Genomic DNA, 56,568 nt, shown 5'->3' on the forward strand with positions numbered 1-56,568 from the left:
AGGTGATGAAGCGCATGGCCTATGGCTACCGGGACAGCGAGTACTTCTTCCTGAAGATCAGGGCCGCTTTCCCCGGGAATCCGTGAAGAACCAAATAAAAGGCTCTGTTCGCGTTGAGCGTTGGTGAATTCTGAATGCCTTATTCTGCTTGGCTTTGCAGAGTGCTGCCCCATATGCCGCAAACCCAAGCTGGGCGTGGCTTTGAAGCGTGAAGGCCAAAAGTACCAACGGCAAACGCGAACAGAGCCAAATAAAAACGGGCCGCGCTGGGCGGCCCGTTTTGGCGTGCGATCAGGTCGCGATCAGCGCTTCTCGACCTGGCTGACGTCGCGGATCGCGCCGGTGTCGGCGCTGGTGGTCATCGCGGCGTAGGCGCGCAGCGCCGGGCTGACGACGCGCTCGCGGGCGAGCGGTTTCCACGCGTCCTTGCCGCGCGCCTCCATCTGGGCGCGACGATGCGCCAGCTCTTCCATCGACACCAAGAGGTTGATGGTGCGGTTCGGGATGTCGATTTCGAGCATGTCGCCCTCTTGCGCCAGGCCGATCGCGCCGCCCTCGGCCGCCTCCGGCGAGACGTGGCCGATCGACAGGCCCGAGGTGCCGCCCGAGAAGCGGCCGTCGGTCAGCAGCGCGCATTCCTTGCCCAGGCCCTTGGACTTCAGGTACGAGGTCGGGTACAGCATTTCCTGCATGCCCGGGCCGCCCTTCGGGCCTTCGTAGCGGATCAGCACCACGTCGCCGGCGACGATCCGGTCGTCGAGGATGGCGGCAACGGCGTCGTCCTGGCTTTCGAAGATGCGCACGCGGCCGGTGAACTTGAGGATGGAGTCGTCGACGCCGGCGGTCTTCACGATGCAGCCGCGCTCGGCGATGTTGCCGTACAGCACGGCGAGGCCGCCGTCCTGGCTGTAAGCGTGTTCTTTCGAGCGGATGCAACCGTTCTGGCGGTCGTCGTCGAGTTCCGGGTAGCGCATGCTCTGGCTGAACGCGATGGTGGTCGCGACGCCGCCCGGCGCCGCGCGGTACAGCGTCACGGCCGGGTCGTCGGCCGGCTTGCCGATCACGTCCCACTGCGCCAGCGCGTCGCCCAGCGTCTTGCTGTGCACGGTCGGCACGTCGGTGTGGAGCAGGCCGGCGCGGTTCAGTTCGGCGAGAATGCCGATCACGCCGCCGGCGCGGTGCACGTCTTCCATGTGGTACTTCTGCGTCGCCGGCGCGACCTTGCACAGGCACGGCACGCCACGGCTGATGCGGTCGATGTCGGCCATCTTGAAGTCGACGCCGGCCTCGAAGGCGGCGGCCAACAGGTGCAGCACGGTGTTGGTCGAGCCGCCCATCGCGACGTCGAGGCTCATCGCGTTCTCGAACGCTTCGCGGGTCGCGATCGAACGCGGCAGCACCGAGGCGTCGTCCTGCTCGTAGTAACGCTTGGCCAGTTCGACGATGGTGCGGCCGGCCTGCAGGAACAGTTGCTTGCGGTCGGCGTGGGTGGCGAGCAGCGAGCCGTTGCCCGGCAAGCTAAGGCCGAGCGCCTCGGTCAGGCAGTTCATCGAGTTGGCGGTGAACATGCCCGAGCAGGAACCGCAGGTCGGACAGGCCGAGCGCTCGACCGCCGCGACTTCCTCGTCGGATACGTTCGGGTTGGCCGCCTCGACCATCGCGTCGACCAGGTCGAGGCCGCGCGTCGCGCCGCGCCAGTTGACCTTGCCGGCCTCCATCGGGCCGCCCGAGACGAACACCACCGGGATGTTCAGCCGCAGCGCGGCCATCAGCATGCCCGGGGTGATCTTGTCGCAGTTGGAGATGCACACCAGCGCGTCGGCGCAGTGCGCGTTGACCATGTACTCCACGCTGTCGGCGATCAGGTCGCGGGACGGCAGGCTGTACAGCATGCCGCCGTGGCCCATCGCGATGCCGTCGTCGACGGCGATGGTGTTGAATTCCTTGGCGACGCCGCCGGCCTTCTCGATCTCGCGCGCGACCAGTTGGCCGAGGTTCTGCAGGTGCACGTGGCCCGGCACGAACTGCGTGAACGAGTTGGCGATCGCGATGATCGGCTTGCTGAAGTCTTCGTCCTTCATGCCGGTGGCGCGCCACAGCGCGCGGGCCCCGGCCATGTTGCGGCCGTGGGTGGTGGTGCGGGAACGATACTGGGGCATGGTGAGTCCTTGTCCGATGTAATAGGTATAATCTGGGGCCGGTTGCGGGCTTGAGGCGCGACAGACGCAAGCGGCCGTAACCTTTTCTTTTACCGCAAACGCCCCACGCTGACAAATGCTCGTACATCCCCAATTCGACCCGATCGCCGTCCAGCTCGGCCCGCTGGCCATCCACTGGTACGGCCTGATGTATCTGGTGGGCTTCATGGCCTTCCTGTGGCTGGGCAACCGTCGCGCGCGCGCCGGCCACCCGTTCATGACGCCCAAGCTCGTCGACGACTTCCTGCTCTACGGCGTGGTCGGCGTCGTGCTCGGCGGCCGCCTCGGCTACGTGCTGTTCTACAAACCGGCCGAATACCTCGCCGACCCGCTGGCCATCCTGCGCGTCTGGGAGGGCGGCATGGCCTTCCACGGCGGCTTCATCGGCGTGCTGGTCGCGATGTGGCTGTTCGCGCGCAAGCTGGGCCGGGGTTTCTTCGAGGTCGCCGACTTCATCGCGCCGCTGGTGCCGATCGGCCTGGCCGCCGGCCGCATCGGCAACTTCGTCAACGGCGAGCTGTGGGGCCGGGTGACGAGCCCCGACGCGCCGTGGGCGATGCTGTTCCCGAACGCACAGCGCGACGACATCGCGTACGCCAGCCTGCACCCGGAATGGATGAGCACCCTCGCCCAGTACGGCGGCCTGCCGCGCCATCCGTCGCAGCTTTACCAGTTCGCGCTCGAGGGCGTGTTGCTGTTCGCCCTTTTGTGGTGGTACAGCGCCAGGCCGCGCAAGAGCGGCCAGGTCGCGGCGCTGTTCCTGACCGGCTACGGCCTGTTCCGCTTCGTCGCCGAATTTGCGCGCGAGCCGGACGACTTCCTCGGCCTCTTGGCGCTCAACCTCAGCATGGGCCAGTGGCTGAGCCTGCCGATGATCGTGCTCGGCCTCGTGCTGTGGGCGGTCGCCAGCCGCGCGCCGCAGCCGGCCAAGGCCTGATCCCGCGCCGCGCCTTTGCCATCGCAAGGCGCGGCGTGGACAATACGCAGCATCCCGTGGCGGCCTTTCGTCCGCCGTTTCACCGGCCGCGCCGCAGCGGCCGGTTTTTCGTTGACCGCGGCCTTTCGCCCGCATGGAGACCCCCCGATGAAAAAGCTCGCCCCCGCCCTGGCCGCGCTGTCGCTCGCCGCGACCGCCGGCACCGCCCTCGCCCAAGACGTGCTGCGCGTGTCGGCGATTCCCGACGAGGCGCCGACCGAACTGCAGCGCAAGTTCGCGCCCTTGGGCGCCTACCTCGGCAAGGAGCTCGGCATGAAGGTCGAGTTCGTGCCGGTGAGCGACTACGCCAGCGTGGTGACCGCGCTGACCTCGGACAAGATCGACATGGCCTGGCTCGGCGGCTTCACCTACGTGCAGGCCAAGGAGCGCGGCCGCGTCGTGCCGCTGGTGCAGCGCGAGGAGGATGCGCGCTTCACCAGCAAGTTCATCGCCAGCGCCGCCAGCGGTGCCAGGTCGCTGAAGGACCTCAAGGGCAAGACCTTCGCCTTCGGTTCGGCGTCGAGCACCTCGGGTCACCTGATGCCGCGCTACTTCATGCAAAAGCAGGGCATCAAGCCCGAGAGCCACTTCAAGACCGTCGCCTACTCGGGCGCGCACGACGCGACCGTCGCCTGGGTCGCCTCCGGCAAGGTCGACGGCGGCGTGCTCAACGCTTCGGTATGGGACAAGCTGGTCGAGGGCGGCAAGGTCGACACGGACAAGGTCAAGCTGATCGGCACCACGCCGGCCTATTACGACTACAACTGGACGGTGCGCGCCAATCTCGACGCCAAGCTGCAAAAGAAGATCGCCGCCGCCTTCCTCAAGCTCGACGCCCAAAAGCCGCAGGACAAGGAAATCCTCGAGCTGCAACGCGCGACGCGCTTCATCCCGACCCGGCCCGCCAACTACCAGGGCATCGAGACCGCCGCGCGCGAAGCGGGCCTGTTGAAGTGAGGCTGGCGCTCGACGCGGTCGACCTGACGCTGTCGGGCCGACCGGTGCTGTCCGGCGTGAGCTTCGCGCTCGAGGCCGGCGAGCAGGCGGCGCTGATCGGGCCGTCCGGCGCCGGCAAGACCAGCCTGTTGATGCTCGCCAACACCGTGCTGCGCCCCGGCGCCGGCCGCGTGACGCTGGGCTCGGCCAACCCGTGGACGCTGCCGCGCGCCCGGCTGAAGGCGCTGCGCGCCGACATCGGCACCGTCTACCAGCACCCGCCGCTGCCGGCACGGCAGCGCGTGGCGCAGGCGGTGGCGGCCGGACGGCTCGGCCGCGCGTCGCCGCTGGCGTCGCTCGCCGCGCTGTTCGGCCCGCGCGACGTCGACGGCGTCGCCGCGACGCTCGCGCGCGTGCAACTGGCCGACAAGCTGTGGTCGCCGTGCGCCGAGCTGTCCGGCGGCCAGCTGCAGCGGGTCGGCGTCGCGCGCGCGCTCTACCAGGCGCCGTCGCTGCTGCTGGCCGACGAACCGGTGTCGGCGCTCGACCCGAGGTTGGCCGAGGCTACCGTCGCCCTGCTCGCCGACGACGCGCGCGCGCGCGGCGCGACGCTGCTGATGAGCCTGCACTCGGTCGAGCTGGCGCGCGCGCACTTTCCGCGCCTGATCGGCGTGCGCGCCGGCCGCATCGCCTTCGACCTGCCGCGCGAGGCGGTCGACGACGCGCTGCTTGCCCAGCTCTACGCCGGCGACGCCGCGCCGGCCGAGCCTGGTCCCGATCCGGCGCCGCCACTGCCGCGGGACCTGCGATGCTGAACCGCGACCCGGCGCGCTGGCCGCGCCTGCTCACCGCCCTCGTCGTGCTCGCGCTGCTGGTGCCGAGCGCCGCCTACACGCGCTTCGACCCGTTCGCGCTGTTCCAGCCCGAAACGCTGTCGACGCTGGCCGGCTTCGTCGCCGGCTTCTTCCCGCCCGCCACCGGCGCGGCCTTCCTCGCCGAGGTCGCGAAGGAGACGCTGACCACCGTCGCGGTCGCCAGCGTCGGCCTCGCGCTGGCGATGGCGATCGGCGCGCCGGTGGCCTTCGCCGTCAGCCGCGGCCTCGACGCGCACCGGCTGAGCGGCGAACGCGCCCGGCCGCTCGCCGAGGGCGGCAAGAGCGCGCTGCGCGCGGCGATGGTCCTGCTGCGCGGCGTGCCCGAGATCGTGTGGGCGCTCTTGTTCGTGCGCGCGGCCGGCCTCGGCTCGCTGCCGGCGGTGCTCGCGATCGGCCTCGCCTACGGCGGCATGCTCGGCAAGGTCTACGCCGAGATCGTCGAGTCGCAGCCCGCCCAGCCGGCGCGCGCGCTCGCCGCGCAGGGCGCCGGCCGCTTCGTCCGCTTCGCCTGGGGCGTGTGGCCGCAGGCGCTGCCCGAATTGATCAGCTACACGGTCTACCGCTGGGAATGCGCGATCCGCGCGTCGGCGGTGATGGGCTTCGTCGGCGCCGGCGGCATCGGCCAGCTGCTCGACACCAGCATCAAGATGATGAACGGCGGCGAGGTCAGCACGCTGCTGATCGTCTTCCTGCTGCTGGTGCTGATGACCGAGACGGTCAGCCGGTTCGCGCGCCGCGCCAGCGAAAGCCGCGCCGGCCTCGCCGTCGTCGTATCGGCCATGCTCGCGCTGTTCGTCGCCAGCGTCGCGTGGCTGGCGCCGGGCTGGCAGGGCTTCGAGTTCGCCGCGCTGCCGCGCTTCGCCGCCGAGTTCTTCCCGCCCGACACCGACGCGGCCACCTTGGCCGAGCTGGCGCGCGGCACGCTCGAGACGCTGGCGATCTCGCTGTTGGGCAGCGCGATCGCCTTCTTCGGCGGCGCCTTGCTGGCGGTGCCGGCGGCCGGCCGCTTCGGCGCGCCGGCGAGGGCCGCGGCGCGCCTGCTGCTGAACCTGTTGCGCGGCGTGCCCGACCTGATGTGGGCGGCGCTCGCGGTGCTCGCGGTCGGGCTCGGCCCGGCCGCCGGCGTGCTCGCGCTCGCGCTGCACACCAGCGGCGTGCTGGGCCGGCTGTTCGCCGAGACGCTCGAGAACGCGCCGCGCGAACCCGAGACGGCGCTCGTCGCGCTCGGCGCCGGCCGCGTCGCCGCCTTCGTCCACGGCCTGCTGCCGCAGGTGATCGCGCAGTGGCTCGCGTACACGCTGTACCGCTGGGAGAACAATATCCGCATCGCCGCGGTGCTCGGCATCGTCGGCGCCGGCGGCCTCGGCCAACAGCTGTATCTGGCGCTGTCGCTGTTCCAGCAGCAGGCCGCGGCGAGCGTCATCGTCGCGATGCTGCTCCTGTCGTGGGGCGTCGAGCAGATCAGCCGCGCGGTGCGGCGAAGGCTAGAGGCCTGAGCGGCGCCGCGCCGCGGCGGCTACAATCGGGCAAGTTCCCCCCAAGGAGAAGCGCATGCTCGTCACCGCGCTGGGCACCTCGGCCGGCATCGGCCGCGGCGTCGCCACCACCAGCTTCCTCGTCGGTGCGACGACGCTGATCGACTGCGGCAGCGGCGTCGGCACCCTGCCCGTCGAACGGCTCGAGAAGATCGAGCGCGTGCTGCTCACGCACAGTCACCTCGACCACTGCGGCTTCCTGCCCTTCCTCGCCGACTGCCACGCCAACCGCGGCGGCCCCGGCGTGACCGTACACAGCCAGCCCGAGACGCTCGCCGCGCTGCGCGCCCACCTGTTCTCGGGCGCGCTGTGGCCCGACTACACGCGGCTGCCGGCGCCGGAGAACCCGTGGGTGCGCCTCGCGCCGCTCGCGGTCGGCGAGCGCGTCGCGCTCGACGGCGGCGTCGCCACCGCGCTGCCGGCGGCGCACAGCGTGCCGGCGATAGGCTGGCTGGTCGAGGGGCCGCGCCGCGCCTTCGCCTTCACCGGCGACACCGGCCCCTGCCCGGCGTTCTGGGACGCTGTCTCGCGCGTGCCGGCGCTGTCGGACGTGGTCAGCGAGGTCTCCTACCTGAACCGCGACAGCGCCCACGCCGAACGCTTCGGCCACCTGAGCGCCGAGAAGCTCGCGCCGCTGCTAGTGTCGCTGCCCGACGGCGTGCGGCTGTGGGTCAGCCACCTCGAGCCGGGCCGCGAGGACGCGATGATGGCCGAGATCCGCGCGACGCTGCCCGCTCGCGTCGAGGTCGCGGCCATCCGCAGCGGCGACACGATCGCGCTGTAGCGAACGGACAAACAGCTCGGCCAACCTGTCGGCAAGGTTGGCCGAGCTGTTTCCACTTCGTGAGCGAACCGGCGCACGATACCCCGCCCCGCCTTCATCCGGAAGCGCCGGCGGGGCGCGGCCTCACGGCCGCCAGCGTCTGAGCAGCAGCGCGTTGCTCACCACCGACACCGAACTCATCGCCATCGCCGCGCCGGCGATCACCGGGCTCAACAGCCCCACCGCCGCGAGCGGAATGCCGAGCACGTTGTAGACGAAGGCGAAAAACAGGTTCTGGCGGATCTTGGCGAGGCTCGCGCGCGACAAGCGGATCGCCGCGACCAGGTGCAGCAGGTCGCCGTGCATCAGCGTCACGTCGGCGGTCTTGATCGCCACGTCGGCGCCGCCGCCCATCGCGAAGCCGACGTCGGCCGCCGCCAGCGCCGGCGCGTCGTTGATGCCGTCGCCGGCCATGCCGACCACGCCGCCGGCCGCGCGCAGGCGTTCGACCTCGGCCGCCTTGCCGGCCGGCTTCACGCCGGCGACGAAGCGCGCGATGCCGCAGCGTTCGGCGACCGCCGCCGCCACCGTCTCGTTGTCGCCGGTCAGCATCACCACCTCGACCCCCATCCGCTTCAGCTCGGCCACCGCCGCCGGCGAGGTTTCGCGCACCGTGTCGGCCACCGCGAACAGCGCGACCGGCGCGTCGTTCACCGCCATCGCCAGCACCGTGCGCCCGCCCTCGGCCAAGGTTTCGACCCTGGCCATGTCGACGCCACCGACCCAGCCGGGCGCGCCGACCCTCACCGCGCCGATTCCCGCCAGCTTCGCCGTCACGCCGGCGCCGACCGCGGCGTCGAACGATTCGACCGCCGGCAGCGCCAGAGCGCGCTCGCGCGCGGCGGCGAGCAGCGCGCGGCCGAGCGGATGCTCGGAGCCGGCCTCGGCCGCGGCGGCCCACGCCAGCAGCGTCGCCTCGTCATGGCCGGCCAGCGCCTGGATTGCGACCAGCGCCGGCTCGCCGCGCGTCAGCGTGCCGGTCTTGTCGACGACCAGCGTCGTCAGCCGGCCGGCGGTCTCGAGCGCGGTCGCGTTGCGGAACAGCACGCCGTGGCGCGCGCCGTTGCCGATGCCGACCATCACCGCCGTCGGCGTCGCCAGCCCCAGCGCGCACGGGCAGGCAATCACCAGCACCGCGACCGCGTGGATCAGCGCGGCGCTCCAGTCGGCCATCGAGAGACCGGTCGCGACGAAGGTCACCAGCGCGACGACGAGCACCGCCGGCACGAAGACGCCGGAGATGCGGTCGGCCAGCCGCTGGATCGGCGCCTTGCTGCCCTGCGCGTCGGCGACCAGCCGCACGATCTCGGCCAACTGCGTCGCGCCGCCGACGCCGGTCGCGCGCACGCGCAAGGCGCCGCTCGTCGCGGTGGTGCCGGCGAACACCGCGTCGCCGGCGCGCTTGTCGACAGGCAGGCTCTCGCCGGTCAGCAAGGATTCGTCGACGCTCGCCGCGCCCGACAGCACCACGCCGTCGACCGGCAGCCGCTCGCCGTGGCGCGCCTGGACCACGTCGCCGACCGCGAGCGTCGCGACCGGCACCTCGAGCCACTGGCCGTCGCGCTCGACGCGCGCGACGGTCGGCGCCTGCTTCATCAAGGCTTCGATCGCCTCGCCGGTACGGCCCTTGGCGCGCGCCTCCAAGAGCTTGCCGAGGCAGACCAGCGTGACCACGCCGGCCGAGGCCTCGAAGTAGACGAAGAGATCGTGCCGCCCCGTCAGCCACACGACGGTCGAATACAGCCACGCGATGCTGGTCCCGAGTGCGACCAGCACGTCCATATTGGCCGAGCCGCCGCGCAGCGCGTGCCAGGCGCCGCGGTAGAAGCGCGCGCCGGCCCAGAACTGCACCGGCGTCGCCAGCAGGAACTGCAGCCAGCGCGGGATCAGCTCGTGCACACCGGCCGCCATGCCGGCCATCTCGACCAGAAACGGCGCGGACAAGAGCGCGGCGACGACGAACACGCGGCGCTTGGCCAACCATTGCGCGCGCCTGTCGGCGTCGCGCCCGGCCGCGCCGTCGGCGGCGATCACGCGCGCGGCGTAGCCGGCCTTCTTCACCGCGTCCAGCAGTTGCTGCGGCGCGACGATGCCGGCCGGGAAGGCAAAGCGGCCGGTCTCGGTCGCGAAGCTGACCGCCGCCGTCACGCCCGGCAGGCGCGACGCCACCTTCTCGATGCGCGCCGCGCAGGCGACGCAGCTCATGCCGTCGATCGCCAGCTCGACCGTCTCGGTCGGCACCGAAAAACCGGCCTTCTCGATGACGCCTTCGAGCGTCGCCAGGTCCGGCGCGTCGTCGGAGAGCTCCAGCCGCGCCGATTCGCCGGCGAAGCTGACGGCGGCCTTCACGCCCGTCTGGCGGTTGAGGACTTTTTCCAGCCTTGCCGCGCAGGCGGCGCAGCTCATGCCGGCGATAGGCAGGGTCAGGGCGGTGGTCATGGCGCATCCTTTGCGAAAACCGTCTGACCCGATTATATACCCCACCAGGGTATTATCAAGTTCGGCTCCGCGCCGCGCGGCCATGAAAAAACCGGGCCCTGAGGCCCGGTTGTCGAAGCATGCCGCGCTCACAGCCAGCGCCGCCGCCAGAAGTAGACGCCGAGCACGACGCTGATCAGCGCCATCAGGCCGAGCACGCCGTAGTAGCCGTAGCGCCAGTGCAGCTCGGGCATGTTGTCGAAATTCATCCCGTAGATGCCGGCGATCAGCGTCAGCGGCATGAAGATGATGGTGATGACGGTCAGCACGCGCATCTGCACGTTGAGCCGGTGCGACTGCTGCGACAGGTAGATGTCCATCATGCCGGCGACCAGGTCGCGCGCCGATTCGAGCGACTCGATCAGGTGCAGGCTGTGGTCGTAGGCGTCGCGCAGGTAGACGCGCGTCTCCTCGCCGATGAAGGGCATGTCGTTGGCCGAGAGCTTGAGCAGCGCCTCGCGCAGCGGCAACAGCGCGCGCCGCAGCTTCAGCGCGTCGTGCTTGAGGCGGTGGATGCGCTTGAGCACCGGCTGGTCGCGACCGCCCGACAGCAGGCTCGCGTCGGTCGCGTCGACGCGCGCGGTGTAGCCGTCGAGCACGCCGAAGTAGTCGTCGACCACCGCGTCGACCAGCGAGTAGGCCAGAAAACTCGCGCCGCGCTCGCGCAGCAGGCCGCGGCGCTGCTTGATGCGCTCGCGCACGCCGCCGAACACGCCGAGCGGCCGCGTCTGGAAGCTGATGACGAAGCGTTCGCCGACGATCAGGTAGACCTGGTTGGCGAACAGCCGCTCGCTGCCTTCCTCGTAGTGGAGCACGCGCGCGGCGAAGAACAGGTAGTGCTCGTATTCCTCGAGCTTGGGACGCTGGCGCGCGTTGAGGATGTCCTCGAGCACCAGCGGGTGCAGGTCGAAACGGCGGCCGATCGCCGCCATCCACGCCGGGTCGGTCAGGCCGTAGACGTTGAGCCACAGCACCGGCAGCGTCGGCTGGTAGGCCAGCCCCTCCTCCAGCGTGGCGAAGGTGGTCTCCCTGACCGCGTCGGGGCCGTACTCGATCAGCGTGATGAAGGGGTCGACCTTGCCGGACGCGACCGCCGGCGAGGCGACCGGCAACAAGGTGCCCGGCGCCTCGCCCAGCGTCGGCACGCGTTCCTTCAGGCCGGCGTGACGCATGCGCCGCTCAAACGCCCGCGATCGCCAGCGCGAAGCCGACCCGCTTCCACTGCGCGACCTCCTGCCTGAACGCGCTGGCGGTCAGCGGGTTGGCCGAGAGCCAGTCCGGGTCGAGCGTCAGCGTGAAGTGCTTGGGCTGCGAGGCGAGCGCCAGGCGTTCGGGCAGCGCCGGCTCCTGGCGGCGGCGGCAGAACAGCACCGCCAGACGCAGCGCCATCACCGCCTGCCATTGCGCCGCCTCGTCGATGAGCGCCTGCATCTTGCCCATGTCGCCGCGGTGGCCGAGCACCAGCGTCGCCAGCTGCGCCTGCTCGCGCTTGGAGAAGCCCGGCATGTCGGCGTTCTGCAGGATGTAGGCGCTGTGCTTGTGGTAGGCGGTGTGCGCGATGCTCAGCCCGATCTCGTGCAGCTGCGCCGCCCACTGCAGGCGCTTGAGCCGCGCCTCGTCGAGCGCGTCGCCGACCAGCATGCGGTAGAAGCGCTCGGCCAGACGGCCGACGCGCGCCGCCTGCTCGGTGTCGACGTGGTAGCGGCGACGGAACAGCGACACGGTCGAATCGCGCATGTCCTTGTCGCGCTGGCGGCCCAAAAGGTCGTAGAGCACGCCGTCGCGCAGCGCGCCGTCGGCGACCGTCATCTTGTCGACGCCCAGCTCCTCGAACACCGCGATCATCACCGCCAGACCGCCGGCGATCACCGGCACGCGGTCGGCCTTCAGACCGTTCAGGTCGACCTCGCGGATCGAGCCGAAGCGGATCAGCGCGTCACGCAGCCGCTCCATGCCGGCCAGCGTGATGTCGGCGCTCGAGAAGTCGTTGATCTCGAGCACGTCGCGCAACGCGCGCGCGGTGCCCGAGGTGCCGACCGCGAGCTGCCACGAATCCGGCGTGTACTCGTGCGCGATGCGCTGGATCTCGTTGCGCGCGGCCAGCGTCGCGTCGCGGAAATTGGACTTGCTCAGCTTGCCGTCGGGAAAGTAGCGCCGGCTGTAGGTCACGCAGCCCAAGGGCAGGCTCTCGGTGACGTGCGCCTTGTACTGGCTGCCGATGATGAACTCGGTCGAGCCGCCGCCGATGTCGACCACCAGGCGCTTCTCGCGCGTGGCCGGCAGGCTGTGTGCGGCGCCCAGGTAGATCAGGCGCGCCTCCTCGCGGCCGGCGATGATCTCGATCGGAAAACCGAGCAGCGCCTCGGCGCGCGCGATGAAATCGGCGGCATTTTTGGCGACGCGCAGCGTGTTGGTGCCGACCACGCGCACCTGGCCGGGCTCGAAGCCGCGCAAGCGCTCGCCAAAGCGCGCCAGCGCGGCCAGCGCCGACTCCTGCGTCGCGTCGTCGAGGTATTTGTCGTCGGTGAGGCCGCCGCCGAGGCGGACGGTTTCCTTCAGCGTGTCGAGGGTGTAGAGCTGGTCGTCGACCACGCGCGAGACCTGCAGGCGGAAGCTGTTCGAGCCGAGGTCGACGGTGGCGAGGACGGGATACGGGGGCGTTGGCATGAATGCGCCCTTCTGTTCGGGTCGGGTGATAATGAAAAAAGGCGGCAACCATGTTACCGCCTTTCGTCGTCCAGCGTCACCGCCGGACCATGCCGATGCGGGCCGGCTTAGTCGTCCAGCCCCAGCGTTTCGCGCTTCTTCTCGTCGAGCGTCGTATGGCGGATGTCCTTGCCCTTGACGAGGTAGACGACGTACTCGGAGATGTTCTTCGCGTGGTCGCCGATGCGCTCGATCGCCTTGGCGATGAACAGCGTGTCGATCGACATGCTGATCGTGCGCGGGTCTTCCATCATGAAGGTGATCAGCTGGCGGATCTCGGCGGCGAAGTCCTGGTCGAGCTGCTGGTCTTCCTCGGCCAACTCCAGCGCGGCCTTCGGGTCGAGGCGCGCGAACGCGTCGAGCGCGCGGCGCAGCATCGACACCGCGACCTCGGCCATCTTGCCGACCTCGCGAAAGCGCGGCAGCTGGAAGCGGTCGGCCTCGTAGATGGTCTTGCCCATGCGCGCGATCTTCTGCGCCTCGTCGCCGATGCGCTCCAGGTCGGTGATGGTCTTGATGACGGTGATCACCATGCGCAAATCGCTGGCGGCCGGCTGGCGGCGCGCGATGATGTGCTGGCAGTCGTCGTCGATCGCCACCTCGAGCGCGTTGACCAGCGCGTCCTCGGCGATCACCTTGTCGAAGCGCGCCATGTCGCCCGCCATCAAGGCGTCGACGGCCGACAGGATCTGCTGCTCCACCAGCCCGCCCATCTGCAGCACGCGCGTGCGGATGGTTTCGAGCTCCATGTCGAATTGCTTGGAGATGTGTTCGGCCATAACTATCGCCCCCTCATTGCAAATGGCAAACCAGCCTTGCATGGTAAAACGCCGGCGTGACAGCCTGATGACAGCCGGCGCCGCTTCTTCGTTGTTCTTATGCCTTCACCTCGACGCCGTCCTGGCGGCCGATCAGCAGCACGTCGGCGCGACGCTTGGCGAACAGGCCGCAGGTGACGACGCCGACGATCTGGTTGATGTGCGCCTCCATGTCGACCGGCTGGCCGATCTTCATGCCGTGCACGTCGAGGATGATGTTGCCGTTGTCGGTGGTGAAGCCCTGACGCAGCTCCGGGTGACCGCCGAGCTTGACCAGCTCGCGCGCGACGTAGCTGCGGGCCATCGGCACGACCTCGACCGGCAGCGGGAAGGTGCCGAGGGTGTCGACGTACTTGCTCTCGTCGACGATGCAGACGAACTGCCCGGCGACCGCCGCGACGATCTTCTCGCGCGTCAGCGCGCCGCCGCCGCCCTTGATCATGTGCAGGTAGTGGTTCACCTCGTCGGCGCCGTCGACGTAGACCGGCACCTCGTCGACGGTGTTCAGGTCGTAGACCGGGATGCCGAGCGCCTTCATGCGCGCGGTCGACGCCTCCGAGCTCGACACCGCGCCCTGGATGCGGCCCTTGATCTTGGCCAGCTCGTCGATGAAGAAGTTGACGGTGCTGCCGGTGCCGACGCCGACGATGCTGTCCTCGGGCACGTACTCGATGGCCTTCTTCGCCACGGCGAGTTTCATTTGATCTTGCGTCAGCATGGGCTTACCTCCGTTGGGATGGAATTCGTTGGCAATATGGATTCATTCTATATCGGGCGTGGCCGCTCAGGCCTTCTCGATCAGGCACACCGCCTGCGCCTCGATCGCCTCCTGGCGGCCGAGGTAGCCGAGCTTCTCGTTGGTCTTGCCCTTGACGTTGACCGCGTCCGGCGCGACGCCGAGGTCGGCGGCGATGTTGGCGCGCATCGCGTCGATATGCGGCGCGAGCCGGGGCGCCTGCGCGATCAGCGTCGCGTCGACGTTGACGACGCGCCAGCCGGCCGCATTCACGCGGCGCACCGCCTCGCGCAAGAGCACGCGGCTGTCGGCGCCCTCGAAGGCCGGGTCGGTGTCGGGGAACAGCCGGCCGATGTCGCCCAGCGCCGCCGCGCCGAGCACGGCGTCGGTGATCGCGTGCAGGAGCGCGTCGGCGTCGGAGTGGCCCAACAGGCCCTTGTCGAACGGCAGCGTCACGCCGCCGAGGATCAGCGGCCGGCCCTCGACCAGCCGGTGCACGTCGTAGCCTTGTCCGATGCGGAACATGGAAATCCTTATGCTTGAGCGGGAGCCGACCTGGCCGCGAGCAGCGCCTCGGCCAAGGTCAGGTCCTGCGGGTAGGTCACCTTGAAATTGCCGGCCTCGCCCTCGACGAGGCGCGGCGCGAGGCCGAGCCGCTCGATCGCCGACGCCTCGTCGGTGATCTCGGCCAACGGCGCGGCGGCCAGCGCGCGCTGCAAAAGGCCGGCGCGGAACATCTGCGGCGTCTGCGCCAGCCACAGGCCGGCGCGCGGCAGCGTGGCGCCGACGCGGCCGTCGGCGTCGCCGCGCTTGACGGTGTCGGGCACCGGCAGCGCCAACAGGCCGCCGACCGCGTCGCCGTCGAGCGTGTCGATCAGCCGCGACAGCGCCGTCGCGGAAATGCCGACGCGCGCGGCGTCGTGCACCAGTACCCAGTCGTCGGCGGCGAGGTCGAGTTGGCCGAGCCCGTTGGCGACGCTGTCGGCGCGCGTGGCGCCGCCGCAGCGCAGCACGGTCAGCGCGGCCGGCCAGTCGTAGCCGTCGAACCATTGGTCGTCGGGCGAAATCACCACCGCGACCGCGTCGACGCCCGGATGGGCGATGAGCGCGTCGAGCGTGTGCGCCAGCAGCGGCCGGCCGGCCAACGGCAGGTATTGCTTGGGGATCGCGGCGCCGACGCGGCTGCCCGAGCCGGCCGCCGGCACCAGCGCGACGCGACGGCTCATGCGCCGCCCTCCGCGGCCGGCGCCTCGTAGCCGCGCCACAGGCAGGACCCCTTGACCGCCTTGTCGAGCGCGTCGAGGTAGTCGGCGTGCAAGGCCAGCTCGGCCTCGCTCGCCTTGAGCACGACCAGCGGCTTCTTCTCGAACGCGAGGCCGACGAGGCCGCCGGACGCGCCGTCGTCGTCGAGGTCCATCATCAGGCTTTCCTGGCCGCGCGTGAGCGCGAGGTAGACCTCGGACAACAGTTCGCAGTCGATCAGCGCGCCGTGCAGCGTGCGGTTCGAGCGGTCGATCTCGAAGCGGTCGCACAGCGCGTCGAGGCTGTTGCGCTTGCCGGGGAAGGTGTCGCGCGCCATCGCCAGCGTGTCGACCACGCCGGCGCACAGGACCTTGACCGGCGCGATGCCGAGACGCTCGAACTCGGCGTTCAGGAAGCCGACGTCGAACGGCGCGTTGTGGATGATCAATTCGGCGTCGCCGATGAAGTCGACGATCTGCTCGGCGACCTGGCGGAACTTCGGCTTGTCGGCGAGAAAATCGAGCGAGATGCCGTGCACGCGCTCGGCGTCCGGGTCGATCTCGCGCTCGGGATGCATGTATAGATGCAGCGAGCGGCCGGTGAGCTTGCGGTTCAGCATCTCGAGGCCGGCGAATTCGATGATGCGGTGGCCCTCGGCGGGCGAGAGGCCGGTGGTTTCGGTATCGAGGATGATCTGGCGCATAAAACGGGCAAGGTTGGCCGAGCGCAAGCGGCGCCCGGCGTGTTCGTTCGGTAGGGACTAGCGGCCCGCCTGCACGGCGGCGACGCCGCGGTTGGCAAGTTCGTCGGCGCGCTCGTTCTCGGGGTGGCCGGCGTGGCCCCTGACCCAGCGCCAGTCGATCTGGTGGCGCGCGGCGATCTCGTCGAGCTTCTGCCACAGGTCGGCGTTCTTGACCGGCTCCTTGGCGGCGGTTTTCCAGCCGCGCTTCTTCCAGCCGTGGATCCACTCCGAGATGCCCTTCTGCACATACTGCGAGTCGGTGTAGACCACGACGCGGCACGGCCGCTTGAGCACCGCCAGCCCTTCGATGACCGCGGTCATTTCCATGCGGTTGTTGGTGGTGTTGTCCTCGCCGCCGGACATTTCCTTCTCCTGCCCCTTGTAGCGCAGGATCGCGCCCCAGCCGCCCGGGCCGGGGTTGCCCTTGCAGGCGCCGTCGGTGAACAGTTCGACAATTTCTTCGCTCATGCTGATCCTGGTTCTTGCGGGCCGCCGCCCCCGGCCTGCCGCGCCGCCCGGTGGCGGTCGTTGCCGGCGGCCACGGCCAGCCCGCGCGCCGCCTTCTTGGCGACGCCCCACTGCGGGGTAATGAGTCTGAGGCCGCGCGTGCGCTTGACGGCCGAGATGCCGTACACGCCAGCGGCCAGCGGCCACCAGCGGTCGCCGGCCCCCTCCATGAAGGCGAAGCGACGCAGCCAGTCCTCGCGCGCGAACGGCGGCGCGTAGGCCATGAAGGCCCCGCCGTCGGGCTCGATTTCCATCAGCTCCAGCCAGTCCCGGATGCGCGGCAGCGACAGGAACTGGCCATTCCACGGCGCCTCGTAGCGACCGGCCGCGACCCGCTTGACGCCCCACAGCGACCACGGGTTGAAGCCGGTCAGCACCAGACGCCCCTCGGGCATCAGCACCCGCTCGACCTCGCGCAGCACCTGGTGGGGATGGGTGGTAAAATCGAGCGTGTGCGGCAGCACCACGAGGTCGAGGCTGTTGCCGGCGAAAGGCAGCGCCTCGGGCAGGCAAAGCAGCCCGGCGGGCGCCTCGACGTCGGCACGCAGCTGCATCGGGATGCGGTTGGCGCGCAGGAAATCATGCGCCGGCAGGCCGATCTGCACCGCGTGATAGCCGAACGCGTCGGCCACCGCGCGGTCGAAGAACGCCTGCTCGCGCGCCAGCAGATAGCGGCCCAGCTCGCTTTCGGCCAACCACTCGGAAAATCTCTCCATCATGGGCATCGATCCGACATCATGATTACCGTGACTCCCGTCAACGCCTTCACCGACAATTATATCTGGGTTTTGCAGCGCGCCGGGCGCGCCGTCGCGGTCGACCCCGGCGAAGCCGCGCCGCTGGAGCGGCATCTGTCCGCCGCCGGCCTCACGCTCGAGGCGCTGCTGATCACCCACCACCACGGCGACCACGTCGGCGGCGTCGCCGAGCTCGTCGCCCGGCACCCCGGCCTCGCCGTCTACGGCCCGGCCGGCGTGCGCGGCGTCACCCACCCGGTCGCGGACGGCGACACCGTCGAGGTGCTCGGCCAACGTTTCAACGTGCTCGCCGTTCCCGGCCACACGCTCGACCACCTCGCCTACCACGACGACGCCCACCTGTTCTGCGGCGACACGCTGTTCGGCGCCGGCTGCGGCCGCGTGTTCGAGGGCACGCCGGCCATGCTGCACGCCTCGCTGACGAAGCTCGCCGCGCTGCCCGACGCGACGCTCGCCTATCCGGCGCACGAATATACGCTGTCCAACCTCGCCTTCGCCGCCGAGGCCGACCCGCGCAACCCGGCCGTCGCCGAACGCCGTCGCCGCGACCAGGCCCGCCGCGAGCGGGGGGAGGCGACCTTGCCGACCCCGCTGGCCGAGGAGAAACGCAGCAACCCCTTCCTGCGCTGCGACGACCCGAACCTGCGCGCCGGGCTCGAACAACGGTTCGGTCGGCGCCTGCCCGACGCGGTCGCGACCTTTGCCGTGCTGCGCGACTGGAAAAACCGTTTCTGAGCGCTTAAAACATAACGATAAGGATTCGGCGCCGCGCTAGCCTCATCGCATAGCCGCAGACACCATAAAACATTTGAATTTTCATGCTTTTTCGGGTTGACGAGGGGATGATCGGCCGATAGCATCGGCCGGAATTGTCAATTTGCCGCCCCCGCCGACTCCCATGAAAAAGCTCACGCCGCTCGCGCTTTCGCTGTCGCTATTGTTTTCCGTGACGACCGCCCAAGCAGAATCGAACGCCTTTTCCCGTTCGGTCGGCGTCGACGAAGGTCTCGCCGTCGGTCTCGACATGGTGCTCCTCAACAGCAGCCTGCTGCGCAACGGCGACAACGTCTGGGTGCGCGTGCGCGAGGGCTTCCAGATGAGCGAGGTCAACCCCGAACTCGTCGCCCGCCACGAACGCCTCTACGCCGCCCGCCCCGACTACTTCAAACGCACCCTCGACCGCAGCCGGAAATACCTGTTCCATATCATGAACGAGGTCGAGCGCCGCGGCATGCCGACCGAGATCGCGCTCCTGCCGGTGGTCGAGAGCGCCTTCGTCCCGAACGCCCAGTCGCCTGTCGGCGCCTCCGGCCTGTGGCAGTTCATGCCGGCCACCGGCCGCCACTACGGCCTCGAGCAGACCTGGTGGTACGACGGCCGCCGCGACGTGCTCGAATCGACCCGCGCCGCGCTCGACTACCTCGAATACCTGCACGGCCTGTTCGGCGACTGGTCGCTGGCGCTGGCCGCTTACAACTGGGGCGAAGGCAACGTGTCGCGCGCGATCGCGCGCGCGCAGGCGGCCGGCGTCACGCCGAGCTACGAGAACTTGCGCATGCCGGCCGAAACGCGCAACTACGTACCCAAGCTGCTGGCGGTACGCAACCTGCTGGCTGCGCCAGAAAAGTACGGCCTCAAGCTCGACCGCTTCCCGAACAAGCCCCACTTCGTCGCGGTCTCGACCGGCCGCCACATGGACATCGACATCGCAGCCAAGCTGGCCGAGATGCCGGTTTCCGAGTTCAAGCTGCTCAACCCCGGCTTCAACCTGCCGGTCTACGCGCACAAGAACGGCCGCCAGATGCTGATCCCGGCCGACAAGCTGTCCCGCTTCGAGAAGAACCTCGCCCTCTGGAAAAAGCCGCTGCTGACCTGGCAGGTCGTGACCCCGTCGGCCGATGACACCGTCGCCTCCGTCGCCAGCCGCTACGGGATGGACGCGGCGGAACTGGTCGCGGTCAACAATCTGCGCGGCGCGCTCGACAGCGGCCGGCCGCTGCTGGTCGCCAAGCGCGGCGGCGCGGACGAGGCGCCGCTGGCTGACGGCGACGCGCCGACGATGGTCGCCACCGCGACGACCGCAGGCAGCAGCCGCGGCAAGGCACCGGAAACCGCCGACCTGTCGCGCGCGACCGCGGTCGTCGCCAGCGTGGCGCCCCTCGTCGCCCCCGCGCCGGCAGCGCCCAGGCTGGCCGACGCCGCGCCGGCCGCTGCCATCGTGCCGACGGCGAGCGAAACGCCCGCGCCGGCCGTCGCCGCCGCCCCGTCGAATAGCGCGCCCCCGACCCGCGACAACGGCGCGCTCGCCGCCTATCTCGCCGAAGGCGCGACGCAGGCGGTGCAGCCCGACCGCGTCGCGATCGACACCCAACTGGCCCAGGCCGCGCCGGCGGCAAGCATCGCGGCGGCGAAGAGCGAGCCTGCCCGGACCGAGGCGAAAGCCGAGCCGGTGAAGGTCGCGCTCGCCCCCGTCAAGCTGACGGCTGGCCGCCACACCGTCGCCGAGGGCGACACGCTCTACAATATCTCGCGCCGCTACAGCCTGTCGGTCGCCGAGCTGAAGGCGCTGAACGGCCTCGAGCAGGACACGGTCAAGCTCGGCCAGGTGCTCAGGGTCAAGGGCAGCGCCATCGTCGCCGCTGGCCGTCCTGTCAACGCGCAGGACGAAGCGGTCGCACAACTGGCCAGTCTTCGCGGCGAACGCCAGGGCAGCCTGCAAACCGCCTCGGCCGAGTACGTGGTACAGAAGGGCGATACGGTGTTCAGCATCGCGCGCAAGTTCGGCGTGCGCCACTCGGACATCCAGCGCTGGAACGATTCCGAACAGCTCGCCCGCCTCTCGCCGGGCCAACGCGTGAAGATCCAGGGCCTTTAAACCCGGTCGACGCCCCCCGACACCCCGCCCAGGCGGGGTGTCGTCTTTTGCGCCCTCGCCTGCCCGATGCGGACGTCGCCCGCTGCGTCGGCGCGGCGCCACGGACGGCGCGTGCCGCGACACGGTCGGCACGCCGCCCACGCGCCGGCGCGGGACGCCGCGCTATTGCGGGTCGCGGCTGTCGAGCCAGATCGTCACCGGCCCGTCGTTGACGAGCGCGACCTGCATGTCGGCGCCGAACACGCCGGTCGGCACCGCTTGGCCCAGCCCCTCGGCCAACGTGGCGACCAGCGCGTCGAACAGCGGCTTCGAATGCTCCGGCCGGCTGGCGCGGCTGTACGACGGCCGGTTGCCCTTCTTGCAGCTGGCGAACAGCGTGAACTGGCTGACGGCGAGGATCTGGCCGCCGGCGTCGAGCACCGACCGGTTCATCACGCCGGCCTCGTCGGCGAAGATGCGCAAGTTGAGCACCTTCTTCGCCAGCCACGCGACGTCCTCGGGCCCGTCGGCGTCCTCGACGCCGACCAGCAACAGCAGCCCCGGCCCGATCGAGCCGACCGTCTCGCCCGCCACCGCCACGCTCGCCGTGGCCACCCTTTGCACCAGCACCCGCATCGTGATCTCCGTATCGCTTAGAATGAAACGCCGGCCAGCATAACAACAAGGAGCCTTTCATGCTGATGGTGATTTCACCCGCCAAGACGCTCGACTTCGACACCCCGCCGACCACCCGTCATTTTTCGCAGCCGGACTTCCTGCCCGACAGCGCCGAGCTGATCGCCGTGCTGCGCGAAAAGAGCCCGGCCGATATCGCCGGGCTGATGGGTGTCAGCGACGCGATCGCCACGCTCAACGTCGGCCGCTTCCACGACTGGCACACGCCGTTCACGCCCGGCAACGCCAAACAGGCCGTGCTCGCCTTCATGGGCGACGTCTACGAAGGCCTGTCGGCCGGCGACTTCGATCATCAGGAACTCGACTACCTGCAGACGCACCTGAGGATCCTGTCCGGCCTCTACGGCCTGTTGCGCCCGCTCGACCTGATCCAGCCCTACCGGCTCGAGATGGGTACCCGCCTCGCCAACCCGCGCGGCAAAAACCTGTACGACTTCTGGGGTGACAAGCTCACCGGCGCGCTGAACGCCGTGCTGCTCGAGAGCGACGAGCCGGTGCTGGTCAACCTCGCCAGCGACGAGTACTTCAAGTCGGTGAAAATCAGGCAACTGAAGGCGCGGCGGGTGACGCCGGTGTTCCAGGACCTCAAGAACGGCCAGTACAAGATCATCAGCTTCTACGCCAAGCGTGCGCGCGGCCTGATGGTGCGCTGGGCGGTCAAGCACCGCGTCACCGACGTGCGGCAACTGAAGGGCTTCGATGCCGACGGCTACGCCTTCGTCGCCGAGGCCTCCGACGACGACACCTGGGTGTTCCGCCGCGACCCGGCGGCGCGCTGAAGCCGGTTGACCGTCGCGGCAGGCGGCGCCCCCACTCTCCACAAAGCGCGCGCGGGACGCTAAGATACGCCCGCCCCTGAGGCCAAAAGAAAAAACTCCGAGACAACACCCGCGCGCGACGCGCCGCCGTTCTTTGGTAGCACCCGACCATGTTTGATGCCGCATCCTTGTCCCGACGCTGTCCGGAACCGCTCGCCGTGCTGTTCCGCCAAGTCGGCCAGATCCATTTCCAGCGCTCGGCGCTGACCGGTTTCGCCATCGTGCTGGCGCTCGCCAGCGTCAACCTCTGGGCCGCCGTCGGCGCGCTGTTCGCCAGCGCGGTCGCCCTCGCGACCGCCTACCTGGCGCGCCTGCCGCGCGAGGCCCGCGTCGACGGCCTGTACGGCTTCAACGCGGCGCTGACCGGCGCCGGCCTGCTGTCCTTCTTCGCGCCCGGCCCGCTGCTGTTCGCCTACCTCGCGCTGGTCAGCGTCGCCTCCACCTTCGTGTCGGCGCGCTGGACCGCCTGGGGCCGGCTGCCGCCGCTGACGCTGCAGTTCGTGCTCGCGATGTGGCTGGCGCTGGCGATCGAGTCGGCCTTCGGCCAGCGCATCTCGCCGCCCGGCTGCGAGGACAGCTGGACCTCGGTGATCTGCAACGTCGGCCAGGTAACCTTCATCAGCGGCCTCAGGCCCGGCCTCGTCGTGCTGTTCGCCTTCGCCTGGCACGACAAGGAGGAAGCCTTCTGGCTGGCCGCCGGCGCCGCCGTCGCCTGGATGGCCAGCGACGCGCTCGACCTGTTCGCCCCCGGCCTCGCCGCCGGCGAGCAGCTGGTCGGTCTCGCGGTCAACGCCGCGCTGATCGGCCAGGGCCTGACCGTGTTCGGCCGCCGCCCCGGCGTCAGGCTGGCCGGCATCCTGCTGTCGGTGCCGGTCTGCCTCGCGCTGGCCGCCGCGGGGGTCAAATACTTCACGCTACCCTTCATCCTGGTGACCTGGGCGATGCTGCTCTTGAGCGCGCCGCGCGTCGCCGCGCCGCCCGCCGCCCGCGAAGCGGCCTGAGCGGCGGCCGGCCAAACGAACAGGGCGACCCACGGGTCGCCCTGTTGGCGTCTGCGCCACAGCGCGGCGGCTTTTTGCCGCCCTTTCGTTGAATATCCAAAACGCATTCTCAAGCGGGCGCTCCAAGCCCGTTCGCCGCCCCTTGCGCGCTTGACCCAGATCAAGCCCTCTTTGCCGCCGTCCTCCACCATGGCGATTCATTTGGCATCGCCGATGTCGCGTATTTCATCCGTTTATTCCGCCAACCACGAAACCGACCCTCAGCCATGAAGCTCAACCTGCCGGTCACCGGAATCGAACGGCCGTTCACGCACGGCCTCATCGTCACCCGCACCAACCTGAAGGGCGTCATCACGCACGCGAACGACGCCTTCGTCGCGCTGTCCGGCTTCGCGCGCGACGAGCTCGTCGGCCACAGCCACAACGTCGTGCGCCACCCGGACATGCCGCCGGCGCTGTTCGCCGACATGTGGCACACGATCAGGCTCGGCCAACCCTGGCGCGGCCTGGTGAAGAACCGCTGCAAGAACGGCGACCACTACTGGGTCGACGCCTTCGTCGTGCCGGTCAGGCAGCAGGGCGAGACGGTCGGCTATATGTCGGTGCGCTCCCCGGCCGCGCGCGACGCGGTCGAGACGGCCGAACGCGACTACGCCGCGCTGCGCGCCGGGCGGCCGTTCCGCAAGGCGCGGCCCGGCGGCTACGACGAGCACCGCCTGCGGCTGGGCGTGGGCGCAGCGCTGTTGGCGACGAGCGCGCTGATCGGCGGCTTCGGTCACGGCGCCGCCGGCCTCGCCCTGCTCGCCGGCCAGGCGCTCTTGACCGCCGGCTGGCTCGGCGTCGAGCGACGGCGGCACGCGCGCGTCGCCCGGCTGCTCGACGCCTGCGGCGCGATCGCCGAGGGGCGGCTGGCCAACCCGCTGCCGGTCGGCCGGCGCGGCGAGACCGGACGGCTGGAGACCGAGCTCGCGCACATGCAGGTGCACCTGAAGGTGGTCATCGACGACCTGCAGCGCGCCGCCCGATCGCTGGCGGGCGACGCGGCCGCGCTGCGCGCGACCAGCGAGGACATCCACCGCCGCGTCGAGGCCGGCAACGGCGGCGTCGCGCAGATGAGCGCGGCGATCGAGGAATTGTCGTGCTCGGTCGAGCAGGTCGCAGGCACCGCCGCCGACACCGCCGCGCAGAGCCTGGACGCGCGCGGCGCGCTCGAGGCAGGACTGGAGGCGATGGCGCGCGCGAACGAGGGCGCGCGCGAAACCGGCCGCGCGGTGGCCACGGCGCAGGACAGCATCGCGTCGCTGGCCGGCGCGATCGCGGCGATCAACCGCGTCAGCGACACCATCCGCGACATCGCCGGCCAGACCAACCTCTTGGCGCTGAACGCGGCGATCGAGGCGGCGCGCGCCGGCGAATCGGGGCGCGGCTTCGCGGTGGTCGCCGACGAGGTGCGCAAGTTGGCCGAGCGCACCAGCGCGAGCACGCTGGAAATCCACGCGCTGGTCGGCAACGTCGAGCAGGCGGCGCAAGCCACCGTCGCGGCGATGCAGGCGGTGGCCGACGAGACACAGCGCGGCGCCGACGCGCAGGCGCGTACCGCCGAGCGACTCATCGCGGTGCGCGAATGCACCGGCGGCGTCGCCGAGCGGATGCAGGAAATCGCCGCCAGCAACGCGCAGCAATCGTCGGCCGCCGCCGAGCTGTCGATCAAGATGGGCGACGTCGCCGGGCTGTTCGAGGCGACCGACCGCGACCTTGCCTCGGCCAACCGGCTGATCGAGCACTTCGCCGCCGAGGCCGAGGGGCTGGCCGAGCTGGCGGGCCACTTCGAACTGGAGACGGCCGGCGCTTAACGGGAAAGACGCTCTTCGCTATCATGCCGGCATGAGCTCTCCCCTCGACCCCGTCCCGTTGCCGCCGCCCGAACCGGAGGCAAGGCTCGCCGGCCTGGCGCTGCCGCTGGGCGAAACCGTCGTCGCCGTGCAAGGCCACGGCGACCCGGCCTACGGCACGCTGAAAAAGAGCCGCGCGAATACCGCGCAGTCGGACTACTTCCGGGTCGTCTTCCAGGGCTTCGCCCGGGTCGCGGCCGGCCAGTGGCAGCGCTTCGAGGGCGAGGACGCCGCCTCGCCGAACAACCTGAACAGCGCGTGGGCGCGCGTCGACCACCCGAGCCGCAGCGTCGCCTTCGGCCCCAAGAGCGGCGTCGCGCTCAGCGCGGCCTTCGCCGGCGGGCCGCTCGACGCCTACCTGTTCGCCCAGGTCATCGCCTGGGCCAAGACCGTCTACCCCGACTACCGGGTCGCGCCCGGCGTGCTCAGCACGCTGTCGCTGCCGGACGAGGACAAGCTGCGCGTGAACGCCTTCTTCGCCTCTCAGGGCTTCGACTTCGAATGGGGCGACGGCCAGAAAAGCGCCCACTACGGCAAGGACCGGGCCGGCCGCCTGCTCGGCGTGTGGGACGCCGAACGGGTCAGCGAGGTCCCCGGCGCCGCGCTGCTCGACTCGCTGGCGCAACACGACGCCTACCAGCACGAACTCGAGCACAAGTTGGCCGAGGCCGACGCCAGCCAGTCGGCGCTGCGCCGCCAGATCGCCCGGGAACGCCACACCAACCAGATCATGACCGGCGTGACCGCCTTCGTGCTGCTGGTCGGCCTGCTCGTCGCGCTCGACCTGTTCTGAGCCCGCCCTTCCGCCGTCCGCGCGCCGCCGCCCCGCTCACTCCTCGACCGGCAGCAGCAGGGTTTCCTTCACTTCCTCCATCACCACGTAGCTCTTCGACTCGTTCGCGTTCGGCAACTGCAGCAGGATGTCGCCCAACAGCTTGCGGTAGTGGCTCATGTCGGCGATGCGCGCCTTGATCAGATAGTCGAAGTCGCCGGATACCAGGTGGCAGTCGAGCACCTGCGGCAGCTTCATCACCTCGCGCCGGAACGCCTCGAAGATCTCGCCCGACTTGGCCGACAGCTTGATCTCGACGAACACCAGCAAGGACGCGCCGAGCGCCTGCGGATTGAGTTTGGCGTAATAGCCCTCGATCACCCCGTCTCGCTCGAGCCGGCGCACGCGCTCGGTACACGGCGTGATCGACAGGCCGACCTTTTCCGCCAGTTCGGTCATCGACATGCGGCCGTTGGCCTGCAGATGCCGGAGGATCTTGCGGTCGATGCGGTCTAGCGGATAAGCGCCGGAATTCGCCTTTTTCATTTTTCCTGTCAACCTGTCGAATTATCAGTTTTTCACCCAAATAAACAGTAAGTTTTGGAGAAAAAAACTGCTTTCAAATAAATATACTACAAAAAATCACTAAAGACGGGTTCAGGGCAAACCCTGAACCGAAGCAAGGACGGCGACGGGGTCTGCGGCCCCCTCCAGGCAAGTAGAGGACGAACGAAATGCAAGTCATGGTATTGGGTGGTGGCGTTATCGGCATCAGCACGGCGTGGTATCTGGCCCAGGCCGGCTGCGAAGTGACCGTGATCGAGCGCCAGTCGGGTCCGGCGCTGGAAACCAGCTTCGGCAACGCCGGCCAGATCTCGCCGGGCTACGCCGCGCCGTGGGCCGCGCCGGGCATCCCGATGAAGGCCGCCAAGTGGCTGTTCCAGAAACACGCGCCGCTGGCGATCCGCCCGGACGGCTCGCTGTTCCAGCTCGAATGGATCGCCAAGATGTTCGCCAACTGCAACCCGGAGGCCTACAACCTCAACAAGGGCCGCATGATGCGCCTGGCCGAATACAGCCGCGACAAGATCAAGGAATTGCGCGCCGAAACCGGCATCCAGTACGAAGGCCGCCAGGGCGGCACGCTGCAGCTGTTCCGCTCGCAGGCGCAGCTGGACGGCATGGGCAAGGACATCGAGGTGCTCAAGGAGTGCGGCGTCGCCTTCAACGTGCTCGATCCGGACGGCTGCGCGCGCGTCGAGCCGGCGCTGGCCAAGACCAAGCACAAGCTGACCGGCGGCCTGCAGCTGCCGAACGACGAAACCGGCGACTGCAACCTGTTCACCCAGCGCCTGGCCCAGATGTGCAAGGATGCCGGCGTGACCTTCCTGTTCGACCACCGCATCGAGAAGATCCTCGACGACGGCCGCCGCATCACCGGCGTGGTCGCCAACGGCGTCACCCACACCGCCGACCACTACGTGCTGGCGCTGGGCAGCTACTCGCGCCAGCTGCTCAAGACCCTCGACATCGACGTGCCGGTCTACCCGGTCAAGGGCTACTCGTTGACCGTGCCTATCGTCAACGCCGCCGGCGCGCCGACCTCGACCATCCTCGACGAGACCTACAAGATCGCGATCACCCGCTTCGACGACCGCATCCGCGTCGGCGGCATGGCCGAGCTGGCCGGTTTCGACCTGTCGCTGAACCCGAAGCGCCGCGCGACGCTGGAAATGGTCGTGGGCGACCTGTACCCGGACGGCGGCGACCTGAAGGCCGCGTCGTTCTGGACCGGCCTGCGCCCGATGACCCCGGACGGCACACCGATCATCGGCGCGACCCGCCTTGCCAACCTGTCGCTGAACACCGGCCACGGCACGCTGGGCTGGACCATGAGCGCCGGCTCCGGCAAGTTGCTCGCCGACCTGATCACCGGCCGCAAGACCGAGATCAGCGCCGACGGCCTGTCGATCGCGCGCTACGGCGCCAAGACCGTCGCGCCGGCCCCGCTGCGCCCCCGCGCCGCGACCGCGTAAGGAGCCGTCGATGAGCCGCCCGCTTGAAGCCGTCATCCGCCTCGACAATCTGCGCCACAACTACCACGTTGGCCGAGCCCTCGCCGGCGGCCGCGCGCTCGCCGTCGTCAAGGCCAACGCCTACGGCCACGGCGCGGTGCAGTGCGCCAAAGCCCTGCCCGACGCCGACGGCTTCGCCGTCGCCTGCATCGAGGAAGCGCTGCAGCTGCGCGAGGCCGGCATCGCGCAGCCCATCCTGCTGCTCGAGGGCGTATTCGAGGCGTCCGAGCTCGAACTGGTCGAACGCCACGGCCTGTGGCTGGTCGTCCACCACGAGGGCCAGCTGGCGATGATCGAGGCGGCCAAGCCGAAAACGCCGTACACCGTGTGGCTGAAGATGGACTCGGGCATGCACCGCGTCGGCTTCGCGCCGGCCGACTACGCCGCCGCGCACGCCCGTCTTTGCGCCAGCGGCAAGGTCGCGTCGATCACGATGATGAGCCACTTCGCGCGCGCCGACGAACCGGGCGCGCAGGCCACCGCCGACCAGATCGCCGCCTTCCAGGCAGCGACCGAGGGCCTGGCCGGCGAGGTCAGCCTCGCCAACTCGGCCGGCCTGATCGGCTGGCCGGCGGCGCGCGTCGGCTGGGGTCGCCCGGGCATCCTGCTCTACGGCGCGAGCCCGATGCCGGTCGACGGCCCGGCGGTCGAGCTCAAGCCGGTGATGCAGCTCAAATCGAAAGTGTTCGCGGTGCGCGAGCTGGCCGCGGGCGAGCCGATCGGCTACGGCGCGAGCTTCCACACCTCGCGCGCGACGCGCGTCGGCGTGGTCGCCTGCGGCTACGCCGACGGCTACCCGCGCCTGGCGTCGACCGGCAGCCCGGTCGCGATCGACGGCGTACGCACCCGCATCATCGGCCGCGTGTCGATGGACATGCTGACGATAGACCTCACCGACCTGCCCGACGCCGACGCCGGCGTCGGCAGCGAGGTCGAGCTGTGGGGCGATACGGTGTCGGTGAACGAGGTCGCCGCGCACGCCGGCACCATCGCCTACGAGCTGCTGTGCAACGTCAAGCGCGCCGCCTTCCGTTATCGGTAGTCCCTGGTGTTTGACACGTTTCTCTTCGTGTTCTGTCCCTTATGCCCCGGCCGCGAGCCGGGGCTTTTTTTGCCGTCTCAACGCAAGAAGGCTCGGCCAAGCTATGCAAGCTTGGCCGAGCCTTCGTCCAAATGAAGCCGGGTGCCGGGAACTCAGTGCCGCGCGTCGCGCACCGCCCCCACCACGTCGAACTGGAACAGCTCCTTGACGTCGGCGTCGTCGAACACATAGCGCTGGTTGCAGAAATCGCAGGCGATTTCGACGCTGCCCTGCTCGAGCACGATGTCGCCGACCTCCTCGCCGCCGAGCATCTTCAACATCTCGCCGACGCGCTCGCGGCTGCAGTTGCAGGCGAAACGGGTCGCCTCCGGCTCGAACACGCGAACGGTTTCTTCGTGGTAGAGGCGGTGCAGGATCTCGGCCGGCGCCAGCGCCAGCAGCTCGTCGTCGGCCAGCGTTTCGGCCAGCGCGCGCGCGCGCGGCCAGCCGTCCGGGTCGCCGTGACCGTCCGGCAGACGCTGCAGCAAGAGGCCGGCGGCCGAGTCGCCGTCGCAGGCGAGCTTCAGGTAGGTGTCGAGCTGCTCGGAGCGGCCCATGTAGTTCATCAGCATCTGGGCGAGGCTGTCGCCCTCGAGCGCGACGATGCCCTGCCAGGCCTCTCCCTGCGCCGGTTCGAGCGTGATGACGAACTGACCGCCCGTGCCGACCAGCTCGGCCAAGCTCGTGTCCTCGGCGACGTCGCCGTGCACCTTGGCGGTGGCGCGCTCGCCGCGGTCGCTCGAGGCCTCGACCACGGCGAGGCGCAGCGGGCCGGTGCCCTGCAACTGCATCACCAACGTGCCGTCGAACTTGAGGTTGGCCGACAAGAGCTGGCTGGCGGCCATCATCTCGCCGAGCACGCGCGCCACCGGCGCCGGGTAGGCGCGGCGGTCGAGCACCTGGCGCCAGGTGTCGTCGAGGCGAACCAGCGCGCCGCGCACCGGGGCGCCGTCGAACAGGAAGCGTTGCAGCGTGTCTTTGTGGTCCATGGTTCAGGACTCCTTTGCGAGATTCAGGGTATAGACGGTCATCGGCAGGCTGGACGACACGTCGAACTCGGCGCCGGCCTTGACGCCCAGCTCGGCGATCTGGCGCGCCGACAGCTCCGAGTCGTAGGCGGCGAACATCGCGCCCATCGCGAACTGGCGCCCGGAGCCGATCGCCCAGAAGCGCGCGAAGTCGTACACCTCGCGCATCGGGTAGACGCCGAAGATGCCGCGCGGGTTGGCGATCAGCACCATCATCTGGCTCGATTCGTAGGGGTCGTCGTCCTCTTCTTCGGGGCGCATGAAGAAGGCGTCCTTGAACTTCGGGTGCAGCTTGCAGAAGGTGTCGAAGATCGCCTCGCGGCTCGACAGGTCGCGCGACTTGAGCGACTTGAGCGCGCGCTGCAGCACCAGGTCGTGCGCCGCCGAGCCGGAAATCGCCAGCAGGCTGTCGCCGCACTTGAAGATCTTGTCGTGAAAACGGTCATAGCCCGACAGCAACTTGTGGTCGTCGCCGAAGGTGGTCTGGCTGTCGGCCGCGATCGCGACCTCGTCGCCCTTGCGTACCACCACGATGGTCGTCATGCGCGCCTCACCCTGTCGAAATAAAAACGCTAAGATAAGGCACCATCCCAAAAAAACAAGCACGGGAGTCGCTTTACCATGTGTCAGCTGCTGGGGATGAACTGCAACACCCCGACCGACATCCTGTTCTCCTTCGAAGGCTTCCACCGTCGCGGCGGCCTGACCGACCACCACGCCGACGGCTGGGGCATCGCCTTCTTCGAGGGGCGTGGCTGCCGGCTGTTCCTCGACGACAAGCCCTCGGCCGACTCGCCGGTCGCGGCGCTGGTGCGATCCTACCCGATCAAGTCGGAAAACGTGATCGCCCACATCCGCAAGGCCACCGTCGGCCCGGTCGGGTTGGCGAATACCCACCCCTTCCTGCGCGAGATGTGGGGCCAGTACTGGATCTTCGCCCACAACGGCGACCTGAAGGACTATCACCCGGCGCCCGGCCGCTACTACCGCCCGGTCGGCGGCACCGATTCGGAAGCCGCCTTCTGCGCGATCATGGAAAACCTGCGCCGGCGCTGGGACGCGCCGCCGCCGCTCGAAGCGCTGTGGCAGGCGTTGCTGGAGCTGGCCGGAGCGATCCGCGCGCACGGCGTGTTCAACTTCATGCTGAGCAACGGCGAGTGGCTGTTCGCGCACTGCTCGACCCACCTGCACTACATCGTGCGCCAGGCGCCGTTCGCCACCGCCCACCTGCTCGACGAGGACATCACCGTCGACTTCGCCGAGGAAACCACCCCCGACGACCGGGTCGCGGTGATCGCCACCCAGCCCTTGACCGATAACGAGCACTGGACGCGGATCGACCCCGGCCAGGCGCTGCTGTTCAAGGACGGCCGGGCGCTGTTCCACGCCTGAGGCGCGGCGACCCGCCCGAAGCGACGACAAGGAGACGCGATGCGCCACGCCCTCATCCCCCTGCTGCTGTGCGGCCTCTTGGCCGGCGCCGCGCGCGCCGAGACGCCGCCGGCCACCGTCGCCGCCGTCGACCTCGCGCGCTACGTCGGCACCTGGTACGAGATCGCGCGCAAGCCGATGTACTTCGAACGCCACTGCGTGCGCGACGTCACCGCCACCTACACGGCCCGCGCCGACGGCACGCTGCGGATCGAGAACCGCTGCCTCGACCGCGACGGCGAGGAGCGGCGCGCGCGCGGCAAGGCGCAGGTGGTGCCCGGCAGCGGCAACGCCAAGCTCAAGGTCAGCTTCTTCTGGCCGTTCACCGCGCCCTACTGGGTGCTGTGGCTGGACGGCGACTACCGCGCCGCGCTGGTCGGCGAGCCGGGCCGCGACTACCTGTGGCTGTTGTCGCGCACGCCGCAGCTCGACCCGGCGCTGGAGGCCGCCGCGCTCGCGCGCGCGCGCGAACTGGGCTTCGAACTCGACGACCTGATCCGCCCGCAGCAGGGCGGCTGACGCCATCGCCCTAGGAGAACGCATGCCGACCCGATTCGACCGCTCCGCCATCTTGTCCGTCATCGACGGCGAACGCCGGCGCTTCGCCGCCGCCCACCCCGCCTCCGAACGGCTCGCGCGCGACAGCCGCGGCCACTTCCTCGCCGGCGTGCCGATGCACTGGATGAGCGACTGGGGTACGCCCTTCCCGCTCTTCGTCGCGTCGGCCGAGGGCGTGACGCTGAGCGACGCCGACGGCCACCGCTACGTCGACTTCTGCCTCGGCGACACCGCCGCGATGTTCGGCCACAGCCCGGCCCCCGTCGCGGCGGCGCTCGCGCGCGCCGCACCCCACGGCCTGTCGACCATGCTGCCGTCGCCGGACGCGCCGGCGGTCGGACGGCTGCTGGCCGAGCGCTTCGGGCTGCCTGTCTGGCAACTGACCGCCACCGCAACCGACGCCAACCGGGCGGCGATCCGCTGGGCACGCGCGCTGACCGGCCGCGGCCGCGTGCTGGTGTTCGACGGCGGCTACCACGGTACGGTCGACGACACCTTCGTCAGGCTCGACCACGGCCGCACCGCGCACCGCCCTGGCCTGATCGGCCAGCAGGCCGACCTGACCCGCCACAGCGTGGCGGTCGAGTTCAACGACCTCGCCGCGCTCGAGGCGGCGCTGGCCGCAGGCGACGTCGCCTGCGTGCTCACCGAGCCGGGGCTGACCAACTGCGGCATGGTGCTGCCGCAACCGGGCTTCCTCGAAGGCGTGCGCGAGCTGACGCGCCGCCACGGCACGCTGCTGATCCTCGACGAGACGCACACGCTGTCGACCGGGCCCGGCGGCTGGGGCCGCCAGGCCGGCGTCGACGCGGACATGCTGACCGTCGGCAAGGCGATCGCCGGCGGCCTGCCGGCGGCGGTGTACGGCATGAGCGCCGAGGTCGCCAGCCGGGCCGAGACCTTGCTCGCCACCAAGGAGGCCGGCCACTCGGGGCTCGGCACCACGCTGTCGGCCAACCTGTTCACGCTGGCGGCGCTACGCGCCAACCTCGAGGCGGTCGCCACGCCGGCCGCCTACCTGCACATGACCGGCACCGCGTCCTACCTCGCGCACCGGCTGTCCGAGCTCATCGCGCGCCGCCACCTGCCGTGGTGCGTGACGCAGATCGGCGCGCGCTGCGAGTTCCAGTTCTCGCCCTCGCCGCCGGCCACCGCGCGCGAGGCCGCGGCGGCGATGGACGGGGAGCTGTCGCTGGCGCTGCACCTGTTCCTGCTCAACCGCGGCGTCGCGATCACCCCCTTCCACAACATGATGCTGTGCGCGCCGGCCACCACGCGCGAGCACGTCGACACGCTCGCGACCGCGCTGGACGGCGCGATCGCCGCGCTGGCGGGGACGGCGGCGTGAGCGGCGGCTTCGCGCTGACGAGCCCGCCCTTCGACGCGCTCTCGCCGGCCGAGCGCGAACGGCTCGAGGCGGCCGCCGACCTCGTCTACTACGCCGACGAGGACGAGATCCTCGGTCCGGAGGCGCGCGTCGACACGCTCTACGTGCTGATCAAGGGCCGGGTGCGCGAGATGGCCGGCGACGAGACGGTCGCCGCCTACCAGGCCGGCGACACCTTCGACGCGCGCGCGCTGGTCGCCGGCCGCACCGCGCACCGCTTCGTCTGCCACGAGGAGGCGGTCGCCCACGCGCTACCGCGCGACGCGGTGCTGGCGCTGACCGAGACGAACCCGCAGTTCGGCGCCTTCTTCTTCGCGCGCGTGTCGGAAAAGCTCGCGCGGCTCGCGGCGCGCGCCGGCCGGCGCGAGCTGCAGACGCTGCTGGCCGCGACGGTGCGCGAGCTGGGCGTGCGCGAGGCGCTCTTCCTCGACGCGGCCGACACCGTGGTCGACGCCGCGCGCGCGATGAAGACGCGCAGCCTGCACTCGGTGCTGGTGCGCCGCGGCGACGCGGTCGGCATCTTCACCAGCAGCGACTTCCGCGACGTGGTGCTCGACGGCCTGCCGGGCGACACGCCGCTTGCCGCGCGGGCGCGCTTCGAACTGATCGCGGTCGACGCCGACGCCCACCTGTTCGACGCGCTCCTGACCATGACCCGCCACGACGTGCGCCGCGTCGTCGTCACCGAACGCGGCCGGCCGCTCGGCGTGCTCGAGCAGGTCGACCTGCTGTCCTTCTTCTCGACCCATTCGCACCTGATCGCCGAACGCATCGACCGCGCCGGCACGCTCGACGCGCTGGCCGACGCCGCCGGCCAGATCCCGCTGCTGGTCGGCCATCTGGTCGACGCCGGCGTCAAGGCGCCGCACCTGGCACGGCTGGTGCAGGCGCTGAACGCGCGGCTGTTCGCGCGCACCTGGCAGCTCGTCGCGCCACCGGCGGTCGCCGCCGCGAGCAGCCTGATCGTGCTCGGCTCCGAAGGACGCGGCGAGCAGATCCTGCGCACCGACCAGGACAACGCGCTGCTCTACCGCGAGGGCGACGGCGTCGACGCGGCGGCCGTCGCGCAGGCCGCCGCCGCCTTCTCGGCGGCGCTCGACGGCTTCGGCTACCCGCGCTGCCCCGGCCGGGTGATGGTCGACAACCCCGAGTGGCGCGGCACGCCCGCCGCCTGGCGCGACCGGCTCTACCGCTGGATGACGCAGCCGGACGACGAGGCGCTGATGCGGCTGGCGATCTTCCTCGACGCCGAGACGGTCGCCGGCGACGCCGCGCCGTTGGCCGAGCTCAAGCGCTACCTCGACGCGCTGCGCCGCGACGACGACGCGCTGCTCGCCCGCTTCGCGCGCGCGCTCGAGCGCTTCGACACCCCCGGGCTGATCGCGCAACTGCTGCAGGAAAACGCGCCGCTGGACCTCAAGAAGGCCGGCATCTTCCCCATCGTGCACGGCTGCCGCGCGCTGGCCTTCGAGCACGGCATCGACGCGGCCAACACCTTCGAGCGGCTCGACGCGCTGGTCGCGCAGCACGCGCTCGAACGCGAGCTGGCGCGCGACCTGGCCGAGGCGCTGTCGCTGCTGATGGGGCTGCGGCTGCGCGCCGGGCTGGCCGCGACCGAGCACGGCCGCACCGCCGACACGGTGGTGATTCCGGCGCGGCTGAACGCGCTCGAGCGCGACCTGCTGAAGGAGGCGCTCGCCGTCGTGCGGCGCTTCAAGGCGCTGCTGCGCCACCACTTCCGGCTGGGGGCGTTCTGATGCTGGCCGCGCTGCGCCGCCGCTGGCTGCGCGAGAAGCTGACCGATCCGCGCTACGCCGGCCTGTTCGACGAGGTCGACGGCGAATACGTCAGCCTCGACTGCGAGACCACCAGCCTGAACGTCCGCGACGCCGAGTTGCTGGCGATCGGCGCCGTCAGGATCGTCGGCCACCGTGTGCTGACCAGCACGGCCTTCTCGGTGCTGGTGCGCCCGGACAAGCGCCCGGACGCCGGCAGCGTGAAGGTCCACGGCCTCAGGGCGCGCGACGTCGAAGCGGGCCTCGCGCCGGCCGACGCGCTGTACGCGCTGCTCGACTTCGTCGGCGGCCGGCCGCTCGTCGGCTACTACCTCGAGTACGATCTCGCGGTGCTCGGCCGTTACCTGAAACCGCTGATCGGCATCGGCCTGCCCAACCGCGCGATCGAGATCTCGGCGCGCTACTACGACTACAAGACGCGCCGGCAAGCGGGTGCCCACGTCGACCTGTCGTGGCACGCGCTGTTGGCCGACCTCGGCGTGCCGGCGCTGCCACGCCACGACGCGCTCAACGACGCGACCACCGCCGCGCTCGCCTACCAGGCGCTCGCCGCGCGCGGCTACGGCTAGCGCCTCGTCCCGACGCCAAAATAACAAGGCTCGGCCAACCCCCAGGGTTGGCCGAGCCTTGTTGTCGCGCGCGCCTCGCGCGGATCAGTACGCCAGTTCGCCGTGCCGCGTCTCGACCAGGTGGCCGGCCGACAGCGACATCATCAGCAGCGCGATACGCTCGTGCAGGATCACCGTATGCGCATTGCCGGAAAACTGCAGGTAGCGGCGCAGATCCTCGCGCACCTTCTTCGAGCCGGTGACGTCGATCAGGATGTCGACCGCGTCGCCCTGCTCGGCCAACTCCATGAAGTTGGCGGTCACCGCCACGCCGTGATCGCGCGCGACGGCGATGCCCGGCCGCGAGAAGTCGAGGTCGGCCACGCCGACCACCTCGACGAACGGCGCCTGCAACAGTTGCCGCAGCAGCGGGGTGCCGGTCTCGCCGGCGCCGATCATGCCCACGCGAATTTTCTCCATCCTCGACTCCCTCAGCCTAAAGCCACGAGCGTAACGCCAAGCCGGCGGCCGTCATTTGCGCTGCGTCAAACCCGCAGCAGATCGGCCAGCGGGCGCCAGGCGCGCAACACGGTGGACGCGCAAGCCGGGCGGCGGGACGAGACCGGCGGACAAGGAGGCGGGCGGCGGGCCGCTTGCGCGCCGCGCGCACGACACGACGGACGTCAATGCAGGCTCTCGCGGCTCAGGAAACGCAGGTAGCCGACGCCGTCGATCCAAAAGCCGCCGTCCGGCAGCGGGTCGGCCTCCTCGAGCTCGCCCACCGTCAGTTCGAGCAGTTGGCCGTCGACCTGCGCCTGCAGCGCGACGTCGTCGTCGTCGGCGTAATCCTCCGAGGCATAGAGAAAGTCGGGAACGACAAACTGGTTGTTCACCTGGATGTAGTCGGACCGGTTCAGCAAACGCAGGATGTTCATGATGCCCTCCTTGTCCGTGCGCACCGCACGTCCACAACGAGACAGTTCCATCCGGCTCCCGGCTGACGCGGGCCCACACTGTCAGGCGAACCGACGCACCGCTCGAGGGCGTTCTACAGCCAGCCGCGCGCGGCCAGCGAACTGGCCGCGCCGGCGCTGATGACAAGATGATCCAACAGACGAATCTCCACCAGTTCGAGGGCGGCTTTGAGCGTCGCGGTCAGCATCCGGTCGGCGCCCGACGGCTCGGCGCTACCCGATGGATGGTTGTGCGCGACGATCACGCCGACCGCATTGTGCGCCAGCGCCCGCTTGACGATTTCGCGCGGATAGACGCGCGTTTCGCTCACCGTGCCCCGACTGATTTCTTCGACCGCCAGCACGCGGTTTTGTGCCGACAGGAACAGCGCGACGAACACCTCGACCGGCGCCTGGCCGATCGACAAGCGCAGATAATCGACCACGGCCTGCGGGCTCGACAGCGCGTCGGCAAGCCGGATCTCTTCGGCGAGGCTGCGCCGCGCCAGCTCGCGCGCGGCGGCCAGCTGCGTGTACTTGGCCACGCCCAGCCCCGGCGTGACGGCGACGGTGGCCGCGTCGGCGGCGAACAGCGCCGACAGGCTGCCGAAGCGGCCGATCAGGTTGCGGCCGACGTCGAGCGCCGTCTGGCCCTTGATGCCGGTCCTGAGCAGGATCGCCAGCAATTCGGCGTCCGACAGCGCCGCCGCGCCCTGCGCGAGCAGCTTCTCCCGCGGACGCTCGTTTTCCGGCCAGTGCGCGATCGACATGCTTTCCCCCCTTGTCTCGCTATAGCACCCCGTCCCGCACGCAACAATAAAGACATTTGCATAAAATGGGCGCGGCGGCGCAGGCGACCGCACGCCGGCATTCCGGTAAAATCGCCGCTTCCGCATTCAATCAGGAGCCTAGCATGCCGACCCGCCGCATCCTCTTGGGCGTCACCGGTGGCGTGGCCGCCTACAAGTCGGCCGAGCTGACCCGCCTCTTGGTCAAGGCCGGCCACCACGTCGAGGTGGTGATGAGCGAGGCGGCGACCCGCTTCGTCACGCCGGCGACCTTCCAGGCGCTCTCGGGCCACGCGGTCTACACCGAGCTGTGGGACAGCCGCCCGGCGGGCGCGATGGCGCATATCGACCTGTCGCGCCGCGCCGACCTGTTCCTGATCGCGCCGGCCACCGCCGACATGCTGTTCAAGATCGCGCACGGCGCCTGCGACGACCTGATCTCGACGCTGGCCGCCGCGCGCGCCTGCAAGCTCGCCGTCGCGCCGGCGATGAACCGCCAGATGTGGGACAACCCGCCCAACCGGCGCAACGTCGCGCAGCTGGTGGCCGACGGCGTGACCGTGCTCGGCCCGGCCTCGGGCGTACAGGCCTGCGGCGAGGTCGGCCCGGGCCGCATGCTGGAGCCCGAGGAAATCGTCGAACTGCTCGACGGCGTGTTCGCCGACAAGACGCTCGCCGGCCGGAAGGTGCTCTTGACCGCCGGCCCGACCTTCGAGCCGATCGACCCGGTGCGCGGCATCACCAATATCAGCTCGGGCAAGATGGGCTACGCGCTAGCGCGCGCCTGCCGCGACGCCGGCGCCGAGGTGGTGCTGGTCTCCGGCCCGACCGCGCTCGCCGGTCCGGTCGGCGTCGAACGCGTCGACGTGACCACCGCGCAGCAGATGCACGACGCGGTGATGGCGCGCGCGGCCGCCAGCGACGTGTTCGTCGCCGTCGCCGCGGTGGCCGACTACCGCGTCGCCAACGCATCCGAGCACAAGCTGAAAAAACAGGGCGCCGCGCCGACGCTGGAACTGGTCGAGAACCCCGACATCCTCGCCGCCGTCGCCGCGCTGCCGAACGGCCCGTTCTGTGTCGGCTTCGCCGCCGAGAGCCAGCACCTGATCGACTTCGCCGAGGCCAAGCGCCAGAAGAAGGGCGTGCCGCTCTTGGTCGCCAATCTGGTGCAGACCGCGATGGGCAGCGACGCCAACGAGGTGGTGCTGCTCGACGACGCCGGCAGCCATCCGCTGCCGATCATGACCAAGGACGAGGTCGCCGTCGCCATCGTGCGCCACCTCGCCCGCCAGCTCACTGCATCACAAGGACAAGCATGAAACCGACCGTCGACCTCAAAATCCTCGATGAGCGCCTGAAGGACGCCCTGCCCGCCTACGCGACCCCCGGCTCGGCCGGCCTCGACCTGAAGGCCGCGATCGACGCCGAGATGACGATCGAACCGGGCCAGACCGTGCTGGTGCCGACCGGCATCGCGATGCACATCGCCGACCCCGGTCTCGCCGCGATGATCCTGCCGCGCTCGGGCCTCGGACACAAACACGGCATCGTGCTGGGCAACCTGGTCGGCCTGATCGACTCGGACTACCAGGGCCAGCTGTTCGTGTCGGTGTGGAACCGCGGCCACGAGACCTTCCGCCTCGCGCCGCTGGAACGCATCGCCCAGCTGGTGATCGTGCCGGTGGTGCAGGTGGCGTTCAACGTGGTCGACGACTTCGACGCCTCCGAGCGCGGCGAAGGCGGCTTCGGCAGCACCGGCCGCCACTGAATCGCTGATCGCTGATCGCTGATAACCAGAAGGCTCGGCCAACCTTGCATAGGTTGGCCGAGCCTTTTCATATCCGCCTTCCAGGCGTCGCCGGCCGTCGCGCAGACACATGGCCGTTCCGCCTCTCCCGCCCGCATCGCGCAGCGGCCCGCCCCCCCCACTGGCCGCAGGCAAAAAAAGACCGGCGCGCAGCCGGTCCAAGGGAGTTGCCAGTGATTAGCAGGAACTTACGACAGCAGGTGGTTGCTCAGCTCGCGCAGGCCGGCCGACAGCATCGCCAGGTCGAGCACGTCGAAGGACTGGAACTCGCCGAGCATCTGCTGGCACGCCTCGACGTCGGCGCCGCGGCGCGCGAGCCACGCCTCGGCGAAGCAGTGCTCGTCGGCGCAACCGGACGGCGCGTCCTGCATCGCCTGACGGGTCAGCTTCTTCTGCAGGCGATACAGGTCGTCGCGCAGCGCCGAGCGGGCCAGCGACTGCCAGCGGTTGTCGCGCGGCAGGCGGTTGACGGCCTCGAGCAGCCAGTCCAGCTGCAGCGTGCGACCGAGCAGGTAGTAGTTCGACGCCAGATCCTCGAGCGCGACCGGGCTGCCCTCGCCGGTGTCGATGATGTCGAGCAGCGGCACCGCGAACTCGAGGCGGGCCATCAGGCGCGCGAGCTCCTGCGGCAGGCCCGGCTCGGCGAGGTAGCGCGCCTCGAGCGCGGCGACCGCCGGGTAGGTGTCGGCCGACACCAGCGTCGGCAGCGCGGCCATCAGCGCCGCGACGCGGCTGCCGTAGTGCTCGATCTGCGCGTTGACCGAGCCGATCGGGCGACGATAGCGCAGCACCCAGCGCGTCACGCGCTCGACCAGCGTGCGCACGCGCACCATCAGTTCGACCTGCAGCTCGGCCGGCACCCGGTTGTCGAGCGACTCGATCTGGCACCACAGCGCCTCGGCGCCGAACACGCGGCTGGCGATCCACCAGGCGCGCGCGATGTCGGCCTCGGGCTGCGGGTTCTCTTCCTTGAGGCGGAAGATGAAGCTGGTGCCCATGCGGTTGACGAGCTGGTTGGCCAGCTGGTTGGCGATGATTTCGCGCTTGAGGTGGTGCGACTTCATCTGTTCGCCGAAGCGCGCCTGCAGCGGTTTCGGGAAGTAGTTCACCAGCACCGGCAGGAAGTCCGCGTCGTCCGGCAGGTCGGACTTCAGCAGCGCCTGGTCGAGCGTGATCTTGCTGTAGGCGAGCAGCACGGCCATTTCCGGGCTGCTCAGGCCGAGCTTGGCCAGACGGCGCTCGTTCAGCTGCGCCTCGTTCGGCAGGTACTCGAGCTCGCGGTTCAGTTCGCCGGCCTTCTCCATCGCCGCCATCATGCGGGTGTGCACCGACAGCATCGCCGGCGCGTTCAGGCGGTTGATCGCGAGGATCTGCGTCTGCAGGTAGTTGTTGCGCAGCACCAGCTCGCCGACTTCCTCGGTCATCTCGGCCAACAGCTCGTTGCGCTGCTTGAGCGTCATGTCGCCGGCCTGCATCACCGCGCCGAGCAGGATCTTGATGTTGACCTCGTGGTCGGAGCAGTCGACGCCGGCCGAGTTGTCGATCGCGTCGGTGCAGATCAGGCCGCCCTTGAGCGCGAACTCGATGCGGCCCTTCTGCGTGCAACCGAGGTTGCCGCCCTCGGCCAACACCTTGACGTTCAGCTGGTTGCCGTTGACGCGCAGGCCGTCGTTGGCGCGGTCGCGCGCGTCGGCGTGGCCCTCGGTGCTGGCCTTGACGTAGGTGCCGATGCCGCCGTTGTACAAGAGGTCGGCCTCGGCCTTGAGGATCTCGTGGATCAGCTCGGTCGGCGCCATGCTCTCCTTGTCGGTCTTCAGCCACTCGCGCACTTGCGGCGACAGCGGGATCGACTTGGCCGAGCGTTCGAACACGCCGCCGCCCTCGGAGATCAGCTCGCGCTTGTAGTCGGCCCAGCTCGAGCGCGGCAGGTTAAAGAGGCGCGCGCGCTCGGCGAAGCTCACCGCCGCGTCCGGGTTCGGGTCGAGGAAGATGTGCTGATGGTTGAACGCCGCCTTCAGACGGATATGCTCGGACAGCAGCATGCCGTTGCCGAACACGTCGCCGGCCATGTCGCCGACGCCGATCACGGTGAAGTCCTCTTCCTGGCAATTCACGCCGAGGTGGCGGAAGTGGCGCTTGACCGATTCCCACGCGCCGCGCGCGGTGATGCCCATCTTCTTGTGGTCGTAACCGGCCGAACCGCCCGAGGCGAACGCGTCGCCGAGCCAGAAGCCGTACGCCTCGGACACGCCGTTGGCGATGTCGGAGAAGGTCGCGGTGCCCTTGTCGGCGGCGACCACGAGGTACGGATCGTCCTCGTCGAGGCGGCGCACGTCGGCCGGCGGCACGATCTGGCCGTTGACCAGGTTGTCGGTGACGTCGAGCAGCGCGGAGATGAAGGTCTTGTAGCAGGCGATGCCCTCGGCCATGAAGGCCTCGCGGTCGCTCGCCGGCGGCAGCTGCTTGCACACGAAACCGCCCTTGGAGCCCATCGGCACGATCACCGAGTTCTTCACCATCTGCGCCTTGACGAGGCCGAGCACCTCGGTGCGGAAGTCTTCCATGCGGTCGGACCAGCGCAGGCCGCCGCGCGCGACCTTGGAGCCGCGCAGGTGCACGCCCTCGATGCGCGGGCTGTAGACCCAGATCTCGAACAGCGGGCGCGGCTGCGGCAGGAAGGCGATCTTGCCCGACTCGATCTTGAACGAGATGTAGGACTTGAAGCCGCCCTCGGCGTCCTTCTGCCAGAAGTTGGTGCGGCGGATCGCCAGGATCACCGCGAGCATGCCGGACAGGATGCGGTCCTCGTCGATGTTGGCCACCGATTCGAGCGCCTGCTTGACCTGGCCGCGCAGCGCCTCGGCGCGCGCGTCGTCGGCGTCGACCGGATGCAGGCGGGCGACGAACAGGTCGACCAGCGCACGGGTGATCGCCGGGTAGTTGCCCAGGCACTGCTCAATATAGGCCTGGCTGAAGGTCAGGCCGCCCTGGCGCAGGTACTTGGCCAGCGCGCGGGTCAGCGAGATCTCGCGCCAGTCGAGGCCGGCGGACAGCACCAGCTTGTTGAAGCCGTCGTTCTCGACCTTGCCGGCGAACACCTGCGCCAGCAGCGTCTGGAACGCCGCCTCGACCTCGGGCCGGGCCAGCGCGTCGCCGCCGTGGCCGAGCTGCAGGCCGAAGTCGATGATCCACACCACCGAGCCGTCGGCGCGTTCGACCTTGTACGGGTGCTCGTCGCGCACCGCGACGCCGAGGTTCTCCAGCAGCGGCAGGCTGGCCGACAGGTTCAGCGGCTCGCCGGCGTGGAACAGCTTGAGGTTGACCGCCTCGCCCTCGCGGTGCAGCGGACGGTAAAGCTTGAGCGCCAGCGGCGACGCGTCGCTCACGGTTTCCAGCAGCTGGATGTCGAGCACCGCGCTACGGACGGCGAACTCCTCGCGGTAGGCGGTCGGGAAGGCTTGCTGGTAGCGGTGGAACAGGCGGTTGCCGATCTCCTCGCCGTGCGCCTCGATCAGCTGCTGGTGCAGCTCCTCGACCCAGCCGCGTACCACGCGGGCGATCTCGGCCTCGATCTCGTCCTCGTTGAAGTCGGGCAGGCTGGCCGACGGGGTGCGGACGATGTAGTGCACGCGGGCGAGCATGCCGTCGCCGATCTGCACGCCGAATTCGGTGCTGGCGCCGTTGAAGGCCTTGAGCAGCACCTTCTCGATCTTCAGCCGCACCTCGGTGCTGAAGCTGTCGCGCGGCACGTACACCAGGCAGCTGACGTAGCGGTGGTAGTGGTCGGTGCGCGCGAACAGGCGCACGCGCGGGCGCTCCTGCAGGTTGACGATGCCCTCGGCGATCGGCTGCAGCGTCTCGGCAGGGATCTCGAACAGCTCGTCGCGCGGGTAGCTTTCGAGCACGAAGGCCAGCGTCTTGGCCTTGTAGCTGTTGTCGACGTAGTCGCAGGCCTTGACCACGTAGTCGACCTTGCGGCGCAGGATCGGGATGTCCTTGGGCGGCACCTGGTAGGCGCTGGCGGTGTAGAGGCCGAGGAAGCGGCGCTCGCCGACCACCTCGCCCTTGTCGTTGAAGCGCTTGACGCCGACGAAGTCGAGATGGGCCGGACGGTGGATCTGAGACACGGTCTGCGACTTGTTCAGTACCACCAGCTGCGGCAGGTGGGCGCGTTCGCGCAGCGCCTGCGGCAACGCCTCGAAGCTTTCCGAGAACTCCTTGTCGCCCTGCTCCTTGAGCACGCCGAGGCCGGAGCCCTTGACGATCTTCAGGCTGTCCTTGCCGTCGCGGCGTACCAGGTCGTAGTCGCAGTAGCCCATGAACAGGAAGTGGTCGGCGGCCAGCCACGACAGGAAGTCGGCGACTTCGCGCGCCTCGTCCTGCAGCGCGGCCGGCGCGGCCTCGACCAGGCCGGACACCAGGCTCGCGGCCACGTCGCGCATCTTCGGCTCGTCTTCGACCACGCGGCGCAGCGCGCCGAGCACCTGCTGCAGCTCGGCCTCGAGCGCGGCGATGCGCTCGGGCTCGGAGACGCGGTCGATCTCGACGTGGATGAACGATTCGAGCGGCAGCGTGCGACCCTCGGTGCGGCGTACCTCGACCAGCTGGCCGGCCTCGTCGCGGCGCACCGCGAGCACCGGGTGCACCAGCAGGTGCAGGCGCAGGTTGTGGCGCGCCAAGAGCATCGCGACCGAGTCGATCAGGAAGGGCATGTCGTCGTTGACGATCTCGATCACCGTGTGGGTGCTCTGCCAGCCGTCGCGTTCGAAATCGGGGTTGTACAGGCGGACTTTCGGTTCGCCGGCCTTGCGCTGCTCGGCGAAGCGGTGATGCGCCATCGCGGCGCCCAGCAGGTCGAGCGCGGAAACGCGCGACAGGTCGTCGTGCTCGGCTTCTTCGTAGTAGATGGAGAGGAAAGGAATGAAGACGGCTTTTTCTTTGGCGGGCAGGCTGCTTTCGGCGAGTGCCTGAATCTCGGCAACCAGATTCGTCAATTCTGTTTTATGGGTCAGAGACATGATCCGTTCGGCTCCCGGGGCCAGAAAGGTGGCTGGCGCGGCGCTTTTGGCGCTGGCCTGAATATCGTCAACCAGATTCTTCGATTCTGCTTCGTGTGTGAGTGACATGACCTGTCGTGCTCCGCTGACCAGAAAGAGGTGCGAGGCATTGTAGACGGGGGGGGGAGGCCGGGAAATTCCATCATGCGACACGCATTTATATATTCATCGAATCCCATGGTTATCCCTAGGCGCCGTTCGGCGTCGAGCATTCCCGGCCGTAAAAGGCATTTTGCTTATAGCAATGCGACGACGAATTACAAATCCACCGGCGGCCAGCGCCCGGTCAAACCCCGAGAAAAAGAACGGCAAACCGTTGATTTTCAAGCCATTTCCACTTTGCCTGCAAAGCGGGTAAAATGCGCGACTTCCTCGTTCCGCCGCGCGTTGCCGCCGCCGCCAGATTGTTGGGTGGGGGCAATCGTGACAAGATTGGTTCGCCTTGAGACGATCCTCAAGCCGCAACCGAATTGGCAGCATGAGCACCCGGCAAGCGCGTCTGGCCGGCTTCCAGTCGGGGGTTACCCCCGCCGATCTTGGGTACACCATGCGGGTTGATTCATTTGTCAAAAAACAATTGGATAACCATCATCACAGGGCAGAGCACACTCATGAAGAAGGTTCTGGTTTTCACCACGCTGGCCGCGCTGGCGGCCGGCGCGACCGCGCAGGCGGAAACGCTGCGCTTCGGCATCGACCTCAACTATCCGCCGTTCTCCAAGCAGGGCGCCGACGGCAAGCCGCAGGGCTTCGACGTCGACATGATCCACGCGCTGTGCGCGGCGATGAAGACGAGCTGTCAGGTCGTCCCGCAGGACTGGGACGGCCTGATTCCGGCGCTGAACGCCAACAAGTTCGACGCCATCCTGTCGTCGATGCAGATTACCCCCGAGCGCCAGAAGGCGGTCGACTTCACCCGCAAGTACTACAACATTCCCAGCCGCGTGATCGGCAAGGCCGGCACCCAGGTCGACCAGAACACCTTCAAGGGCAAGAAGATCGGCGTGCTGCGCGCGTCGACGCAGGAGAAGTTCGCGCGCGACTACTGGGGCAAGAGCGGCGCGCGCATCGTGGCGTACAGCAAGTCGCCCGAGTCCTTCCTCGACCTGAAGGCGGGCCGCGTCGACGCGGTGTTCGTCGACGGCGCGGTCGGCGACACCGAATTCCTCAAGACCCCCAACGGCAAGGGCTACGCCTTCATCGGCCCGAACTACAGCGACGCCAAGTATTTCGGCCTCGGCGCCGGCATCGCGGTCAAGAAGGGCAACAAGGCCCTCGTCGACCGCCTGAACCAGGCCATCGACCAGATCCGCAAGGACGGAAGCTACAAGAAGGTACAGGACAAGTACTTCAGCTTCGACGTGTACGGCGGCTAAGCGCTGCCCGACCGGTCACCCGGGCGGCGCCCGCCGCCCGGCCCCACAAGCTACAACGGAGAAATCATGAGAAAGCACGGCCTTTTCCTCGCCGGGGTGCTCGCCCTGGCCGTGGGCGGCGTCGCCCATGCCGAAACCTTGCGCTTCGCCACCGACGCCAGCTACCCGCCGTTCTCGAAACAGGGCCCGGACGGCAAGATGGTCGGCTTCGACCCGGAAATCGCCCACGCGCTGTGCGCGGCGATGAAGGTCAAGTGCGAAGTCATCCCGCAGGACTTCGACGGCATCATCCCGGCGCTGAACGCGAAGAAGTTCGACGCCATCATCGCGTCGATGAACATCACCGAGGAGCGCAAGAAGGCGGTCGACTTCACCGAGCGCTACTACAACATGCCCAGCCGTCTGGTCGCCCGCGCCGGCACCAAGGTCGACGACGCCTGGTTCCGCGGCAAGAAGATCGGCGTGCTGCGCTCGTCGATCCAGGAAAAGTACGCGCGCGACCACTGGGTCAAGCTCGGCGCCCGTCTGGTCGCCTACGGCAAGGCGCCCGAATCCTTCCTCGACCTGAAGGCCGGCCGCGTCGACGCGAGCTTCGTCGACGCCGCGGTCGGCGAGACCGACTTCCTCAAGACGCCGAACGGCAAGGGCTTCGCCTTCGCCGGACCGGTCTATAACGACGCGAAATACTTCGGCGACGGCGCCGGCATCGCGGTCAGGAAGGGCGACAAGGCTCGCCTGGACAAGTTGAACGCGGCGCTCAAGCAGATTCGCGCCGACGGCAGCTACGACCGTATCCAGCAGAAGTACTTCAGCTTCGATATCAAGTGATCCAGCGCGCCGGGCGCAGCAGCGCCCGGCCTGACGACAACCGGAGGGCGGCCGCGCGCCGCCCTCACCCCAGCGTCTTTTTTTCGGGGTGCATTCCATGTTCCTGCAGGGTTATCTCCCCAGCATTCTGGAAGGCGCGGTGCTCACCCTCGAGGTGGCCGGCGCATCCTTGCTGGTATCCGTCGTGCTCGGCTTCGTCGGCGCCATGTGCAAGCTGTCGCCGTCCAAACCGCTGGTGTGGTTGGCCGAGCTCTATTCCACCGTGATCCGCGGCGTGCCCGACCTGGTGTGGATGTTCATGCTGTTCTTCGGCGGCCAGATGCTGATCAACGACGTCGCGACCCGCTTCGGCCTCGCGGCGCCGGAAATCAACCCCTTCGTCGCCGGCGTGCTGACGATCGGCTTCATCTTCGGCGCCTACATGACCGAGACCTTCCGCGGCGCGATCATGGCGGTGCCCAAGGGCCAGATGGAGGCCGGCCTCGCCTACGGCATGAGTCCGCTGCGCGTGTTCTTCCGCATCACGCTGCCGCAGATGGTCCGCTTCGCGCTGCCGAGCTTCTCGAACAACTGGCTGGTGCTGGTCAAGTCGACCGCGCTGGTGTCGGTGATCGGCCTGAACGACATGATGTACAAGGCCGACACCGCCAAGTCGGTCACGCAGGAACCGTTCACCGTCTACATGGTGGTCGGCGGCCTCTATCTGGCGATCACCACCGTGTCGATCCTGGCGCTGACCTGGCTCGAGAATCGTTATTCGATGGGCGTGAAGGAGAGCGGACTGTGATCGACCTCAACCTGATCCTGGAAAACCTGCCGTCCTTCTTCGGCGGCGCCTACGGCGAGCCGGTGCTCTCGACCAGCGACGGCCTCGTGATGACCTTCCAGCTGCTCGGCCTGTCGCTGCTCCTGGGCCTGGCGCTGTCGGTGCCCTTGGCGCTGATGCGCGTGTCGCGCAACAAGTGGCTCGCCTGGCCGGTATGGCTGTATACCTACGTGTTCCGCGGCACGCCGATGCTGGTGCAGCTGTTCATCTTCTACTACGGCCTGTCGCAGTTCGACGCGGTGCGCGACAGCTGGGCGTGGGAATACCTGCAGGAAGCGTACGTGTGCGCCATCCTCGCCTTCACGCTGAACACCGCCGCCTACACGACCGAGATCATCGCCGGCCAGATCCGCAACACCCACTACGGCGAGATCGAGGCGGCCAAGGCGGTCGGCATGAGCCGCTGGCTGATGATGCGCCGCATCGTGATCCCGTCGGCGCTGCGCCGCGCGCTGCCCGCGTACAGCAACGAGGTGATCATGATGCTGCACGGCACCTCGATCGCCGGCCTCGTCACGCTGGCCGACCTGACCGGCGTCGCGCGCCGCCTGTACGCCGACAGCTATCAGCCGTTCGAACCGTTCCTGATGGCCGGCGCGCTGTACCTGACGTTCACCTTCCTGTTCGTCTGGCTGTTCAAGCGCCTCGAAGGCCGCTACCTCGCCTATCTGGCGCCGCGCAAGCACTGAGGAGCCGGCCATGCAGACGCGCGAACACCCGCTGTTATCGCCCGGCCTTGGCACGCAACGCCGCGTGACCAGCTTCCACTTCGGCCCGGCGGGCGGCGCCAAGGTCTACATCCAGGCCGCGCTGCACGCCGACGAACTGCCGGGCATGCTGGTCGCGTTCACGCTCAAGGCGAGGTTGGCCGAGCTGGAAAAGCAGGGTCGTCTCGCCGCCGAGGTGGTGCTGGTGCCGGCCGCCAACCCGATCGGCCTCGACCAGCGCCTGCTCGGCCACGGACTCGGCCGCTTCGAGCTCGGCTCCGGCCACAACTTCAACCGCCACTACCCGGCGCTGGCCGACGCGGTGTTCGACGCCGTCGCCGACCGGCTCGGGCCGGACGCCTCGGCCAACGTGGCGCTGATCCGCGCCGAGCTCGCTCGCCAGCTCGCGGCGCTCACGCCGGCGAGCGAACTGGAAAGCCTGCGCCTGACGCTGATGCGGCTGGCCGCCGACGCCGACCTAGTGCTCGACCTGCACTGCGATCTCGACGCCGGCGTACACCTTTACACGCTGACGCCGCTGTGGGAGCGGGTCGAACCGCTGGCGCGCTACCTCGGCTCCTGCGCGCAGCTCTTGGCCCTCGACTCGGGCGAGCACCCGTTCGACGAGGCCTGCAGCCAGCTGTGGCATTTGCTAGACCAGAAGAGCCGGTCGCGCGCGGCGGGCCTGGGCGAAGACGCACCGCCGGTGCCGCTGGCCTGCTGCGCGGTCACCGTCGAACTCAGGGGCCAGGACAGCGTCGCGCACGAGCTGGCCGAACGCGACGCCGGCGCGCTGATCGCCTACCTGACCGAACGCGGTTTCGTCGCCGGCGACGCGCCGCCGCCGCCCGCGCTGCCCTACCCGGCCACGCCCTTGGCCGGCGTCGACGACCTCCTCGCCCCGCACGCCGGCGTGATCGTCTTTCACCGGAGTGCCGGCCAGGCGGTCAGGGCCGGCGACGTCGTCGCCGACGTGATCGACCCGGTCGCCGGCACCGAAACGCCGCTCGTCGCGCGCCGCGACGGCATGCTGTACGCCCGCGTGCGCGACCGCTACGCCGCTCCGGGCCTGTGGGTGGCCAAGATCGCCACCGACCTCGCCTTCAAAACAGGAAAGTTGTTAAGCGCATGAAACCGATCGAACACCCCAACGCCGTCGCCGCCGGCCAGAACGGCAACATCAAGCTGCGCGTGGACGAACTCTTCAAGAGCTACGGCCACCACGAAGTCCTCAAGGGCGTGTCGCTGACCGCCCACGGCGGCGACGTGATCAGCATCATCGGCTCCTCCGGCTCCGGCAAATCGACCTTCCTGCGCTGCATCAACCTGCTCGAGCAGCCGAACCGCGGCCGCATCTTCGTCGCCGGCGAGGAGCTGGCGCTCGTCGAGGACAAGCGCAACCACGCGCTCAAGGCCGCCGAACCCAAGCAGTTGGCACGCCTCAGAACCAAGCTGGCGATGGTGTTCCAGCACTTCAACCTGTGGGCGCACATGACGGTGCTCGAAAACATCATCGAGGCGCCCATCCACGTGCTCGGCGTACCGCGCGACGAGGCGGTCGCGCGCGCGAAAAAGTACCTCGAGAAGGTCGGCCTCAAGGGCGTCGAGGACAAATACCCGTCGCACATGTCCGGCGGCCAGCAGCAGCGCGTCGCGATCGCGCGCGCGCTGGCGATGGAGCCCGAGGTGATGCTATTCGACGAACCGACCTCCGCGCTCGACCCGGAACTGGTCGGCGAGGTACTCAAGGTGATGCAGGACCTGGCGCGCGAAGGCCGCACCATGGTGGTGGTCACGCACGAAATGGGCTTCGCCCGCGAGGTGTCCAACCACGTGATCTTCCTGCACCAGGGCAAGATCGAGGAGCAGGGCAATCCGCGCGAGGTGCTCGCCAACCCGAAGAGCGAGCGCCTGGCGCAGTTCCTGTCCGGCCGCCTGAAGTAAGCCGTCCGCGAGACGGCAAGACGCACCCGGCGGGCGACGCCCGCCGGGCGTTTCCCCTCCCCTAGCACGTGGTGTCCATGGCCCAACCGCCCGCCAGCAAGCCGCAACGCATCGGTTTCCTGATGCTGCCGAACGCCTCGATGGCCGACTACGCCGTCGCCAGCGAGGCGCTGATCCGCGCCAACGAGATCGCCGAGAAGAAGCTGTACGACATCCTGACGCTGTCGCTGACCGGCGAGACGGTCAGCTTCAACAACCGCCAGCCCTGCCCGGTCGACCTGCCGCTGGGCTACGCGCCCAAGCTCGACATGCTGTTCGTGCTCGCCGACTCGCTCGATTTGAAGCTGCCGCTGGACGCGCTGATCGCCGGCATCCAGGCGCAGAACCCCGACACGCTGACGCTAGTCGGCCTGTCCGCCGGCAGCTACTGGCTGGCGCGCGCCGGCTTCCTGCACGGCTACCGCGCGACCATACACTGGCAGGAAATCGGCCGCTTCACCGACGAATTCCCCGACGTGATCGTCACCCCCAACCTGTACGAGATCGACCGCAACCGCCACAGCTGCGCCGGCGGCGCCGCGACCTTCGACTACCTGCTCAGCTTCCTCGCCGGCCGGCACGGCGCCGACTTCGCCGGCCTGCTGTGCGAGCGCTTCAGCATGGAACGCATCCGCCCGGGCAGCGAGCGCCAGCGCATCCCGCTGGCCACCCGCATCGGCAACAGCCAGCCCAAGCTGACCGAGGCGGTGTCGCTGATGGAGGCGAACATCGAGGAGCCGCTGTCGACCGACGACATCGCCTACTACGTCGGCGTGTCGCGCCGCCAGCTCGAGCGCTTGTTCAAGCAGTATTTGAACACCGTGCCGTCGAAGTACTACCTCGAGCTGCGCCTGAACCGCGCACGCCAGCTCTTGCAGCAGACGTCCAAGTCCATCGTGCAGATCGGGCTCGCCTGCGGCTTCTCGAGCGGCCCGCACTTCTCGAGCAGCTACCGCAACCACTTCAACATCACGCCGCGCGAGGAGCGCGCCAAACGGCTGAACGCCGGCTGAGCGCCCAACACGCAAAAAAGACGGCACCGCGAGGTGCCGTCCGCTTGTTTGCGCCGCGCAGGCCGGCTCAGAACTTGAGCTCGGCGCTGACGCGCGCGGTGCGCGGCGCGCCCTGGGTCAGCCAGCTCCACTCGTTGGCCTGCCAGTATTTCTCGTTGGCGACGTTGTCGACGCCGGCGCGCAGCGTCAGCTCCTTGCCGTCGAAGCGGGTGCGATAGCGCGCGCCGAGGTCGAACAGCTGGTAGCTGCCGAGCTGGTTCGCGTTGCTCGACTCCAGATAGCGCTTGCCGACGTAGCGGGTCCCGCCGGTCAGCGTCAGACCCGGTAACGCCGGCAGCCGGTACTCGGCCTGCAGACTGGCGCTGAACTTCGGCGTGTTGGCGGCGTTCTTGCCGTTCACGGTCGCGTCGTCGCTCTCGTTCTCGCTGTCTATCACGAGCGCGCTGGCGCTCAGCGCCCAGTCGCGGCCGAGCTCGACACGGCCGGCCAGGTCGAGGCCGTTGAAGATCAGGCCGCCCTCCTGGACGAAGCGGTTGGCGCTGTTGGTATACGCCAGCCCGCGCTCGACGCGGAACAAGGCCGCTTCGGCCGACCAGCCGGCGCCCTCGGTCTTCACGCCGACTTCGTACTGCTTGCTCTCGAGCGGACCGAAGGCCTGGTCTTCGTTCGCCGTACCCGTCGGCGCAATATTGCCCTTTTCGAGCGATTCGACGTAGCTCGCGTACAGCGAGGTCGAATCGACCGGCTTCCAGATCGCGGCGACGGTCGGCGTGAGCGCGCCTTTTTTCTCGAACAGCTCGTTCCAGCGATCGTTGCGGTCGCGGAAGTTCTGGTGGCGCAGGCCGAGCACGGTGCGCCACTGCGGCGTCCACTCGATGGTGTCGCTGACGAAGACGCCGATATTGCGGGTCTGCCAGATGGTCGACAGCGGACCGGTGACGATCGGCAGGTGCGGGGCGCTCACGCCGCCGGCACGACCGCTGTAGAGATTGCCGCCCGGCAAGGAAGCGCCGTCGGATTCGGCAGCCGAGCGCCGCACCTTCTGCACGTCGGCGCCGACGACGAGGTCGTGCTTGATCGAGCCGGTGGCAAACTGGCCGTTCAGCAGCAGGTTGGCCGAGTCGCTCCGGTGCTCGCTGTACCAGCTATACAGAAAATCGTCGTAATGACCGGCGTCGTCCACGACGCTCAGATAGCTGTCGTAATTGGTGCGCTTCATCAGCGCGGTGCGCACGGCAGCGCGCAGGTTCCAGCTGTCGTTCAGGTCCCAGCGCAGGCTGGCGCCGTGGGTGCTCGTTTCGGTCTGGTAGTAGGAAAAATCCTGCGCCAGCTTGCGATCGCCCGGGATTGGAGCCGGTACGGTAGAGGCACCGTCGAGCGCCAGCGCGAAGATCGCATTGTTGACCTTGCGCTTCTGGTACAGCGTGTCGAGGTTCAGCGTGATGCTATCGGTCAGCCTGGCGTCAAAGGCGAGCGAAGCCGAGTTGCGCTCGATCGGCGCATCCTGATACGTGTCGCCGCCCTCGTGCACCAGGTTCAGGCGCAGGCCGAAGCGGTCGTCGCCGAAGCGGCGACCGAGGTCGGCGGCGAGCTTGTACTGCGACTCGTCGCCGTAGCCGGAGGTCAGGGTCGTGACCGGCTCGCGACTCGCGCGCTTGAGCTTGTAGTTGACGACGCCGCCCGGCTGGCTGAAGCCGTACATGAAACCCGACAGGCCCTTGAGCAGCTCGATCTGCTCGAAATGCTCAAGCGGCAGGTTGCTCATCCACAGGCCGGTATTCAGACCGTCAACCTTGAAGCCGTTCAGCGTATCGAGCTGCAGGCCACGGATCGTCAGTTGCGAGCTCTCGCCGGCGATATCGTTACTGGCCGCCTGCACCGCTGCGTCGGCCTTGAAGGCGTCGGCCAACGTGCTCGCCTGCTGGTTGGCGATGTAGTCGTCGGTCGCGACGCTGATCGAGAATGGCGTGTCGAGCAGCGTCTTGGTGCCGAGCGCGCCGGTGCTGGCAACCGGTGCCCGGTAGCCGGACAGCATGCCGTTGCCGCCCTGCTGGGCGGTCACCGACACGGTCGGCAGTTCGGCCTCGCCGCCGGTGGCGGCCAGGGCCGGCAGCGCGAAGGCGGCCAGCACGGCAACGGCGACGACGCGCCGGTGGAACGGGTACGACATGGATTCCCCCTCGATGGAACAAGATAAAGCGATGGCCGGCGCGCCCGCGTCCCCGCGCGGTCGGGCCGGCCGTATGTCATGAACGCCGACAATATAAATGCGAATCACTAACAACTCAATAGATAATGATTCTTATTAAATAAACACTGTAGCGCCGCGCACGAACTGGCGGTACAGCGGGGGGAAGTCTGGGGGCTGGGTCAAAAGGTCGGGGGGCATGCGGCCCGGGGGCGGGGTGGCTCATCGCTTCGTCCTGTTTGCTGCGGCTGGTCCGGAGGCCGCCTCGCGGGCGGCCGTGTCGAGCTCAAGACGAACCGTCGGGCCGGTTTTTTAGCGCCGACACGCTGATCATGGATAAAAACAAGAATAAGAATAATAATTGTTCCTAACCTTTCGTCAGCACCATGGGCAGCCGGCGAAATCCGCCCGCGCGCAGCGCCCGACCGCACCCACTTTCCTGGACCGCCATGAAACCATCGACCCCCCAACGGCCGGCCACCCGGCTGCTCGTCTCCCTGTTGTACCGATCGCGCTGGGCGCTCGCCGTCGCGACCGTCGCCTGCGTCGTCAACGGCGTCGCTAGCGTGTCGCTCGTCACGCAGATCAACCACGCGCTGACCGCGCCGCCGGCCGAGCTGTCCGGCCTCGCGTGGCGCTTCGCCGCGCTCGCGGTGCTGGCGCTCGTCAGCCGCGTGGTCGGCGGCGTGGTGTTCGCCCAGCTCAGCCAGGGCACGATGGCTAAGATGCGCGAGCACATCTCGGCGCGCGTCGCGCTCGCACCCTTCCGCCAGGTCGAGACGCTCGGCGCGCCGCGCGCGCAGTCCATCGTCACCGAGGACGCGACCAACGTGTCGATGCTGTTCTTCGCGCTGCCCAACATCGTGATGCACGGCTCCATCGTCGCCGGCTGCCTCGGCTACCTCGCGTGGCTGTCGTGGCCGGTGTTCCTGCTCGCGCTCGCCGTCGTCGTCGTCGGCTCGCTCGGCTATCACCTGGGCGACGCGCGCGCGCTGTCGGCGCTCGAGGCCGCCGGCGCCGCGCAGGACCGGCTGTTCGCCCACTTCAACGCGCTGTTCTCCGGCGCCAAGGAGCTGAAGCTGCACCGCGCGCGCGCCGGCGCCTTCGTCGGCGAGACGCTCGGCGGCGAAATCGACGCGGTGCGCCGCCACCGCACGCGCGCCTTCGCCGCCTACGCTTTCGGCGTCGGCTGGATCGTGTTCCTGTTCTACGTCTTCCTCGGCCTGGTGGTGTTCGCGCCGGCGGCGGTCGCCGGCCTCGACGCGGCGGTGCTCGCCGGCTACGTGATCATCTTCCTGTTCATGCTGGTGCCGCTGGACGGCCTGCTCAACAACATCCCGACGCTGAACGTCGCGCGCGTCTCGCTCGCGCGCATCGAGGAGATGCTGGCCGAGCTGCCCGAGCCGGCCGCCGAATCGTCGCCGCGCCCCTTCGGCGACGGCGCCGTGCTCAAGGTGTCGGGCCTGACGCACAGCTACTACCGCGAGAAGGAGGACGACGTGTTCCAGCTCGGCCCGATCGACCTCGAACTCAGGCGCGGCGAGGTGAGCTTCCTGATCGGCGGCAACGGCAGCGGCAAGACCACGCTGGCCAAGCTCTTGACCGGCCTGTACGCGCCCGAGGGCGGCTCGATCTCGCTCGACGGCCGCGCCGTCGACGAAGAGAACCGCGCCGACTACCGCCAGCTGTTCTCGGCGGTGTTCTCGGACTTCCACCTGTTCGAGACCCTGGTCGGCCTCGGCGACGCCGACCCGGAACTGGACGCGCGCGCCAACGCGCTGATCGCCAAGCTGCACCTCGACCACAAGGTCAAAATCGAGAACGGCCGCTTCTCGACGCGCGAACTGTCGCAGGGGCAGCGCAAGCGCCTCGCGCTGGTGGTCGCCTACCTCGAGGACCGACCCTTCTACCTGTTCGACGAGTGGGCGGCCGACCAGGACCCGCTGTTCAAGGCGGTGTTCTATCAGGAGCTGCTGCCCGAGCTGGCCGCGCGCGGCAAGGCGGTGCTGGCCATCACGCACGACGACCGCTACTTCCACCTGGCCGACCACCGGCTCAAGCTCGAGAGCGGCAAGCTGGTCGTCGACGAGCGGCGCGAGGCGCCCGCCGAGACGGTCTGACGCCCGCCCCGCCCGCACGAGAAAAAAGCCCACGACCGTTCGCGGGCTTTTTGTTTCTGCGCCTTTGCCAATGCGGTTTCCCGCCTCCCGCCGGAGACTGCACTCGGACGCCACGAACCATACAGGCAACGCCCCTCCGCTGCGCACAGCAAAAAGCCCGCGATCGCTCGCGGGCTTGTACGCCGGAGGTGGCCTGAACTCAGCGCGGCGCGCGCGGCATCGACAGCAGCGCGTCGGTGATCGCATCGGCGTAGGCGATCGCCGACTTCGGCCCGCCGAAGCCCCAGATATTGCGCTCCATCATCGCGACGCGGCCGGCGCGGCGCGCCGGCACGTGGCGCCATACCGGCGAGGAAAGCTTGGTCGACAGCGACACCTCGGGGCCGGTGGTGCTGACCAGCACGACGTTGGCCGAGGCTAGCGCGAGCAGGTCGCGGCTCGACACGGTGGCCGTGCCCTCCTTGCCCGGCCGGCTCGGCCAGCTCGACAGGCCGAGCCGCCGCGCGATGCCGCCGGCCATGCTGTTGGGCGTGTAGGCCCAGTAGCGGTCCTGCAGCCCCAGTTCCTGCAGCACGACCAGCTGGCGGCCCGAAAGGCCCGCGCGCGCGATCCGCGCGCGGTTGCGTTCGAGCGCGGCGTCGAGCTCGCGGCGCACCGCGCGCGCGCGCGCCTCGCGGTGCGTGACGGCGGCGAGCGCTTCGAACACCGCGAGCGCGTGGTCGAGCTGGTTGTCGGCCGGCCGCGGCGAGTTGAATTCGACCAGCACCGTCGGCGCGATGCGCGCGAAGGCGTCGAACAACGGCGCGTGGCGGAAGGTGACGCCGACGATCAGGTCGGGCTCGAGCCGCGCGATCGCCTCGAGGTTGGGCTGCTGGCGCGAGCCGACGTAGACGGTCCGCGCGAAGCGCGGCGTGTCGTAGCCTATCCACAGCGGATAGAAGTGCGGGTCGACCATGCCGACCGGCGTGATGTCGAGCGCGGCCATCGCCTCGGCCAACATGTATTCGAGCACGACGACGCGCTTGGGCGCCGCCGGCAGCGCGCGGCTCTGCATGCCGATCACGGTCGACGCCTGCGCCGCGCCGACCAGCGCGACGAAGGCGACGAGCGCGGCGAGGCGCCGCCACGGTTTGACCCTCATTCCTCTTCCCTCAACGTGAGCTGCGCGGCCAGTTCCGCGTCGCTCATCGACAGCAAAAGCGGGCAGGCCGAGCACAGCAGGGTCTGGCCGGGCAGCCGGTCGCGCAGGCAGCAGACGCGGCGCGCGCGGAAAGGCGATGCGAGCCCGGCGCGTTCGGTGTCGACGTAGCGGATCGCGCGGTACAGCGGATTCGCCTCGCCGGTGTCGAAAAACTCGCGCCGCCCGAAAAGCCAGTCCGCGTCGCAGCCGCCGCCGGGCAGCTCGTGGGCCAGCGCGTATTCGAGCGTGTTGGCGGCGTTGCCCCAGAACACGCGCGGCGCCAGCCGCGCGGCGCGCGACAGCTGCGCGATCAGCGGCGCCAGATGCTCGACGCACAGCGAGCGGTAGCGCGGCGCGGGCGCGTCGTCCTCGTCGCCGAGCGCGTCGTAGGGCAGCCACAGCGCGTGCGGCAGGCCGTGGCGCAGCACGACGGTGCTCTCGGACAACGCCATCGCCAGCGGCCGCTTCAGCACGC

At 69.2% G+C, this 56,568-nt stretch carries 50 protein-coding genes (1 of these 50 only partly in view); 28 read left to right on the forward strand and 22 right to left on the reverse strand.

The window, feature by feature from the left end; genetic code table 11:
• Positions 1-302 precede the first annotated feature (302 nt).
• Positions 303-2,159, reverse strand: coding sequence for a dihydroxy-acid dehydratase (ilvD, locus tag EV683_RS09750; RefSeq protein WP_131862649.1), 1,857 nt, complete (start codon positions 2,157-2,159; stop codon positions 303-305).
• A gap of 115 nt (positions 2,160-2,274) precedes the next feature.
• Between ilvD and lgt the strand changes: the two genes are divergently transcribed.
• The 5 genes from lgt (at position 2,275) to EV683_RS09775 (ending at position 7,304) form a co-directional block, all read left to right on the forward strand.
• Positions 2,275-3,135, forward strand: a complete 861-nt coding sequence (gene lgt / locus EV683_RS09755) for a prolipoprotein diacylglyceryl transferase (RefSeq protein ID WP_066614677.1) — start codon at positions 2,275-2,277, stop codon at positions 3,133-3,135.
• A 147-nt stretch (positions 3,136-3,282) separates the two neighbouring features.
• Positions 3,283-4,131 (forward strand): putative selenate ABC transporter substrate-binding protein, encoded by an 849-nt coding sequence (locus EV683_RS09760; protein WP_066614679.1) that lies wholly within the window; start codon positions 3,283-3,285, stop codon positions 4,129-4,131.
• Positions 4,128-4,925 carry a phosphonate ABC transporter ATP-binding protein gene (locus tag EV683_RS09765; protein WP_066614681.1) on the forward strand — a complete coding sequence of 266 codons (798 nt, stop codon included), beginning with the start codon at positions 4,128-4,130 and terminating at the stop codon, positions 4,923-4,925. Before EV683_RS09760 ends, EV683_RS09765 begins: the two co-directional genes overlap by 4 nt.
• The gene (locus tag EV683_RS09770) at positions 4,919-6,481 is read left to right on the forward strand and encodes a PhnE/PtxC family ABC transporter permease (protein ID WP_131862650.1); all 1,563 of its coding nucleotides are present in this window, start codon (positions 4,919-4,921) and stop codon (positions 6,479-6,481) included. Before EV683_RS09765 ends, EV683_RS09770 begins: the two co-directional genes overlap by 7 nt.
• A 55-nt stretch (positions 6,482-6,536) precedes the next feature.
• Positions 6,537-7,304 carry a 3',5'-cyclic-nucleotide phosphodiesterase gene (locus EV683_RS09775; protein WP_131862651.1) on the forward strand — a complete coding sequence of 256 codons (768 nt, stop codon included), beginning with the start codon at positions 6,537-6,539 and terminating at the stop codon, positions 7,302-7,304.
• 123 nt (positions 7,305-7,427) lie between these two features.
• Here EV683_RS09775 and EV683_RS09780 read toward each other — a convergent pair whose 3' ends face one another.
• The 10 genes from EV683_RS09780 to EV683_RS09825 form a co-directional block, all read right to left on the reverse strand.
• Positions 7,428-9,782 carry a heavy metal translocating P-type ATPase gene (locus EV683_RS09780; protein ID WP_131862652.1) on the reverse strand — a complete coding sequence of 785 codons (2,355 nt, stop codon included), beginning with the start codon at positions 9,780-9,782 and terminating at the stop codon, positions 7,428-7,430.
• 128 nt (positions 9,783-9,910) lie between these two features.
• A complete protein-coding gene (gene corA / locus EV683_RS09785) occupies positions 9,911-10,993 on the reverse strand; it encodes a magnesium/cobalt transporter CorA (protein ID WP_131862653.1) in 1,083 nt (360 codons plus the stop codon).
• 7 nt (positions 10,994-11,000) lie between these two features.
• On the reverse strand, positions 11,001-12,488 hold the full coding sequence (gene ppx / locus EV683_RS09790) for an exopolyphosphatase (RefSeq protein WP_131862654.1): 1,488 nt from the start codon (positions 12,486-12,488) through the stop codon (positions 11,001-11,003).
• Between the two features lie 107 nt (positions 12,489-12,595).
• Entirely contained in the window at positions 12,596-13,306 is a 711-nt protein-coding gene (gene phoU, locus EV683_RS09795; protein WP_066614692.1) for a phosphate signaling complex protein PhoU, read from the reverse strand.
• A gap of 97 nt (positions 13,307-13,403) precedes the next feature.
• Entirely contained in the window at positions 13,404-14,063 is a 660-nt protein-coding gene (gene rpiA, locus EV683_RS09800; protein WP_066614694.1) for a ribose-5-phosphate isomerase RpiA, read from the reverse strand.
• Positions 14,064-14,129: 66 nt separating this feature from the next.
• A complete protein-coding gene (gene ispF / locus EV683_RS09805) occupies positions 14,130-14,606 on the reverse strand; it encodes a 2-C-methyl-D-erythritol 2,4-cyclodiphosphate synthase (RefSeq protein WP_066614698.1) in 477 nt (158 codons plus the stop codon).
• An 8-nt stretch (positions 14,607-14,614) separates the two neighbouring features.
• Positions 14,615-15,307: a 2-C-methyl-D-erythritol 4-phosphate cytidylyltransferase gene (ispD, locus tag EV683_RS09810; protein ID WP_131862655.1), complete on the reverse strand. Its 693-nt coding sequence runs from the start codon at positions 15,305-15,307 to the stop codon at positions 14,615-14,617.
• Entirely contained in the window at positions 15,304-16,026 is a 723-nt protein-coding gene (gene dnaQ / locus EV683_RS09815) for a DNA polymerase III subunit epsilon (RefSeq protein ID WP_131862656.1), read from the reverse strand. The genes ispD and dnaQ overlap by 4 nt, the downstream gene beginning before the upstream one ends.
• Before the next feature lie 57 nt (positions 16,027-16,083).
• Positions 16,084-16,533: a ribonuclease HI gene (gene rnhA, locus EV683_RS09820; RefSeq protein WP_066614703.1), complete on the reverse strand. Its 450-nt coding sequence runs from the start codon at positions 16,531-16,533 to the stop codon at positions 16,084-16,086.
• Positions 16,530-17,291: a class I SAM-dependent methyltransferase gene (locus EV683_RS09825; RefSeq protein WP_066614816.1), complete on the reverse strand. Its 762-nt coding sequence runs from the start codon at positions 17,289-17,291 to the stop codon at positions 16,530-16,532. The genes rnhA and EV683_RS09825 overlap by 4 nt, the downstream gene beginning before the upstream one ends.
• An 18-nt stretch (positions 17,292-17,309) precedes the next feature.
• Between EV683_RS09825 and gloB the strand changes: the two genes are divergently transcribed.
• Positions 17,310-18,065 carry a hydroxyacylglutathione hydrolase gene (gloB, locus tag EV683_RS09830; protein WP_131862657.1) on the forward strand — a complete coding sequence of 252 codons (756 nt, stop codon included), beginning with the start codon at positions 17,310-17,312 and terminating at the stop codon, positions 18,063-18,065.
• A 163-nt stretch (positions 18,066-18,228) separates the two neighbouring features.
• Complete coding sequence (locus EV683_RS09835) at positions 18,229-20,205, forward strand: LysM peptidoglycan-binding domain-containing protein (RefSeq protein ID WP_131862658.1); 1,977 nt, start codon at positions 18,229-18,231, stop codon at positions 20,203-20,205.
• 162 nt (positions 20,206-20,367) lie between these two features.
• Here the strand turns inward: EV683_RS09835 and dtd are convergent, their stop codons facing one another.
• Complete coding sequence (dtd, locus tag EV683_RS09840) at positions 20,368-20,820, reverse strand: D-aminoacyl-tRNA deacylase (protein ID WP_131862659.1); 453 nt, start codon at positions 20,818-20,820, stop codon at positions 20,368-20,370.
• A gap of 59 nt (positions 20,821-20,879) precedes the next feature.
• On the opposite strand from dtd, the gene yaaA reads away from it, so the two are divergent.
• The 4 genes from yaaA (at position 20,880) to EV683_RS09860 (ending at position 25,384) form a co-directional block, all read left to right on the forward strand.
• Positions 20,880-21,659 (forward strand): peroxide stress protein YaaA, encoded by a 780-nt coding sequence (yaaA, locus tag EV683_RS09845; protein WP_131862660.1) that lies wholly within the window; start codon positions 20,880-20,882, stop codon positions 21,657-21,659.
• Between the two features lie 197 nt (positions 21,660-21,856).
• A complete protein-coding gene (locus EV683_RS09850; protein ID WP_165916815.1) occupies positions 21,857-22,699 on the forward strand; it encodes an urea transporter in 843 nt (280 codons plus the stop codon).
• A gap of 266 nt (positions 22,700-22,965) precedes the next feature.
• A complete protein-coding gene (locus tag EV683_RS09855) occupies positions 22,966-24,552 on the forward strand; it encodes a methyl-accepting chemotaxis protein (protein ID WP_131862662.1) in 1,587 nt (528 codons plus the stop codon).
• Between the two features lie 31 nt (positions 24,553-24,583).
• Positions 24,584-25,384 carry a hypothetical protein gene (locus tag EV683_RS09860; protein ID WP_131862663.1) on the forward strand — a complete coding sequence of 267 codons (801 nt, stop codon included), beginning with the start codon at positions 24,584-24,586 and terminating at the stop codon, positions 25,382-25,384.
• A gap of 36 nt (positions 25,385-25,420) precedes the next feature.
• Here the strand turns inward: EV683_RS09860 and EV683_RS09865 are convergent, their stop codons facing one another.
• Positions 25,421-25,909, reverse strand: a complete 489-nt coding sequence (locus EV683_RS09865) for a winged helix-turn-helix transcriptional regulator (RefSeq protein ID WP_066614721.1) — start codon at positions 25,907-25,909, stop codon at positions 25,421-25,423.
• Positions 25,910-26,097: 188 nt separating this feature from the next.
• On the opposite strand from EV683_RS09865, the gene EV683_RS09870 reads away from it, so the two are divergent.
• A complete protein-coding gene (locus EV683_RS09870) occupies positions 26,098-27,399 on the forward strand; it encodes a D-amino acid dehydrogenase (protein WP_131862664.1) in 1,302 nt (433 codons plus the stop codon).
• 10 nt (positions 27,400-27,409) lie between these two features.
• Complete coding sequence (gene alr, locus EV683_RS09875) at positions 27,410-28,480, forward strand: alanine racemase (protein WP_131862665.1); 1,071 nt, start codon at positions 27,410-27,412, stop codon at positions 28,478-28,480.
• Between the two features lie 152 nt (positions 28,481-28,632).
• Here alr and hslO read toward each other — a convergent pair whose 3' ends face one another.
• Both hslO and EV683_RS09885 read right to left on the reverse strand, forming a co-directional pair.
• A complete protein-coding gene (gene hslO, locus EV683_RS09880) occupies positions 28,633-29,508 on the reverse strand; it encodes an Hsp33 family molecular chaperone HslO (protein ID WP_066614740.1) in 876 nt (291 codons plus the stop codon).
• A gap of 3 nt (positions 29,509-29,511) precedes the next feature.
• On the reverse strand, positions 29,512-30,090 hold the full coding sequence (locus EV683_RS09885) for an Ntn hydrolase family protein (RefSeq protein WP_066614741.1): 579 nt from the start codon (positions 30,088-30,090) through the stop codon (positions 29,512-29,514).
• 78 nt (positions 30,091-30,168) lie between these two features.
• Here EV683_RS09885 and EV683_RS09890 point away from each other — a divergent pair, with 78 nt between their 5' ends.
• From EV683_RS09890 to EV683_RS09910, 5 genes are read left to right on the forward strand one after another with little or no spacing between them, the layout of a single operon-like run.
• On the forward strand, positions 30,169-30,939 hold the full coding sequence (locus EV683_RS09890; protein ID WP_131862666.1) for a class II glutamine amidotransferase: 771 nt from the start codon (positions 30,169-30,171) through the stop codon (positions 30,937-30,939).
• 39 nt (positions 30,940-30,978) lie between these two features.
• Complete coding sequence (locus EV683_RS09895) at positions 30,979-31,497, forward strand: lipocalin family protein (protein WP_131862667.1); 519 nt, start codon at positions 30,979-30,981, stop codon at positions 31,495-31,497.
• Between the two features lie 22 nt (positions 31,498-31,519).
• Positions 31,520-32,884, forward strand: coding sequence for a transaminase (locus tag EV683_RS09900; protein WP_131862668.1), 1,365 nt, complete (start codon positions 31,520-31,522; stop codon positions 32,882-32,884).
• Positions 32,881-34,680, forward strand: a complete 1,800-nt coding sequence (locus EV683_RS09905; RefSeq protein ID WP_207910442.1) for a DUF294 nucleotidyltransferase-like domain-containing protein — start codon at positions 32,881-32,883, stop codon at positions 34,678-34,680. The genes EV683_RS09900 and EV683_RS09905 overlap by 4 nt, the downstream gene beginning before the upstream one ends.
• The gene (locus EV683_RS09910) at positions 34,680-35,288 is read left to right on the forward strand and encodes a 3'-5' exonuclease (RefSeq protein ID WP_131862669.1); all 609 of its coding nucleotides are present in this window, start codon (positions 34,680-34,682) and stop codon (positions 35,286-35,288) included. The genes EV683_RS09905 and EV683_RS09910 overlap by 1 nt, the downstream gene beginning before the upstream one ends.
• An 84-nt stretch (positions 35,289-35,372) precedes the next feature.
• On the opposite strand, the gene EV683_RS09915 is transcribed toward EV683_RS09910, so the two are convergent.
• The 3 genes from EV683_RS09915 to radC form a co-directional block, all read right to left on the reverse strand.
• On the reverse strand, positions 35,373-35,747 hold the full coding sequence (locus EV683_RS09915) for a Gfo/Idh/MocA family oxidoreductase (protein ID WP_066614753.1): 375 nt from the start codon (positions 35,745-35,747) through the stop codon (positions 35,373-35,375).
• A 203-nt stretch (positions 35,748-35,950) separates the two neighbouring features.
• Entirely contained in the window at positions 35,951-36,202 is a 252-nt protein-coding gene (locus EV683_RS09920) for a hypothetical protein (RefSeq protein WP_131862670.1), read from the reverse strand.
• A gap of 113 nt (positions 36,203-36,315) precedes the next feature.
• Positions 36,316-36,990 carry a RadC family protein gene (radC, locus tag EV683_RS09925; RefSeq protein ID WP_131862671.1) on the reverse strand — a complete coding sequence of 225 codons (675 nt, stop codon included), beginning with the start codon at positions 36,988-36,990 and terminating at the stop codon, positions 36,316-36,318.
• A 143-nt stretch (positions 36,991-37,133) separates the two neighbouring features.
• Here radC and coaBC point away from each other — a divergent pair, with 143 nt between their 5' ends.
• Both coaBC and dut read left to right on the forward strand, forming a co-directional pair.
• Positions 37,134-38,327: a bifunctional phosphopantothenoylcysteine decarboxylase/phosphopantothenate--cysteine ligase CoaBC gene (gene coaBC, locus EV683_RS09930; protein ID WP_131862672.1), complete on the forward strand. Its 1,194-nt coding sequence runs from the start codon at positions 37,134-37,136 to the stop codon at positions 38,325-38,327.
• Positions 38,324-38,776 carry a dUTP diphosphatase gene (gene dut / locus EV683_RS09935; protein WP_066614763.1) on the forward strand — a complete coding sequence of 151 codons (453 nt, stop codon included), beginning with the start codon at positions 38,324-38,326 and terminating at the stop codon, positions 38,774-38,776. Before coaBC ends, dut begins: the two co-directional genes overlap by 4 nt.
• 227 nt (positions 38,777-39,003) lie before the next feature.
• Here dut and EV683_RS09940 read toward each other — a convergent pair whose 3' ends face one another.
• On the reverse strand, positions 39,004-43,833 hold the full coding sequence (locus EV683_RS09940) for an NAD-glutamate dehydrogenase (RefSeq protein ID WP_131862673.1): 4,830 nt from the start codon (positions 43,831-43,833) through the stop codon (positions 39,004-39,006).
• Between the two features lie 650 nt (positions 43,834-44,483).
• On the opposite strand from EV683_RS09940, the gene EV683_RS09945 reads away from it, so the two are divergent.
• From EV683_RS09945 to EV683_RS09975, 7 genes are all read left to right on the forward strand, one after another.
• Positions 44,484-45,248, forward strand: a complete 765-nt coding sequence (locus EV683_RS09945; protein WP_131862674.1) for an ABC transporter substrate-binding protein — start codon at positions 44,484-44,486, stop codon at positions 45,246-45,248.
• A gap of 66 nt (positions 45,249-45,314) precedes the next feature.
• A complete protein-coding gene (locus EV683_RS09950; protein WP_066614769.1) occupies positions 45,315-46,076 on the forward strand; it encodes an ABC transporter substrate-binding protein in 762 nt (253 codons plus the stop codon).
• 97 nt (positions 46,077-46,173) lie between these two features.
• On the forward strand, positions 46,174-46,863 hold the full coding sequence (locus tag EV683_RS09955; RefSeq protein ID WP_066614775.1) for an ABC transporter permease: 690 nt from the start codon (positions 46,174-46,176) through the stop codon (positions 46,861-46,863).
• A complete protein-coding gene (locus EV683_RS09960) occupies positions 46,860-47,591 on the forward strand; it encodes an ABC transporter permease (protein WP_082824245.1) in 732 nt (243 codons plus the stop codon). The genes EV683_RS09955 and EV683_RS09960 overlap by 4 nt, the downstream gene beginning before the upstream one ends.
• Positions 47,592-47,601: 10 nt before the next feature.
• Positions 47,602-48,741, forward strand: a complete 1,140-nt coding sequence (locus EV683_RS09965; protein WP_131862675.1) for a succinylglutamate desuccinylase/aspartoacylase family protein — start codon at positions 47,602-47,604, stop codon at positions 48,739-48,741.
• Positions 48,738-49,553 carry an ABC transporter ATP-binding protein gene (locus EV683_RS09970; RefSeq protein ID WP_066614781.1) on the forward strand — a complete coding sequence of 272 codons (816 nt, stop codon included), beginning with the start codon at positions 48,738-48,740 and terminating at the stop codon, positions 49,551-49,553. Before EV683_RS09965 ends, EV683_RS09970 begins: the two co-directional genes overlap by 4 nt.
• A gap of 77 nt (positions 49,554-49,630) precedes the next feature.
• Positions 49,631-50,605, forward strand: coding sequence for a GlxA family transcriptional regulator (locus tag EV683_RS09975; RefSeq protein ID WP_131862676.1), 975 nt, complete (start codon positions 49,631-49,633; stop codon positions 50,603-50,605).
• A gap of 67 nt (positions 50,606-50,672) precedes the next feature.
• Here the strand turns inward: EV683_RS09975 and EV683_RS09980 are convergent, their stop codons facing one another.
• On the reverse strand, positions 50,673-52,775 hold the full coding sequence (locus EV683_RS09980; protein WP_131862677.1) for a TonB-dependent siderophore receptor: 2,103 nt from the start codon (positions 52,773-52,775) through the stop codon (positions 50,673-50,675).
• A gap of 467 nt (positions 52,776-53,242) precedes the next feature.
• Between EV683_RS09980 and EV683_RS09985 the strand changes: the two genes are divergently transcribed.
• Entirely contained in the window at positions 53,243-54,913 is a 1,671-nt protein-coding gene (locus EV683_RS09985; RefSeq protein WP_131862678.1) for a cyclic peptide export ABC transporter, read from the forward strand.
• 199 nt (positions 54,914-55,112) lie between these two features.
• On the opposite strand, the gene EV683_RS09990 is transcribed toward EV683_RS09985, so the two are convergent.
• Both EV683_RS09990 and fhuF read right to left on the reverse strand, forming a co-directional pair.
• Positions 55,113-56,054: an ABC transporter substrate-binding protein gene (locus EV683_RS09990; protein ID WP_207910443.1), complete on the reverse strand. Its 942-nt coding sequence runs from the start codon at positions 56,052-56,054 to the stop codon at positions 55,113-55,115.
• Positions 56,051-56,568: the 3' portion of a siderophore-iron reductase FhuF gene (gene fhuF, locus EV683_RS09995; RefSeq protein ID WP_131862679.1), read on the reverse strand. The gene runs 259 nt beyond the window's last position; 518 of the gene's 777 nt are visible here — the last part of the coding sequence; its start codon lies beyond the right edge, outside the window; its stop codon occupies positions 56,051-56,053. Before fhuF ends, EV683_RS09990 begins: the two co-directional genes overlap by 4 nt.

Origin of the sequence: Crenobacter luteus (genome assembly GCF_004345725.1) — a bacterium.
In the GTDB taxonomy this organism is placed as follows: Bacteria; Pseudomonadota; Gammaproteobacteria; order Burkholderiales; family Chromobacteriaceae; genus Crenobacter; species Crenobacter luteus.

Bases quoted from the DNA above. Each gene is read 5' to 3' on its own strand.
- coaBC (WP_131862672.1), top strand. From the start codon at position 37,134: ATGCCGACCCGCCGCATCCTCTTGGGCGTCACCGGTGGCGTGGCCGCC.
- EV683_RS09965 (WP_131862675.1), top strand. From the start codon at position 47,602: ATGCAGACGCGCGAACACCCGCTGTTATCGCCCGGCCTTGGCACGCAA.
- EV683_RS09885 (WP_066614741.1), bottom strand. From the start codon at position 30,090: ATGACGACCATCGTGGTGGTACGCAAGGGCGACGAGGTCGCGATCGCG.
- EV683_RS09940 (WP_131862673.1), bottom strand. From the start codon at position 43,833: ATGTCTCTGACCCATAAAACAGAATTGACGAATCTGGTTGCCGAGATT.
- ispD (WP_131862655.1), bottom strand. From the start codon at position 15,307: ATGAGCCGTCGCGTCGCGCTGGTGCCGGCGGCCGGCTCGGGCAGCCGC.
- rpiA (WP_066614694.1), bottom strand. From the start codon at position 14,063: ATGCTGACGCAAGATCAAATGAAACTCGCCGTGGCGAAGAAGGCCATC.
- lgt (WP_066614677.1), top strand. From the start codon at position 2,275: ATGCTCGTACATCCCCAATTCGACCCGATCGCCGTCCAGCTCGGCCCG.
- EV683_RS09900 (WP_131862668.1), top strand. From the start codon at position 31,520: ATGCCGACCCGATTCGACCGCTCCGCCATCTTGTCCGTCATCGACGGC.
- hslO (WP_066614740.1), bottom strand. From the start codon at position 29,508: ATGGACCACAAAGACACGCTGCAACGCTTCCTGTTCGACGGCGCCCCG.
- EV683_RS09915 (WP_066614753.1), bottom strand. From the start codon at position 35,747: ATGGAGAAAATTCGCGTGGGCATGATCGGCGCCGGCGAGACCGGCACC.
- corA (WP_131862653.1), bottom strand. From the start codon at position 10,993: ATGCGTCACGCCGGCCTGAAGGAACGCGTGCCGACGCTGGGCGAGGCG.
- EV683_RS09955 (WP_066614775.1), top strand. From the start codon at position 46,174: ATGTTCCTGCAGGGTTATCTCCCCAGCATTCTGGAAGGCGCGGTGCTC.
- EV683_RS09910 (WP_131862669.1), top strand. From the start codon at position 34,680: ATGCTGGCCGCGCTGCGCCGCCGCTGGCTGCGCGAGAAGCTGACCGAT.
- EV683_RS09890 (WP_131862666.1), top strand. From the start codon at position 30,169: ATGTGTCAGCTGCTGGGGATGAACTGCAACACCCCGACCGACATCCTG.
- EV683_RS09780 (WP_131862652.1), bottom strand. From the start codon at position 9,782: ATGACCACCGCCCTGACCCTGCCTATCGCCGGCATGAGCTGCGCCGCC.
- dut (WP_066614763.1), top strand. From the start codon at position 38,324: ATGAAACCGACCGTCGACCTCAAAATCCTCGATGAGCGCCTGAAGGAC.
- EV683_RS09985 (WP_131862678.1), top strand. From the start codon at position 53,243: ATGAAACCATCGACCCCCCAACGGCCGGCCACCCGGCTGCTCGTCTCC.
- radC (WP_131862671.1), bottom strand. From the start codon at position 36,990: ATGTCGATCGCGCACTGGCCGGAAAACGAGCGTCCGCGGGAGAAGCTG.
- EV683_RS09980 (WP_131862677.1), bottom strand. From the start codon at position 52,775: ATGTCGTACCCGTTCCACCGGCGCGTCGTCGCCGTTGCCGTGCTGGCC.
- rnhA (WP_066614703.1), bottom strand. From the start codon at position 16,533: ATGAGCGAAGAAATTGTCGAACTGTTCACCGACGGCGCCTGCAAGGGC.
- yaaA (WP_131862660.1), top strand. From the start codon at position 20,880: ATGCTGATGGTGATTTCACCCGCCAAGACGCTCGACTTCGACACCCCG.
- EV683_RS09970 (WP_066614781.1), top strand. From the start codon at position 48,738: ATGAAACCGATCGAACACCCCAACGCCGTCGCCGCCGGCCAGAACGGC.
- phoU (WP_066614692.1), bottom strand. From the start codon at position 13,306: ATGGCCGAACACATCTCCAAGCAATTCGACATGGAGCTCGAAACCATC.
- EV683_RS09865 (WP_066614721.1), bottom strand. From the start codon at position 25,909: ATGAAAAAGGCGAATTCCGGCGCTTATCCGCTAGACCGCATCGACCGC.
- EV683_RS09920 (WP_131862670.1), bottom strand. From the start codon at position 36,202: ATGAACATCCTGCGTTTGCTGAACCGGTCCGACTACATCCAGGTGAAC.
- gloB (WP_131862657.1), top strand. From the start codon at position 17,310: ATGATTACCGTGACTCCCGTCAACGCCTTCACCGACAATTATATCTGG.
- EV683_RS09775 (WP_131862651.1), top strand. From the start codon at position 6,537: ATGCTCGTCACCGCGCTGGGCACCTCGGCCGGCATCGGCCGCGGCGTC.
- EV683_RS09895 (WP_131862667.1), top strand. From the start codon at position 30,979: ATGCGCCACGCCCTCATCCCCCTGCTGCTGTGCGGCCTCTTGGCCGGC.
- EV683_RS09825 (WP_066614816.1), bottom strand. From the start codon at position 17,291: ATGATGGAGAGATTTTCCGAGTGGTTGGCCGAAAGCGAGCTGGGCCGC.
- EV683_RS09860 (WP_131862663.1), top strand. From the start codon at position 24,584: ATGAGCTCTCCCCTCGACCCCGTCCCGTTGCCGCCGCCCGAACCGGAG.
- EV683_RS09950 (WP_066614769.1), top strand. From the start codon at position 45,315: ATGAGAAAGCACGGCCTTTTCCTCGCCGGGGTGCTCGCCCTGGCCGTG.
- dnaQ (WP_131862656.1), bottom strand. From the start codon at position 16,026: ATGCGCCAGATCATCCTCGATACCGAAACCACCGGCCTCTCGCCCGCC.
- EV683_RS09975 (WP_131862676.1), top strand. From the start codon at position 49,631: ATGGCCCAACCGCCCGCCAGCAAGCCGCAACGCATCGGTTTCCTGATG.
- ispF (WP_066614698.1), bottom strand. From the start codon at position 14,606: ATGTTCCGCATCGGACAAGGCTACGACGTGCACCGGCTGGTCGAGGGC.
- alr (WP_131862665.1), top strand. From the start codon at position 27,410: ATGAGCCGCCCGCTTGAAGCCGTCATCCGCCTCGACAATCTGCGCCAC.
- ppx (WP_131862654.1), bottom strand. From the start codon at position 12,488: ATGCCAACGCCCCCGTATCCCGTCCTCGCCACCGTCGACCTCGGCTCG.
- dtd (WP_131862659.1), bottom strand. From the start codon at position 20,820: ATGCGGGTGCTGGTGCAAAGGGTGGCCACGGCGAGCGTGGCGGTGGCG.
- EV683_RS09770 (WP_131862650.1), top strand. From the start codon at position 4,919: ATGCTGAACCGCGACCCGGCGCGCTGGCCGCGCCTGCTCACCGCCCTC.
- EV683_RS09855 (WP_131862662.1), top strand. From the start codon at position 22,966: ATGAAGCTCAACCTGCCGGTCACCGGAATCGAACGGCCGTTCACGCAC.
- EV683_RS09835 (WP_131862658.1), top strand. From the start codon at position 18,229: ATGAAAAAGCTCACGCCGCTCGCGCTTTCGCTGTCGCTATTGTTTTCC.
- ilvD (WP_131862649.1), bottom strand. From the start codon at position 2,159: ATGCCCCAGTATCGTTCCCGCACCACCACCCACGGCCGCAACATGGCC.
- EV683_RS09945 (WP_131862674.1), top strand. From the start codon at position 44,484: ATGAAGAAGGTTCTGGTTTTCACCACGCTGGCCGCGCTGGCGGCCGGC.
- EV683_RS09760 (WP_066614679.1), top strand. From the start codon at position 3,283: ATGAAAAAGCTCGCCCCCGCCCTGGCCGCGCTGTCGCTCGCCGCGACC.
- EV683_RS09870 (WP_131862664.1), top strand. From the start codon at position 26,098: ATGCAAGTCATGGTATTGGGTGGTGGCGTTATCGGCATCAGCACGGCG.
- EV683_RS09990 (WP_207910443.1), bottom strand. From the start codon at position 56,054: ATGAGGGTCAAACCGTGGCGGCGCCTCGCCGCGCTCGTCGCCTTCGTC.